This window comes from Anthropogastromicrobium sp. (genome assembly GCF_037349415.1).
GTDB lineage: Bacteria > Bacillota > Clostridia > Lachnospirales > Lachnospiraceae > Anthropogastromicrobium > Anthropogastromicrobium aceti.
The window spans coordinates 115,344-160,540 of record NZ_JAXWCK010000025.1; the positions used below are offsets into that span (position 1 = coordinate 115,344).

The window sequence follows — 45,197 nt, forward strand, 5'->3', positions numbered from 1 at the left end:
GCCGGATGAAGCTTTTCGTCAGCATTTTTTTGCAAAACAATTTCACCCGTATCTGCATTCATCACGCAGTAACCTAAGGCTGATACACCAATCTCCGGCTGATCCTGTGACTGATCGCTGTCTTTTTCCTGTACCATAGAAGCCTGTACATTTTCAAGAAATGAGCTGTTTTTTGCACTGCTTCCAACTATACAGGAAAGTAACAAAACGATCATGCCAAGAAGGAGACTCTTCTTATTCAATCGCATTACCTTACCCTTTCATATAGCTTTCTGATTATAGTTTATTAGTTACTAATTCAATCTAGTCTATCATACCTGTGTAAAGATTGCAAGTGTGGGATATGTTCATGTTACGAAAGCCATTCACCTTCGGGCTTTGCTTTAAATAGTAGGTGTCTCGTGAGCTATAACACGTTTTACATAATATCCCGTGTAGGACTGCGGGCACTCTGCCACTTCTTCCGGCGTTCCCTGCGCTACTACTGTTCCTCCGCCGTCTCCGCCTTCTGGTCCCATATCAATGATATAATCAGCTGTCTTTATTACGTCTAAGTTGTGCTCAATTACAATTACCGTATTACCGTTTTCTACAAGCTTCTGCAGCATTTCTGTAAGCTTGTGAACATCTGCAAAATGAAGTCCTGTCGTTGGCTCATCTAAAATATAGATTGTCTTTCCTGTACTCTTTCGGCTTAACTCAGTCGCCAGCTTAATACGTTGTGCCTCGCCGCCTGAAAGCGTTGTGGATGGCTGACCTAATCGTATATATGAAAGACCTACCTGATACAATGTCTCAATTTTGCGGTAAATAGACGGAACATTTTCAAAAAATGTAAGCGCCTCTTCTACAGTCATATTAAGCACATCATAAATGCTCTTTCCCTTATATTTTACTTCCAGCGTTTCTCTGTTATAGCGTTTTCCCTTGCAGACCTCACATGGCACATACACATCTGGCAAAAAATGCATCTCAATCTTTACAATACCATCGCCTGAACATGCCTCACAGCGTCCACCCTTTACATTAAAGCTAAAACGACCCTTATTATAGCCTCTCGTCTTTGCATCAACTGTTGAAGCAAAAAGATCACGGATCATATCAAACACGCCAGTATAAGTTGCAGGATTAGAGCGCGGTGTGCGGCCAATCGGGCTTTGATCTATATTTATTACCTTATCAAACTGCTCTATGCCCTTAATCTCTTTATATGCACCAGGAATTGTTCTCGCGCGGTTTAGCTGCTTTGCAAGCGCCTGATACAAAATCGAATTGACAAGGCTGCTCTTGCCTGAACCAGAAACACCAGTTACGCATGTAAAGACTCCCTTAGGAAAATTCACTGTGATATTCTTTAAATTATTTTCTTTTGCTCCCACTACGGTCAGCCAGCCCTGCGGTTCTCTTCTTGTACTTGGAACTGGAATCTTAAGCTCACCACTCAAATATTTTCCGGTTATGGATGCCGGATTTTTCATAAGTTCTTCTGCCGTGCCTGCTGCAACAACCTGACCGCCATGCTCACCTGCACCAGGTCCAATATCTACTACATAATCAGCAGCACGCATTGTATCCTCATCATGTTCAACGACAATAACAGAATTGCCAAGATCACGAAGATGCTTTAATGTGCCAAGCAGCTTGTCATTATCTCTTTGATGCAGACCAATACTTGGCTCATCTAAAATATAAGCCACACCAACAAGACCAGATCCAATCTGTGTTGCCAGACGAATACGCTGTGCCTCACCGCCTGAAAGCGTACCAGTTGCACGTGACAGGCAAAGATAATCAAGGCCTACATCAATCAAAAACTGTACACGCGCACGGATTTCCTTTAAAATCTGCTCGCCTATAAGCTGCTGCGTCTTTGTAAGCTCCAAATCAGATAAAAATGATGCCAGATCACGAATAGAAAGATTTGTCACCTCATAAATATTTTTATCTGCCACTGTCACGGCAAGTGACTCTCTTTTCAGACGCATTCCCTTACATGTAGAACATGGTGTGATGCGCATAAATGTTTCGTACTCTGCCTTGATTGTTTCCGAACCTGTCTCGCGGTAGCGGCGCTCTACATTTTTAATTAAGCCCTCAAATACAATATCATATACGCCTTCTCCGCGCTGTCCCTTGTAGCGCACCTTTACACTCTTATTAGTTCCATGTATCAAAATATCATGAATTTCCTTGCTGTATGACTCAAATGGCACATCCAGCGTGAAATGGAACTCCTCTGCAAGTGCATTTAAAATCGCTCTTGTAAAGCTGCCTTCATCGGTACATGACTGCCATCCAGGCACAATAATTGCCCCCTGATCAATGCTAAGCGACTGATCTGGAATCATAAGCTGCTCATCAAACTCCATCTTATAGCCAAGTCCAAAGCAAGTCGGACACGCACCGAAGGGATTATTAAATGAAAAGCTTCGCGGCTCAATCTCATCAATGCTTATGCCGCAGTCAGGGCAGGAAAAGTTTTGGCTAAACGTCATTGGTGTTCCATCCACAACATCCACAAAAGCAAGGCCATCTGCCAGCTTTAACACATTTTCCAGTGAATCGGCAAGACGCTTTTCAATGCCCTCTTTGATGACAAGACGGTCCACAATAATCTCAATATTATGCTTTATATTCTTATCAAGCTTAATCTCCTCTTCAAGATCATACTGACTGCCATCAATACGCACACGCACATAGCCGCTCTTTCTTGCCTGCTCCAAAACCTTCTCATGACGGCCTTTCTTTCCACGCACAACAGGTGCCATCAATAAAATCTTCGTGCGCTCTTTAAGTGCCATCAAACTGTCCACCATCTGATCAACAGTCTGACGGCTTATCTTTCGGCCACAGACAGGACAATGTGGAATACCAATACGCGCATATAAAAGACGAAAGTAATCGTAGATTTCCGTTACTGTACCTACAGTAGAACGCGGATTTCTATTAGTAGACTTCTGATCAATGGAGATTGCCGGCGGCAGACCTTCAATACTTTCAACATTTGGCTTTTCCATCTGGCCTAAAAATTGTCTTGCATAAGATGAAAGCGACTCCATATATCGCCTCTGACCCTCTGCATATATTGTGTCAAATGCAAGTGAGGATTTTCCTGAACCTGACAATCCAGTCAGCACAACAAGTTCATCTCTTGGAATATCCAAATCAATGTGCTTTAGATTATTCTCCGCTGCACCGCGGATTCGGATAAATTTCTTATTTTCCATATTTATTATTATATGCCTTTCTTTTAATCATCTAAATATTTCTTCAGATTTCTCATCTGATCGCGAAGTTCTGCTGCAGCTTCGAAGTTTAGCTCCGCAGCTGCCTTGTTCATCTGTTTTGCCACTTTTGCAATAAGTTTTTCGAGTTCCTGCCTGCTCATTGATTCTGGATCCTTTGCAAGCTTCTCATCAGCCTTCTCTGCTGCCTTTGAGATTGAAATCAGATCACGGACAGCCTTCTTTATAGTAGTCGGTGTAATGTTGTGCTCTATGTTATACTCATTTTGAATCTCGCGTCTTCTTTTTGTCTCCTCAATTGCATTTCGCATAGAGTCTGTTATCGTATCGGCATACATCACAACATGACCTTCACTGTTTCGCGCTGCTCGTCCTATTGTCTGAATAAGTGACGTCTCTGAACGCAGAAATCCTTCCTTATCAGCATCTAATATAGCCACAAGCGCAATCTCAGGAATATCAAGACCCTCTCTAAGCAAATTGATGCCCACCAACACGTCAAACACATCAAGACGCATATCGCGAATAATCTGTGCACGCTCAAGCGTATCAATATCAGAATGCAGATAGCGCACGCGAATGCCTGCATCGCGCAGATATTCCGTCAGATCCTCTGCCATTCTTTTTGTCAAAGTCGTGACAAGCACTTTATTTTTTGACCGCAGCGTTTTTCTAATCTCGGCAATCAGATCATCAATCTGACCATCAACTGGACGCACCTCAATCGGCGGATCTAAAAGTCCTGTCGGACGTATAACCTGCTCTGCGCGCATCATCTCATGCTCACCTTCATAATCGCCCGGTGTTGCCGAAACAAAAAGCATCTGGTCAATCTTGCCTTCAAATTCGCTAAAATTCAAGGGGCGATTGTCAAGTGCTGATGGCAGACGAAAACCGTAATCTACCAGTGTAGTTTTTCGTGAGCGGTCTCCTGCAAACATACCGCGCACCTGCGGAAGTGTAATATGAGACTCATCCACAATAATTAAGAAATCATCTGGAAAATAATCAATCAGCGTAAACGGCGGTGAACCGGCCGGCAGTCCTGCCAGATGACGCGAATAATTTTCTATTCCAGAGCAAAAGCCAGTTTCTCTCATCATCTCAATATCATAATGAGTGCGCTCTGAAATTCGCTGTGCCTCCAGCAAACGGTCATTTCGCTTAAAGAAATCTACACGTTCCTTTAGCTCTTCTTCAATATCAGTTGTTGCGCGAAGCATCTCCTTTGGGTCAACAACGTAGTGAGAGGCCGGGAAAATTGCGATATGCTTTAGACGGCTTCTTACCTGTGCTGTCAACGGATCAAACTCACTTATCTGATCAATTTCATCACCGAAAAACTCTACGCGCACTGCAGTCTCACCCTCATTTGCCGGAAAAATCTCTACGACATCACCATGCACACGAAATGTACTTCGGTGAAAATCCATATCGTTTCGCTCGTACTGCATCTCAACAAGCTTTTTGATTACTTCATCGCGATCCTTTATCATTCCTGGACGAAGTGATAAAATCATATCCTTATAATCAACAGGACTTCCCAGACCATATATACATGAAACAGATGCCACTACAATTACATCACGCCTCTCAGAAAGCGCTGCCGTCGCAGAAAGCCTTAATTTATCAATCTCCTCATTGATCGCAGAGTCCTTCTCAATATACGTATCAGATGAAGGCACATAAGCCTCAGGCTGGTAATAGTCATAATATGAGACAAAATATTCAACTGCATTCTCTGGGAAAAATTCCTTCATCTCACCATATAGCTGACCGGCAAGCGTTTTATTGTGGGAAATAATCAATGTTGGCTTATTTAATGCCTGAATGACATTTGCCATAGTAAATGTCTTTCCCGAACCGGTTACGCCGAGAAGTGTCTCGAACTGATTTCCCTCTTTAAATCCTTTTACAAGCTCCTCAATCGCCCTTGGCTGATCGCCAGTCGGCACATACTCAGACACCAGTTTAAAATGATCCATATTCCCGCCTCCATCGTACATTATTTTTTACAGTTCTGTATTCATACGCTGCTGTGCTGTTTGCGGTACCTCAAGCACACCAAAGCGCCACAGCATAGGGTAAATATAAGAAACACCGCGAATATCGCCAAGCGCTTTAGGGCGATCCGCACTCTTTATTTTCATTGCATTTGAAAATGCCAGTCTAATACTGCTCCACGCCAATGATTTACTGTTTTCCCGTCTGTCAATCCATAACTCCTTTGTCAGTTCTCCATTTCGTCCACGTTTAATAGTATAGGAAAATGGAAGACCTGACACAGTCTTAAACGGACAGTTCTGGCAATCAATTACAAGCTGCCACAAAAGCTCACTTGCCTGATTTTCATCACCTGCCTTAACAGCTTCAATTAATTTTTGTTTAAGCTTCTCGTCCATATGACACCCTTCTTATATTATAAATACCTCATCATGATCGGCACAAGAATGTTCATATCAATTGGCTTGGAGACATGATCATTCATACCTACATCAAGCGCCATCTGTCTATCCTCTGTAAAGGCATTTGCTGTCATTGCAATGATAGGAATTTGTGCCTTATTTTGATTTTTCATTCTGCGAATTTTCCTAGTAGCATCATAGCCGTTCATGACAGGCATCTGAATATCCATAAGAATCATCGCATAATATGAATTATCTGCCTTTTCAAGCATATCAATGCACTCCACACCATTGCATGCCCTCTCTATAATGCAACCTTCCTCTTCTAGAAGCTCCGTTGCAATTTCTGCATTAATATCATTGTCCTCTACCACCAAAATTCTCGCACCAACTAAGCTGGCTTTATCATGAGTTCCTTTATCCCGCTTTGCAACTGATTCCTCTTTTGATGCAATTTTGCATGGGATAATTACAGTAAATGTAGAGCCGTCGCCAATTTTACTTTGCACATCAACACTGCCATCCATCAGCTCAACAAGCCTTTTCACGATACCCATTCCAATGCCGCTTCCTTCTACACGGCTTATCGTTGAATTGCGCTCTCGCTCAAATGGTTCATAAATATGATTTAAAAACTGATCTGACATACCAATTCCATTATCTTTTACAGTAATAATAACATCGCACCAGCCATTCTTTTTGCCAGGCGCCTGCGAAATATCACAGTTTATCACACCTCCATTATTAGTGTACTTAATTGCATTGCTTATGATATTAATAAAAATCTCCGATACATGAGAAACATCCATGTAAACATACGGATAAAGCAAATGCTTTGTCTTAGTAATTGTCTGTTTCTTTTCTTCCGCCTGATTCAAAAACATCATAACCCATGTTTCAAAATCTGCGCCGATATCTGAAATTACATATTCCATTTCTGTTTTATTATTTTCAATTCTGGCAAGATCCAGCACATCATTAAGAAGAGACAGCAAATTCTGGCCGCATGACTGAATATTTTTCATATATTTTTTAAGTCTTTCTGTATCATCTATATGCCTAGATGCCAGATCTGCATATCCTATAATTGCATTCATTGGCGTTCTGATATCATGCGACATATTAAAAAGGAACGTCGATTTTGCATTATTTGCACTTTCAGCCTTTTCTACTGCCACCTGCAGCTTTTCATTAAGCTCCTGTGTGTGTATTGCTGCCCTCATTGCAATAGCCTCGGCCTTTCTTGCCTTTCTTAAAAGCACAAGAATCACAGTCATAACACTTAAAACAGTAACGACACTTACAATAGATACTTTTAACAGATTGTGTTTTATATAATCTCCCAATGTTATTTTTCTTGAATTGTTCTCATACATGGCAAGTGAGCTCGTAAGCATATTGTTTGGCATAGCATTAAGCGTTTTATTTAGTATTGTCAATAAATTCTTATTTCCGTTATTAACTGCAAAGGCTGCTTTCTCCGAGTATAAAAGTGGCACACTGTAAAAACTTGGATCCCTGCTGTATTTTGATGCAAGGGTGACACCAGTTATAAAGAAATCGGCCTCTCCAGAATTCACAGCTTCTGCCATCTCTTTGTCTGTATCATATTCTAAAATTTTCCAATGCGGATAATAATATTCAATATGTTCTCTGAAAGACATATTATCTTTTGAAATTGCAACACAGTTTTCATCATTTTCATTAAAATGAGGCTTATTCGTGACTGCTATCAAATTATATGTCCACGTTGTATTTGTACATGCGAAATGATATTTCTCCATCGCATTTGGATGCTGATTGAAATGAAAAATCATATCAATCTCATTTTTCTTTAGCGCTTCTATCTCTTCTTCATAGCTGTCATATCCCATAAGCGTAAATGTCAGATCTTGTTTTCCAAGACATTCTACTGCATGCTGAATATAATCAGTGATTGCACCAGTAACTGTCCCACTTGACGGATCTATAACGCTCGCTCCGACATCATTGGCTAAAAATCCCATTCGAATTGCACCATGTTCTTTCAGCCATAATTTTTCCTCAGATGAAAGAACAGGTGTATAATCCGATGAAAAATATTGCTTGTACAAATCTGACAGATAAAATGGACGATCCTCCTCTAACTGACGCATTGCAAGCTCAAGATCTTTTTTTATCTCTGGATGATCCTTATTAATTGCAAAATAAATATTTGATTTGCCAATTCGTGTAATAATCGAGACATCTTTATCAGCCCAAAATGATCCATCCAACGAAACAAAACAGTCAATTTCTCCATTTTCCAGTTTTGCCAGTGCATCTTCTTTACTTTCTATATTTACATGTATTGTTTTAAGTTCATTTTTTAACTCCCATTCTTTCAGCATCACTTCTGGCTTTGCGCCTATAAGGACACCAATACGCTTTCCATTCAATGTCTTAAAATCAGCATAAGAAATATCGTCACTTGAAAAATCTGCATACAGATAATATTTCTCTACCCCCATAGGTTCGTCTGAAAACAGCATCCTATCTGTGCGTTCCTCTGTATAGGCAATATCTCCCAAAATGTCTATTTCACCATTTTGGAGTTTTTCAAAGCAATCTGTCCAATTACAGGCTACATACTCAAATTTCCACCCAGTATAGCCTGCCAGCGTCTCTAGCAGTTCATAACTATACCCCTTTCGCATCCCCTTTTCAGTTACATAATTAAATGTATCCCCAAGTGCGCCCACGCGAATTATTTTTTCTGGTGCCTCTTTTTCAGCTGCATTTACCGTTGTAAAAAAAGATAGCAGCAAGGCTGCACATACAATCATATATTTGACTTCTTGGCATACAGTAACTACATATTTTTTCATAGTCATCTTTTTCATCAGTCTTTCCTCATGATCTAATACTTTTTTCGTTCTAAGTATACTCGGTCACATGGTGTTTTGTCAATTTCCTTCACATTAAAAAAGGGCACGACCCTAATCGAGTCATGCCCTGCTTTAAATACTATTTAGAACTTATTCGCAAAGTTTTGAAAATGCATCAGCAACAAACTGAACTTTTGTTCCGACAATTATCTGTACGGAAGTCTTTCCAGGTTTGATTACTCCTGCAACACCTGCAGCCTTGATTGCCTTATCATTTACTGCAGTCATATCTCTTACTTCAAGTCTAAGTCTTGTTACACAGTTATCGATGCTTACGATATTTCCCTTACCGCCGCAGCCTGCAAGAATCTTCTTTGCGATTTCTGTGTAATCATCACTTGCTAACTGAACCTTCTTCTCTTCCTCAAGATCATCATCATCTTCTCTTCCTGGAGTCTTTAAATCAAACTTCTTGATTGCGAAGAGGAATACAAAATAGAATACAACGAATGCTGCGATTCCAAGCGGAATGATCAGCACTGTCTTCTGCGCTGCCGGAAGTGTAGATGAGAACAGAAGGTCGGTAGCACCTGCTGAGAAACTGAATCCTGCACGGAAGCCAAGCGCAACAGTAATAATTGTGAAGATACCATAAAGTAATGCATAAATTACATACAGACCAGGTGCAAGGAACATAAATCCAAATTCGAACGGCTCAGTAACGCCGCAGACAAATGAACAAACTGCTGCAGAAGCAACAAGTCCGATTGCGATCTTCTTCTTTGCCGGCTTTGCACACTGAATCATTGCAAGTGCTGCACCAGGAATACCGAACATCATACATGGGAAGAAACCTGACATATACATTCCAAGGCTCCATGTTACATCTGCAGATGTCTCACCTGCCCAGAAGTGCTGCAAATCACCAAGACCAATAGTATCAAACCAGAATACGTTGTTTAATGCGTGATGTAATCCAGTTGGAATTAACAGACGGTTTAAGAATGCGTAGATACCAGCACCTACAACGCCCATACCTGCAACTGCATCGCCAAGTGCAACAAGTGCACCGAACAGCAATGGCCATACAAATAATAAAACAGCAGATACAACGATAGAAACTAAACCAGCAATAATAGCAACACAGCGCTTGCCGCTGAAGAATGCCAGCCAGTTCGGAAGCTTAGTGTTCTTGAACTTATTGTAGCAAGAAGATCCGATAACACCAGAAAGGATTCCGATAAATGGGTTTGCAATCTTATTGAATGCAAGTGTCTTAGTTGCATTGTCTGCAATTGACGGAATCAATGTGGTAACAACACCAGTAGAAAGAAGTGTTGTGATCATAAGCCAAGATGCCAGAGCGGCGATTCCGCCGGTTCCGTCGTTCTTTTCTGACATACCGACACCAACACCGATTGCGAAAAGAATTGCCATGTTTTCAATAAGAGCTGATCCTGCCTTTACCAAGAAGAATCCGATCAAGTTTTTTATACCCTCGACTTCTCCTCCCTGCATCGTCGCCGGACATAAATAATAACCGATGCCCATGAGAATACCACAGATTGGCAGCACTGCTACTGGAAGCATTAATGCTTTACCTAGTTTTTGAAGAAATTTCATATATTTCTCCTCCTTTAAATTATACTTAATTGAATCACTCCAATCAGTTTCATGAGATTTTTAAAACTGCCTCATCTAGTAAGACATCGCCTTCCTTTTGAAGACTGATCTTTTCATAATCATCTGTATTGCAGATTAAAACTGGCGTAATTGTATTTAATCCAGCTTCCTTAATCTTATCCAGATCTACGTCCATCAAAAGATCACCCTTCTTCACCTTGTCACCAGCTGCAACATGCGCGGTAAACGGTGTGCCCTTAAGTGTAACAGTATCCAATCCGATATGAATTAAGATTTCAGCTCCCTGGCTGCTAGTCAGCGTAATTGCATGAAGTGTATCAAATACCATGGTCACTTCAGCATCTGCCGGTGCATACACTTTTCCCTCGGTTGGGATCACTGCAAAGCCGTCTCCCAATAACTTTTCAGAAAAAGTTGGATCTGGAACCTCTGTCAAAGGAACTACTTTTCCTTTGCAAGGTGCATAAAGCACATTTCCCTTTTCTTTTCCCTTAAAAAATTTGAACATAACGTCTCCTTTTCTTTTCGCCAAAAAATGTTTACGTTTGTATTCCGCAGTTACCGTTTAAATGGTATTTTGCATAATTTTCGCACGTTCTTTCCTTAGCATTTATATATATTTTAGCCACTAGTTTCTGCTTTGTCAGCAGTTTTATCGTTATTTTCCCCATTTTTATTTATTTTATGTACTATTTTGACTTATTTTTGTCTTTCATCTCCTTTAGCCCATCTATATGAAGTGCCTCTAACTTCTCATAGGCTGCAGTCTTGTCAATAATCGTCTGAATCAGCTGCTCAAGCTGCTGACCTTTTCTATAATCTGCCGGGGCAAAATAACGTATTCTGTTATCGCGCATCATGCGATAGACTTTTTCTTTATTGCCCGTGACAGGATTGTACACGCCAATCGCATGACCGCCATATGTGTTTACAAGCTTCATGCTCGGAATATCTGTATCGCTGTCACCAATATAGACAATATTCCTAAATGGCACACGCATCTTGTCTGCCGGAAAATAGTCATTTACTGCAGTATCATTTACATCAAGTATTCCTTTTTCTATGCGAAATAAAAACTGTGTCTTGCTCGTATAATTTACTGCCTGTGCCGGCCAAATTGCCACGCCATTTTCATCATAATAAAAGGCACTCGCATAAATTTCCTCAAAGGAGCCACGCTTTGCAATCTTAGTTCCCTCTATCATCTCCTTTAAACCTGATGAAATAATATAATGCTCTATAATCACTCCATTTTTATCACCATACTGGCGCACGCGCTCAAACCACTCATCTACACCCGGAAACAATTCCACCTTCGAACCATACTCCTCAAGTGCCTTGCGGCTCAAATCAAAATGACCTTTCGCCTCGCGAACCATCTTATACATATAAGCAAGATTTGAATCCATGCCGTTTGCTCTTGCCATTTCGTTTGACTCTGCCCAGAAACGGTCCACATGATAATTTACAGACTGAATATAGCCCTGTGCCTGCATATCATCCGGCGATAATGTCTTATCAAAATCATAGCAAATTGCTAGTACAGGCCGCTCCTCCTTCGACTTTCTCTTAAAGCCATAGGGATTATCTCTTTCTTCTGTTTTATAAGATTCATTTATTTCGTATTCTTCAAATTCCTTTTTCTGTCTGCTCACAAAACTCTCCTTTCCAAACACTATTATTGAAAAATGGCGGCACGAAATCCACTTTTTCGTGCCGCCATTTTTCTTATGTATTCTTATTTATTTTTTTATCACTTCTTGTTTACTCAACCGTAACACTCTTTGCTAAGTTTCTCGGCTTATCTACATCAAGTCCCTTTGCTACACTGACATAGTAGCCCATAAGCTGCAGTGGAATAACTGCAAGACTCGTTGCAAAGTGTTCGTCCGTCTTTGGAATATATACAGTAAAGGATACAGTATCTTCAATGTTATAATTTCCATATGTTGTCAGTCCCATCAAATAGGCACCGCGGCTCTTGCACTCTACCATATTGGAAACTGTTTTCTCATAAAGCTCCGACTGAGTTAAAACACCAATTACAAGAGTTCCATCCTCAATAAGACTTATAGTTCCATGCTTTAATTCACCTGCCGCATAGGCCTCAGAGTGGATGTAGCTTATCTCCTTCATCTTAAGACTGCCCTCAAGGCTGATTGCATAATCAATTCCTCTGCCGATAAAGAAAATATCACTTGCATTTGCCTGTTTTGCCGCAAACCACTGAATGCGTTCCTTATCCTCTAAGATCTTTGCGATCTTATCTGGAAGCTGCTGCATCTCATCAATTAAGTGCGCATACTGTGTATCATCAATGCTTCCTCTGACCTTTGCAAACTGAACAGCCAGACAATATCCTGCAATAAGCTGTGTGCTGTATGCCTTTGTCGTTGCTACTGCAATCTCTGGTCCTGCAAGCGTATAGAAAACATTGTCTGCCTCTCTAGCAATAGAGCTTCCCACCACGTTGACAATACCAAGCGTCTTCACGCCCTTTTTCTTTGCCAGACGAAGCGCAGCAAGACTATCTGCCGTCTCTCCTGACTGACTGACAATTATTACAAGGCCATTTGGATCAAGCACCATTTTGCGGTAACGAAACTCAGATGCAAGCTCCACACGAACTGGAATCTCTGCCAGATCTTCAAAGACATACTGACATGCTACTCCAACATGATAAGCAGAGCCACATGCAACAATATAAATCTGGCTGATATTTTTAATCTGCTCCTCTGTCAGTCCAACATCAGACAAATCAATAGCGCCATCCTTTACAACTGAATTGATGGTGTCATGAACTGCCTTTGGCTGCTCATGAATCTCCTTAATCATAAAGTGTTCAAAGCCAGCTTTCTCAGCTGCCTCTGCATCCCACTCGATCTGTGTAGGCTGCTTCTCAATCTCATCACCATCCAAATTGTAAAAGGTGATCGCACCATCTGCCATACGTGCCATTTCCAGATTGCCAATATAATAGACAGTACGTGTGTATTTAAGAATTGCCGGAACATCAGATGCCACAAAGCAGTCGCCATCTGTCACACCAAGAATCATCGGGCTGTCTTTTCTTGCCACATAAATCTCGCCCGGATAATCTTCAAACATCATAGCAAGTGCATATGAACCGCGAATACGCACAAGTGCGTGATTGATCGCGTCTACCGGTGTGTGCTCGTACTTCTTATAATAATAATCAATAAGCTTAACTGCAACCTCAGTATCAGTAGATGAATAAAAGCTGTAACCCTTGCGAACAAGCTTTTCCTTTAACTCCTGATAATTTTCAATAATACCATTGTGAACACCAATCACATTGCCATCATCTGACATATGCGGATGTGCATTAGTCTCACTCGGTTCACCGTGCGTTGCCCATCTGGTATGACCAATGCCGCATGTACCAACAAGCGCATTACCGTTATCCGTCTTTTCTGCAAGGGATTTTAATCGTCCCTTCGCCTTAACAATCTCAGTTTTCTTTTCTCCGTTGCGAACAGCAAGTCCTGCTGAATCGTAGCCTCGATACTCCAGTTTTGACAGACCGTCCAAAAGAATAGGAGCGGCCTGAAGATGTCCAGTATAACCAACAATTCCACACATGATGTCTCTCTCCTCTAACGCTTACGTTTCACATGCAACTTTTTTTACAATTTCCACACCAACCTCAACTAACTGCTGTCGTCCAAACATTTCCAGATTCAGCCATGCCTTTCGTTTGTGGCGATCAATCCTTTGGATAGTGGACTCCATACCCTTAAGCGGACCAGACAAAATGACAACCTTATCACCGATAATCATTCCCTGTGACATCTTTACAAGTTCCTCATCACCCGCAAAACGAAGTAAAAAATCAATTTCATTTTGCGTCAGCGCAATGATATCATCTCCAGCCCCCAAAAGCTTTGTCATAGCTTCTACTCTTTTTAACTGCTCATGCAGCTCATCCAAATTTTCTGATATAAGAAACAGATATCCCGGAAACAGCTTTTTCTTCTGAATATGCCACTGTCCCTTATACTTTATCTTCTCCTCATACAACGGAAGAACACAATGTGAAAGCACATCCTTACTTATGCGCTGCTCACACTCCTGCTTTATCTTTTCTTCCCTTCCAGTGCTCGTCTGAATGACATACCACATAAAACCTCCCATTAAAAACGGCAGCAGATACGTCTGAATGGTTCCTTGCGTGCACGCTTATCTCTCAACAAAATCGTGATCCGGTATCACCGCAATATTTTCTACATCCATAGCATCAATGCGAATCCAGCGGTGCCCATCTAAAAATTGGATCAGCGTATCAATTTCAGCTTCTTTTCCCTGCACCTCCATCTCTACGCTTCCATCATCTAAATTTTTTACCCAGCCGGCAAGGCCAAGAAGCCTTGCCTTATAAACTGAGAAATAACGAAAACCTACATCCTGCACTCTGCCGTAAAAAATGATATGCTTGCGAACTACAGTATCTCCCATATGCTTTCTCCTTTACATCACTTAACCGTGCAGACTGCTCTGAAATTTTTACAGATGCAGGTGACGCGGCACGCCATCTACATAGAATGGATGCAGCTCTGCCTGTATTAACGGTCTTGCATAACGTGCAAACTCTGGTGTTACATGCATGCCGTCCTCGCCAATCCACTCATCCGGCACACATTTTTCCTTGTTTGCCACACGACTTACATCAGTCAGGCCCGTCTCTGTACGGTACGGAATATCTGATACACGATAAATCGTGCACATCTTTCCAGTTTCACCGCGAAAAGCAGCTTCCACAGCAGCACCGCCTACCTGATATGCCTCTGTCACATCAGTACGGCTTGCAAGCGGAGAAGCACAGCGCTGCAAAACTGACAGCTCAACTGCTCTTGTCTTACATCCAAGATGAGCCTTAATCAAATCTGCAAGGTAACGAGCCGTACCTGAAAGCGCAGCCTTGTGACCAAATGCATCCACTGCACCAGGTCCTGATACAAGATCGCACAAGAACTCACCATCTTTGTTTTTCACACCCTCGCTCACTGCAATCACAAGCGTATGACGCTCTTTTTCAAGCTGCGAAACCTTTGCAAGAAATGTTTCCTCATCAAACGCGCGCTCTGGCAGAAGAATCATATCTGGTCCATTGCAGTCTGCACCTGCTGCCAGACTCGCTGCACCTGCCAGCCATCCTGTATGACGGCCCATAATCTCAACTACTGTTACACTATTCAGGTTATAGACACTTGAATCGCAGATAATTCCTTTGATCGTTGCCGCAATATACTTTGCTGCACTTCCATAGCCCGGTGTGTGATCAGTAAACATTAAATCATTATCGATTGTCTTTGGAACACCGATAAAGCGAATGCTGCTTTTTACCTTAGCACCATACGCTGCCAGTCTCGCAATCGTATCCATCGAGTCATTGCCGCCGATATAGAATACAGCGCCAATCTCGTATTTTTCAAATAAGTGAAACAGCTGTTTATATGGTTCCTCATCCACATCCGGATTTGGCAAACGAAAACGACAGCTGCCCAAATAGCTTGCCGGTGTACGCTTTAACAGCTCAATATCCATCTTATCGCTAAGACACTCATTTAAATCAACGATCTGCTCCTGGAGCAGTCCCTGTATTCCATAGCGCATACCATATACATGCTCTGCGCCCATCGCCCTTGCTGTCTCATAAACACCTGCAAGGCTTGCATTAATTACTGCCGTCGGTCCACCTGACTGTCCAACTAATACATTCTTGATTGTCTCCATAAAACATACCTCCTCAACGAAAACAGTATACATTGTTTTTAGGATTTCAGCAAGACTTTTTTGTTTGGTCGGTATACACGACGCCTTTTTTTAAGATAATATTGGCATATTGAGCTGTTTCACCTGTTGCAACAACACAGTATGCGTTCTTCGCTCTCTCATAGTACGAAAAGCGTTCCATAAATTCAACTGGCGTGCCTGGTTCCTGCTCATTTAAAATTTTTTTATATTCATCCCAAATTGCCGGAACTACTGGATCTCCCGGAACCACTTCCATCAAAATGAAACGATCTTTTTCATACGTATCAAGCGGAAAAAGCGGCAAAATTGCTTTAAGCAAATCTGCTGCTCCTATTCCGTCTGCGCGAATGACACGGTTTCCTGTTGTCTCAGATGGAAAATTTGCATCTGCAAGAACAATCTCATCTCCATGCCCCATCTCGCACAAAACCTTTAACAACTCTGGACTAATTAACGGTGAAATTCCTTTTAACATAATCTTCTCCTCCTACAAAACAGTCTGCATGCATACTGCATGCAGACCTTTCATTTACTAAATATTTATACAAACTGACACTGCCATACAGACACACCGCTGTCCTGGAACACATCATGTAAACGCTCCTGCAGCTGTTTGGCCGTAATACCCTTTTTCAACACAACCTGAAGGAAACCACCGCCTCCTGCGCCACAGATCATCTTTGCATCAATAAGATCTTCTACTGCCTTAAAAATCATATCAATGCAAACATTTGTACATCCACTGTCAAGGCGCTTGCTTAATTCCCAGTGTTCATTTAAAAGTCTTGCAAACGCATCCACGTCTCCCTTTTCAAGCTCAAAGCGCATTAAAACGGCACTTCGCTGGATCTCATACAGCACAGAGGCTGCTTCTGCATTGCCTCCAACATATCTGCCAACTACATCACGCAGCAGATTTCTGGCAAGACGGCGCTGTCCTGAATATATAAGGCAGAAACGCTCATCAAGTTCTTTCATCGTTTTCTCATTAATCACGCATGGTGTACAGGTAATCTTTTGTCTGACTGCAGCATGAGAAGTCACCATCTTGATTCCTGGTGCAAGACCGCCTACCTGATCCTGCCAGCCTCCTCCTGTTGACATGATCTGCTCCATACAAAGCACACGGTTATATAGCTCATCCTCTTCTAACTTGCGTCCTGTAATTTCATATAATGCCTTCACACATGCACCGGCAAGGATAGAAGACGTTCCAAGACCAGAGCCACGAGGAATATTGATTACGCGTGTAGACAGATATAATCCACTGCCCAACTGATTTGTAATCTCTTCAATTGAACGATTTTCACTATACGGAATCAAACCACATGCAATTAATGCTGCCTTATGAAGTGCAAATGGATCATATGGATTACTTGAATCCTGCAGCTGCTTAATATCAGTAAATTCCTGCTCTGCTCCACTGTCTGCACTAGCCAAAACTATCTTGTTTCCTTCAATGCGACGTGCAATTGCCTCAATCGGATAATTTCCATCTAATAATACTGCTGCATTCAAAACAGTTCCGCCATGCTCCATGCAATATGGCGGAGTATCACTCCAACCACCACCCCAGTTTACACGAACTGGCAGACGAACAATTGACTCTTCCTTAGAAAGCTTCGTTTCCCTGCTGCATTCAAGTCCTGCAACAGCTGTATCCAAAACTGCTTTTCCAATAGTGTCAAAACAATTGTCCATATATTTTTCATCTACAAATGACAACATATAGTAAATGCGAATCTTCCGGCTAAACTGTTCTAGCTCGCAGCAATCAAGCCGCTCTGCTTCTTCTAACAGTAAACGTTCCACACGAGGAGAAATATCTCCTCCGCACATCTTTAACGCCTCTTTTAAATCTGTCTTGCTGTCAATTGCCTCGAGTAAAGATTCTACTCTGACCTTATCATCTAATTTATCCTGCCATGGAAGAATTGCAGTCACGTCAGCCTTATTAAAGCTGTCCTTCAAAGAGCTGTTTGTATCTTTCACCGGAAATCCCTGTGCGTATGCCTGCAGCGTAGCATCTACAGCCTCACGCATGGTGTGACAAATTGGATAAATTTTTGCTGTCCAAAGCGGCTCTGAAAGCTTCTTTCCAAACAAGCTGCATTCCTTCGGATTATCATTTACCCCATACATACGAGCAACAAACTGCTCCTCACCAAGCTTTAAACCATGAATCACGCTTCCATCTGGAATATTCTGACCATCAAGCGTAACACCTGAAATCACACAATTTTCTCCAATCACTGTTCCATGGTGAACATAACTGTCCTCTACATAAGTGCCCTTTCCAATCTTTGCATGTTTGCTGATATAACTGTTTCCAGATGCATAGCCACTGCGGATGCTTGTACTATTAGTATTCACAAAACTGCTCCAACCAAGATATACAAACTGCTCCATTCCCTCTGTCATTAAATGACGCAGCTCTTTTGTTGTTCCGAAATGGATAAATGCAGCCGGTGACATGCGAATCAGCTTCATATGAAATGGATGAAGCACCTCCCAAAGTTTCGTGCGGCACTCATGAAGCTCTGGTGTAAAATCACCTTCCGGTGTTTCCTTATAATACTGCTCCAGCGAGGACTGGGATGCCAGCGGATATAAAAAGTCTGCATAAAAAGACAACCTTGTATTTTCATTTACATAAGCATCAAACTGCTCTGGCGTATCTACCAACTTATATAATGCCTTTAACAGATCTGTATCCATGATAACAGCACCTGTATCAATATCAACATTTCCATTTTCATCTGCGGCTTTCAGCTCATGAAGCTGATCTACTGTTTTCTTATGTAAAAATCCACCTACATTTCCCTGCTCATCAACACGGTATACACCATGATTTTTTCCAACCTCAGCAGGCTCCTTAATTGACAATGCCGCTGCTCCGCTTCCGTAAAAATCAATCTGAAGTGGATTAAACAACAAAAGAACATCACCTGAACATACAAGCATACCAGCACGAATACGCGCTGCAACTCCGCACATGGAAATCATAAACTCATCAAAAAGTGTAGATCTTCTGCCATTTGGAAGCAGGCGCGGAACAGGCGAGAACAGCTTGCCACATGCAGAATACTGAGGCACACGCTTACTGTCTCCGCCAGAATGAATCACGAGAATACGCTTATCATCAAAACTTCCTGCATCCTGATGTATGTAACGCAGCACATTTAATGTAGCGCCGCCGCTTCCCACTCTTTTCCCATCTGGATCTGGAAGAACTGCATAATGAATAGACTTGGGCAGCATTCCATGATCAAGACGGTACTGAATCTGCATACGATACGACTGCGCCTGTGATTCATTTGACGCAGTCAAAATCACGTAATCCCAAAGTGGAATACGCTGTGTATCAAGTAACTTCATATATTGTCTGGTACAATCTTTGTAAGACTGCTGAAGAAATAATGTTTTATGTGACATTCTATCTTTTCCTTTCACCTCTTTTTCCCTTATTATAAATCATTTTTTAGAAAACGTCTATCAAAACACGTATGATTCATATTTGATCTTATCTGAAACATTGATATCGCTTCCCATTTGAACTTCTATAACTTTAAGCTCTGTCTCCGCAATAATAGTATGACGGCATCCTGCCTTCATCTCAATAACATCACCTGGCTTTACATTACGTTCTTTCTCATTCAAAATTACGCAGCCTGTTCCAGAAATAATAGTCCATACTTCATCGCGAAACTCATGACTGTGATAATTCATTTTATGACCAGGATTTAAAGTCACCTTGATCGTAAGGCTCTCTTTCTCAACGTCCAAAACGCGAAAGCTTCCCCATGATTTCTCGGCAAACATAACTCGATGATCCAGCGTATTGACGAATGGCTTAATATAACTCGACTGCTTTTTATCTGATACAAGAATGCCATCTGGACTAGCTGATACAACAACATCCTTTAATCCCATACAAAGCACTGGAAGATTAAGTTCATTTACGACATGCACATTCTGACATGTCTCACTAAAAAGTGCCTGGCCAACATTATGGCTGTCCATCGCCTCTGTAAGAGTATTCCATGTTCCCAAATCCTTCCACATTCCTGAAAAACGCATTACTTCGATTTTTTCCTCATGCTCAACAACCGCATAATCGAAGCTGATTTTCTCTAATGTCTCATATTTATCAAACAAATCCTGATAATCAGTAAAATCAATCAGTTGGTGTGCTCTTTCCAATACATAGCCAAGACGAAGTGCAAACACACCGCCATTCCAAAGAGCTCCCTGTGTAATATAAGTTTTAGCAACCTCTTCTGTCGGCTTTTCTTTAAACATAGAAACAGGACTTATATTTTCTCTTGACTTTGGAATAATATAACCATACTTTGCACTCGGATACGTAGGCTCAATTCCCATAAGGACAAGATTTGCAGAACTTTCCTGCGCTCTTTTTTCCAATGCTTCTAACGCTTCAAAATAATCATTATCTACATAAGGATCCACTGGACAAATCACAATAGCTTCATCTAACGGCAAATGCTTTTTATCATTCAAATAAGCTGCTGCCAGTGCAATAGCTGGAAACGTGTCTCTTCTGCAAGGTTCCACACTGATCCCTACTTCATCTCCCAGCTGATTATGAATCGCCGATACTTGAGACTTTGAAGTTGCAATTGTCACATTAGCATCAGGATCAATACTTCTAATCTGACGATACACTCTCTGCACCATAGATTCAAGTGTTCCATCTTCTCCGTGGAAAATCTTAATGAACTGCTTCGATCTGATTTCATTTGAAAGCGGCCACAAACGCTGTCCTGAACCACCAGATAACAATACAATATTCATCATCGTTCAGCCCTCATTGGATTGTGTAAAAAGTCCTCATATGATAAACGAATTCCCTCCTCAAGCTCCGTCTTATATGTCCAGCCAAGGTTTTTAGCCTTCGATACATCAAGCAGTTTTCTAGGAGTGCCATTTGGCTTTGTTGTATCCCAATTAATCTTTCCAGTATAGCCGATTACCTTTGCCACCAGCTCTGTCAGCTCTTTAATTGTCAGCTCTTTTCCTGTTCCAGCATTGACAGTCTCATCTCCGCTATAGTTATTCATTAAGAATACACATAAGTTTGCCAGATCATCTACATACAAAAATTCACGAAGCGGTGAACCATCTCCCCAACAGGTAACTTCCTCAAGGCCATTTACCTTTGCCTCATGGAAACGGCGAATAAGTGCCGGCAGCACATGGCTGTGAGTAGGATGATAATTATCATTAGGACCATACAGATTTGTCGGCATAACGCTGATATAATCAGTGTTATACTGACGATTTAAAAATTCACAATACTTTAAGCCAGAAATTTTAGCAAGCGCATATGCCTCATTTGTCTTTTCAAGTTCAGATGTAAGCAGGCAGCTTTCCTTCATAGGCTGCGGCGCCATACGCGGATAAATACAAGAAGAACCTAAAAATTCAAGCTTCTTGCAGCCATTCTTCCATGCAGAGTGAATCACATTCATCTCAAGAATCATGTTATCATACATAAAATCAGCCAATGCATTCTGATTTGCCACAATACCGCCAACCTTTGCTGCTGCTAAAAATACGTATTCTGGCTTTTCTTCTGCAAAAAATGCCTCAACTGCATCCTGACGGCATAAATCTAACTCAGCATGTGTACGAGTCACAATATTCGTATATCCCTGACGCTGTAATTCTCTTACAATCGCAGAACCTACCATTCCACGATGACCTGCTACATATATTTTTGCATTCTTCTCCATCATAATCGTCACCTTTTTCTTGCTCTTTCTAAATTACAGAGCAGCCTCCTTCATTGCTTTCTCTTGCTTTGCAAGCTGTCTGTCATGCTTTGCCATGATCTCAACTAACTGTGCATATGTTGTCTTCTGCGGATTCCAGCCAAGAACAGTCTTTGCCTTTGTCGGATCACCCCACAGATTGTCAACATCAGTCGGACGGAACCATGCCGGATTTACACATACAAGCATCTTTCCAGTCTGTGCATCATAGCCCTTTTCATCAAGACCAGTTCCCTCCCAACGGATAGTGATGCCATTTGCTGCAAATGCCTTTTCTGTAAAATCACGTACTGTATGCTGCTCACCTGTTGCAATAACAAAATCTTCTGGTGTCTCATGCTGCATAATCATCCACATGCACTCTACATAATCCTTTGCATAACCCCAGTCACGTAAAGAATCCATATTTCCAAGCTCTAAATGATCCTGCAGTCCCTCTGCGATACGGCCTGCTGCCAACGTAATCTTTCTTGTAACAAAGTTTTCACCACGTCTCTCAGACTCATGGTTAAACAAAATGCCATTTACAGCAAACATGCCATATGCTTCACGGTATTCCTTTACAATCCAAAAGCCATACTGCTTTGCAACTGCATATGGAGAATATGGATGAAATGGTGTTGTCTCCTTCTGTGGAACTTCCTCAACCTTTCCATAAAGCTCAGATGTGGATGCCTGATATACCTTTGTCTTCTTTGTCAGACCAAGTATACGGCATGCCTCTAAAATACGCAGAACGCCAAGTGCGTCTACATCGCCAGAGTACTCAGGTACATCAAAGGATACCTGTACATGTGACTGTGCTGCCAAATTGTAAATTTCATCTGGATTAACCAGACTTATAATACGAATTAATGATGAAGAATCAGACAGATCTCCGTCATGAAGTGTAATCTTTCCCATCAAATGATCAATACGTGCTGTATTTGAAATAGACGCACGGCGTGTAATTCCATGAACCTCATATCCCTTCTCCAGCAAAAACTCTGCCAGATAAGAACCATCCTGTCCTGTAATTCCTGTAATCAATGCAACCTTAGCCATAGATTCATCCTCAACTTTCTACTATCTTTAATCTGTTCTTTTTACTTATATTGCTTTCTATTATTTCTGCTTTCTTCTTTATTTTACCCATTTATATAAAAATGAACAGGACATATCTTGCACTATTTTTGCATTATATTGGTTTTTTAGGCATCAATTAACTCTTTGTCAGCGCTGCTGCCACTGCTTGCGATATTCTTTTGGACTTATCCCTTCTGCCTTTTTAAACATCCGGCTAAAGTACCCTGCACCGTCCATTCCCACTGCACACCCAACTTCGTCTATCGTCATTTGTGTAAAACGAAGCAGCTGTTTTGCCCTTGTAATACGTTTTGAAATAAGATAACTGCTGATCGTCATTCCATATGTTTCCTTAAATATCTTAAGCAAATAATATTTATTTATGAAAAATTGTGCTTCCAGATCATCAAGTGTAAGCTTCTGCATATAATGTTCATCCATATAAGCCTTTACTGCAGCCAGCTCCATACGTTTTTTAGAAACAGCAACATGATCAGGATTCCACGACTCCTGCATAAGAAGAGTTAAAAGTGCACTTAGGCTTTCATTAATACGCATATCACGTATATAATCAGACGATGCCGCTAACTTATAAAGCTGTACAAAAATTTTCTGAAAAGCATCTGGCTTCTCAGGATGAAAAACAGGAAGACCTCCACGTTCCTTATATTTTTCATAAACAGCTGGAAGAAATGATGCGTAAAAATGGCACCAGGCAAGCGACCATAAATGATTAGATGTACTATGGCTATATGATTTGCGGCAATCAATAAACACACAATCCCCCTGCTTTAATTTATACTGACGTCCTTCGTATGTTACATTCCCCTCTCCCTCCAACACAAGAAAGCACAAATAAGACACCAGATCTGTTCTCATTGATGTGTGTGGATGTACTGCCTTCAGTGATCCAACTTCCTGCAGATGAAGTAATGATCCCCTTGCAAAAGCAGATGGTGTATATAAAATACGTTCTGATTGAACTGATGATGCATTATTAAAAAATAGATCCTGCATATATATTGTTCTCCCCGTAAAATGACATATGAGCAGAAAAGGGGCGTTGGAACACCCCTCTTCTGCTCATATTCTACTTGTTTTAGTTTGAGTTTTCAACTGGTACTGATTCTTGTATTGTTGGTTCTTCTGTTGTTGGTTCTTCTGCTGTTGATTCTTGTATTGTTACTTCTGTCTCTGCTTCTGGCATTTCAGGCTGAAGTATTTCTGCAGTTTCTAAAGCACTGTTTTCTGACTCATCTTCCAATTCCTGAATGACTTCAGTTTCTGACTCTGTTACAGCTTCTTCACTTTCATCTTCAACTTCGGTTATCGTTTCAGTTGTTGCTTCAGTTTCTAATTCAGTTGTTACTTCAACTTTTGCCTCTGAATCAAGTATTTCTGCAAAATTAGCTGCTACATTTTCTTCTGATATCTGTGCTTGTGTTTCTTCATTAACTTCCCATTTTGCATAAAAAGTTACATCTCCAGTAACTATATAAGCAGGAATATTCTCTGCCTTTTGCGTACACTCTTTATCAAAATACCATCCTGCAAATACAGCACCTTTTTTTGCTGCTCCACCCAATATCATTTTATATGCGTCACTAACTGGCTCATTTAGTGTTGCTGGATAAGAAAGTGTTGCTGGACCATCTTCCCATACAAGATAACCACCATTCGCGTCAAATGTAATAACTGGCGGCGGTGCCCATTTTGCATAAATTGTAACATTCTGAGTCGGTGCATAAGAAGTAATATCTTCAATCTTTTCTGTGCACTCTGGATTCAAATACCAACCCCACAACTGTAAATCTGTATCTTGTGGTTTATACGGAATTGGAACTTTTTTGATTGCAATTCCTTTTGCAACTTTTTTTGCCAGATTCTGATTATCTATACTTGTATATCCACTTACCCAGTCAGCAAAGCTTCCACCATTTGCATTTATCGTTAAAGTAACACTCTCATCCCATTTTGCATATATGCGCATATCCGATGTAGGAACAAATACATCATCCACTGGCTTTGTGCATTCCTTATCAAAATACCAACCTGCGAATGCCTGATTTTCTGATAATGCATCTGGAGTCTGGCCACTCGCTGAGATTGATTGATTTTTTGAAAACAAACTGGTTATTTCAGTCGTTCGTTCATTATTGTAAAAGCATCCGCCATTTGCGTCAAATGTTACTTTTATCAATTTATACCACTTCGCATAAAAGACCATATCTTTTGTTGGTATATACTGCGCAACATTTTCAACAGGCGTTGTACCGGCCGCGTCTAATGTCCATCCATCAAACACATATTCTCTATTGATTTGATCACAATCAAATGGTTCTTCAACATTTCCAATTTCATTTCCAGAAATTACTTTTACAAATTTTTTTCGTGCAATTGGCTCTCTAAGTGAAAATGCTCCACCATTTGCATCAAATGTAATATTATAGCAATCCAACCACTTCGCATACAATGTGACATCACTATTTACCAAATATTCAGATGCCTTTACTGTACATTCTTTATCCAGATACCAACCATCAAAAGTTTTGTGTGAATCTTCAATCTGCGGTGTCTGTGTACAATATGGCATTTTATTTGGTTCAATCGACATTTGCATTGTCAAAATAGGTTTTTCATTAGGGTCGTAGAAATAACCACCATTTGCATCAAATGTTACAACAAATACATCATTCCATTTTGCATACACAGTAGTATCTTTTGTAAATTCATAGCTCATATCCCATCTTTGTGTATACTCTTTATCCAGATACCACTCGTCAAAAACTTTATGCTTATCAGCATTCATTGGTCTATAACTAAGCAGCTGCCATGGTCCAGATCCTTGTTCAATTCCAATTTCTCGTTTTTCTTTTATCTCATTTCCATCACAAATGAAATAACCGCCGCAAGCATCTGCTGTCAATTTCAAGTATACAACTTTCCATTTTGCATAAACAGTAACATCTTTGTCAAACTTAACAGTATTCATATTTTCAACTGCTTTTTTGCATTCCTTATCCCAATACCATCCTTCAAATTCCTTAACAACATCATTATTTCTAGGAAATGGAATATCTGAAAGGGTGGCACCTGCTTCTGTCTTTGATACATATAAATCGGTTTCCTTATCGAGATTCGCATTGTAATAATATCCACCATTCATATCAAAAGAAACAGCCACGCACTCTTTCCATCCTGCATATATTGTCATATCACTTTGTGGAACAAAATTTCCGTAATAATCTAATTCAAACGGTTGTGTTTTTTCTTTATCTAAATACCAACCCGCAAATATTTTATGAGGATCATCGTTCCATGCCGATATTAATGTAAAAAAAGATTCCCCCTTTTTGCTCTTATATTGCCTAACAGTTTCTGCTGAATGCCCTAAATTTCCACCATTTGCATCAAACGTTATTGTATAACAATCAGCCCATTTTGCGTAAATCGTCACATCCTTATTCGGATACTTATAGGCTAAAACTCCAACTGGCTCTGTCAATGCTTTATCATAATACCAACCATCAAACATCAAATGTTTATCACTATTTTCAGCCATATTATCTACAAGAACATCCTTAAGAAGAGTTTGCAGACTATAGTCAATTTTACCGCTACATACTGCCATTTTCCTTGATGTATCTCCACTCAGATATCCACCATTCGCATCAACTGTAATAATATAATCGCCCTCCACCGGAGCAATCAATGTCTTGGCATTTCGACCTTCAGCTTTTCCGTACTTGATATAATGCTTATAGTACGCTGCATTATTTGATTTAAATGCTGCTTCCAGATCACTATAATTACTCTTATATATGTATAAAATAAATTCGTCATTTCCCTGACGGCCTTCATTCATACCATACTGAACAAAATGCTTCAAATACTTTGCGCTGTCTTCACCAAAAATCTTCTGAAGGTCTACATTGTTTTTTCTATAATACTCATAATTATAGACTGCTGCATAGTCCGTTCCTTCATAAACGGTTGATGCCTTCTGCTGCTCTTTTGTCTTTGCATTTCGGCCTTCTGCTTTTCCGTAATTGATATAATGCTTGTAGTACGCTGCATTATTATCCTTATACGCTGCACACAGGTCTGCGCTATTGTACTTATACACCTCAAGGTTAAACTCTTCGCTTCCCTGACGGCCTTCCTTCATACCATACTGAACAAAATGCTTCAGATACTTCGCACTGTCTTCTCCAAAAATCTTCTGAAGATCTGCATTGTTTTTTCTATAATATTCATAATTATAGACTGCTGCATAGTCCGTTCCTTCATAAATTGTTGATGCCTTCTGCTGCTCTTTTGTCTTTGCATTTCGACCTTCTGCTTTTCCGTACTTGATATAATGCTTGTAGTACGCTGCATTATTATCCTTATATGCTGCACACAGGTCCGCGCCATTATACTTATACATCTCAAGGTTAAACTCTTCGCTTCCCTGACGGCCTTCCTTCATACCATACTGAACAAAATGCTTCAGATACTTTGCGCTGTCTTCTCCAAAAATCTTCTGAAGGTCTGCATTGTTTTTTCTATAATACTCATAATTATAGACTGCTGCATAATCCGTTCCTTCATAAACGGTTGATGCCTTCTGCTGCTCTTTTGTCTTTGCATTTCGACCTTCTGCTTTACCGTACTTGATGTAATGCTTATAATACGCCACATTATCATCCTTGTATGCTGCTCTCAGGTCTGCCCAATTGTACTTATACACCTCAAGGTTAAACTCTTCGTTTCCTTGACGGCCTTCCTTCATACCACATCTCACAAAATGATCCACATAGCTTTGACGCTCGTTTCCAAATGCTTTTTGCAGATCTGCATTATGACTTTTATAATAGTCATAATCATAAACTGCTGCATAAGCTTTTTCTGTTTCCGATGCCTCTGCTCGTACTGTGTCTGGCATAAAAGCAGTCAGTACAACAGCCATCATTATCCACACAGCTAGTACCACTCGAAATACATACTTGTTATTTCGCTTCACCTTTGCCTTCATATTGTTCCCTCCTTATTTTTGGCGCTGATATACAACGTCATCTATAAAGAGAGCCTAGCATTTTCAATATTTTTTGTCAATTATTACAGCAAAATTGGTAAGCAATCGTCAAAATTGGTAGCAAATTAGCAATGCCCTCACGGGCTGTTATAGTAAACCACAGGGACAATAAAAATGCAAACGTGACCAATTGCTGGTGACAGGCACCGGATGATTGGCACCCCCGATGGTTCAAAGACAATAAATATGCCGACGTGACGATCCCTGTGGTTTGTCTCCTCAAATTATTTTGTCTTGAACAGGCACACTTTCAAGCACTGATAGCACCGTACACACTTATTTTCATCTATCTGCGGATATTCAAAGCCTTCCTCATCCGCTACCATAGAGATGGCTTCTTTTGGACAAATGGCATAACAGGCTGTACATCCACAGCATTCTTCTTTTCTTTTAAATAATATAGGAAACTCTTTCAATTTTTCTCTCCTAACATTCGATTATAAAATCTTAAGATTTATCTATAATTTTTAATGTACTTTTCTTTTATAGATAATAGCTTTAAGTACACGTTTTACTATACATTTCGCTTTTCGTTTTACTTTCCCTACTAAAGAGTTTCTTTTCAAAACTATATATTTTTTTTGAAGTCCTTCAAAATCACATACTTTCATGTCCTCAAAAAATGTATCCCTTTGAGTTGGTCGTGTACATGATTTATATTCTGACGGATTGCATTGCACTCCCTCTTCATAAGTAACTTCTTTCAATTTTAGCTTTTTTCTTACTTCTTTAAAAATTTCTTCTCCTTTTCGAGTTCGAATTATTATAAGAGAAGTTCCCCTTTTATCATTCAACTCCGGAGCAATGTTATCAATTCCCCAAAAATCTGCAATCGTGATGTCTGACATTTTTACTTTTTTTGCTGAACATTCGTAACAAGAAGGCCGAAGACAATAGTCTTGTAAAAACATCTGCATATATGGATCTTCATCTTTTTTTATATATTTTTCTTTCTTCTCATACTGAAAACTGCACTCGAAGATTTCTTTTATTCCATAATCCATCCAACCATCATCCTTACAGCGGAAATTAATTTCTTTCATTTTTCCACCATTGTTTTGTTCTTGATATTGAACATACTTTTTCCAAAGAGCTGGAGATGGTACTCCATGACAAATTACATCTACGCAAATAAGATTCTCATACCCATCTTTCAAAAATTTTCTTAACCCATTTATTTGGCAGCCAGTTCCACTAAAAAGTACAAATTTTCCAGATGCCAAGTCTTTTTTCACTTGATTATATGTATTTCCAACCTTAGCTTGCAAATACTTCGAACCACGTAAGCAAATAAGTTCCTCACAATTTGTAACTCTTTTAAATTCTGCAAAATAACAATCTTCCGACATCTTAACTCCATATACAATTCCCTGTAGTGAAAGTACATATTCTGCTAAAAGCGAAAAAAGAGCTCCAGAAGAACTACTCATACGTATATCCTGATCAATATTATAACCTGCATATACTTTTATTTGATTCACATTTACTCTCCTTTTTATCCTACCTCTTATATTGGCATTCCAAATTTACATAAAACACGCTTTATTTTTCCCTTCGTTATCTTATTTACCAACAAGAGCGAATCTTTAAATTCAGACTTGCCATTATATGCAATGAAGAAAATCAGATTAGGAAATATCACGCATATCACGCCTCTAATCAAAAGTGTTTCTATTAATCCAAAGTTAATTCTAGAACATAAAAAATAAGTTCCAAAGCAACTAACAAACACAATAATACAATAATATAAAAGTTTTTTTACATAAGACATTAAATGTTTTCTTTCAAAAATCACAGAAAATAAATTACACAATAACCAAGGCATTCCAACGCAAATAATAGCAATAACTGTAGAAAATAAGATTCCATAGATTCCTATAAATTGTACCAAAATTAAATTCAATACAAGATTTGTCAATGCCGCGGCTAATGGTCGAAATCTGTCTTCATGCCACATTCCTGATGCATCCTTATACATATTAAAAAGAGAATTTAATTGTCTGATGAAAAAATAAACTACGAAACAAATTACCGCAGAAAAAGAAAGCATCAAATCCTCTCCTACCCACAATTCCATAAATGGCTGATATAAACACAGCAAGCAAACCGAACAGAAACCTGCACCCCAGCATATAATAAATGTAAATGTATTTAAATCCTTATAATTTTTTTCTTTTGTTTCAACTACAATGCTATTTCCAATTCCCGCAGTACATGCTGAAAAGACAACTACAATCAAGCTATTGATTGCATTAAGAATATAAAAATAATTTTGGTATACAGCCAATACTGTAAGTCCCAAAAAAGACGAAATAACTATTGTATCAGCTGAATCATATATGATACCCCCAATTTTGGAAGTAAATAAATCCCCTATTCGACCATTGATCGCTTTTCTTTCTTTCTCTTCAACTAATCCCTTCGGGCGAAACTGCGGATAAAGCTTATCTGCTGCAATTGCTGTAGCCACATTAGTTATTGCCTGAGTTGCGAGCATAACTATGACATATAAATAATAATTTTTAAATGCCCATAATACAAATAACTGAAGCAGATATTGTATCGTACTAGTCGCTAACGTTACTTTACTAACGACATCTGTTCTTTGATGTGCCTGTAATATACTATTCTTATAAGCATAAAGCCAATAAGAAAGAACTGTTGCGCCAAGGTTTATAATATAAAGAACGTATATATTAACATCAGAAGGAATATCTCCTGAAATTAACCTTGGAACAAATGGTGTCAGTATACAACCAATTATAGCAATAATCCATCCAATTACAGTATAATAAGTTTTATACAATTTCATCAATGCACAAATCATTGCATTATCATCCTCTGCAATTGGTTTATACATACTATATATCATTGCAGAGCCAACACCCAACTCTGCTAAATTTAGGACTTGAAGAATTGATGTAAAAAGTGAATTTAATCCAAGATATTGAATTCCCATGAGATAAATCATGGCTGTACGCATCAAAAAAGGTACAATAATCTGATAGGCCTTTAAAATCACACCAAAGATAATATTTCTTGTTGCATTTTTTGTGCGCTCAATCTTCATATATTTACTCCCATCGCATTCATAAGAATTTCAAATGACCTATCTCTTTTCTGTCGTAGTATTGCATCAACACTTTTATAATCCCACTCCGGATTTTTCTCAATACATTCCGCAAGCGAAGAAACTCGTTGCTCTTTTAAGCAAAATGTATTCAGCAATGTATCTAAGCGAGAAGACATTTTTCCATATCCTTCTTCATATGGTCTCTCAAATACTATAAACGGTTTATGAAATAGAATTGAAAATACACTTCCATGAAAAGAATCTGTAAAGACGTTCTCTGAATAATAAAGCAAATTCAAAAACTCTATTGGACCGATCTTATCACAACAAGTTATATCTACAACTTCTGCTCCTATTGAGTTTGCATATTGATCAATATATTGTTCAATATCTTCATTTCTAATTCCCAGAAAATACTTTACAATATATTTTTTCGTTACTATCGCCTTGTTTCTTATTAACCTTTTCCATTCTTTACGAGATAATAACATCGTTGGATCAAGAACAACATAAGGTCTTTCACACCCTAATTGTTGTTCTATAATATCTGCAGCTGCATCCTCTCGTACAGAAACCATCTTAAATGTCGAAATATTATTACGATACTTTTCCTCATATTCACACGGTAATTGTTCCAGTCCTATACTTGCCGCATATGCAATCTTTTTCTTATCATCTGCAAAAGTCAAAAACTCTCGTTCTGAATTAAAAGGAAATGTAGGATTCCATATCTGATCACTTCCAGCAATAAAATAATCATATGCATTGCGAATTTCGGCATTTTCAGCCGTATAATCACTCCATTTAATTTTTTGATCAAAGGCATTCCACTTAATATCTTCTGCATATTTATTTATAAATTTTGCAAGAACTTTTTTTACAACAAACTTTATTTGTCGCTCAAAGTTACTTTTATGTGTTAGTGGAATTGTTTCTACTTCTACACCCCCTTTTTTTAAGGTCTCCTGTAAGGCGTAATTTTGTAGACGATTTCCATAATTTTGACTTATTATTGTTACAATAGCTACTTTTTTCATCTGCAATGTTACCTTCTTTTTATATACTTAAATATAAATACTTTGACTTTATGTTTAAAAGAAAGCTTTGCTTTCATACTTTCTATTAACTTTATCGTCTGAACAATTGACTTTCGATCTTGAAAGTTTTCCTTTCCCAGCAAGCCAGCAAGATCATTCGCGTAATAATTCTTAATGTACTCTCGAAATGGACCTTCTATCGACTTACTCGTCTTCCACATCTCATTGAGTGCCACAAGCTGCGTATTTTCTTTCCAAATATTATTATTCATCGCACTGCTTGATCTTTGAACGTAATAGTAAATAGGTTTCCCTACATAACATACTGTTTCAATTTTCATTAAATATTTAAGGCAAAACAACATATCTTCCCAAATTTTGATACGCGAATCAAACCATATATTTTCGTTTATAATAATATCTCGCAAAAAAATTTTATTCCACAAATATCCTTGAAACGCATCTTGTTTTTGCAACATATTGATTGCCTCGTTAGCACTCATGATTTTTTTATCTGTACTAGAAAGCTCTGATTTATGACATTCTTCTCGATTTTCATTAACTAAAAAATACTCTGCACACACTAATTGTGCCGTATCTACTTCTCTAACTAATGTATCTATATAGTCGTTTGTCACATAGTCATCGCTGTCTACAAAGATTATAAATTTTCCTTTTGCATGGTGAATTCCAACATTTCTAGTATCAGATACTCCTGTATTTTTCTTGCTAATTAATAGAAATCGCGAATCTGCCTGTTCATATTTTTTACATATTTCATTTGTTCTATCCTTAGAACCATCGTCAATCACTATTACCTCTATTTCACGGTAAGACTGATTTAAAAGACTCTGTAAACATTTATCTATATATTTTTCAGTATTATATGCAGGCACAACTACTGTAACCAATGGTTTTTTCATCATTTTATTTTTTTCCTATGCATCGATATATTATATTAGCGGAGTAAAATCCCACTCTTGCCATACAAAAATAAACATATTGTGAATTAGTTGCATATTTTTTGACTGCTTTTCTTGTATCTTTTCTTTTCAAAAATTTTTTTACTAATTCCATTTTATCTCTGTATTTTTCTTTTTCATTACTAGAAAAATGATTCTGCACAATTGCAAGTGACATAACAACTGCCTGTTGTGCCTGAACCCGCGCTCTCTCTTCTTCAGTCAACATATCCGATAAATCTTCTGCTCTTTCTTCCAATGCATCAAACCATTCTATTCGATTGTTCAACTTTACTATATTAGTAATTGAATCATTTCTTTCAAAATAATAGTAATAATGCTCTGGAAGTATACAAACCTTATCAATTTGGATAAAGAGTTTATGTGCAGTCCGAATATCCTCATACAGCTTTCCTTCTGGAAATCTCACTTGATCAAATACAGATTTCGGAAATATATTTTTAGGAATATGACTTGTAAACAAAGAATCTTCTGCAAGCATCTTTACTGCTGTCACTCCTGATATAATACGTTTCTTTGAAAACCATTCAATATCTGTTTCTTGTTTTCCATCTGTATGAATCATTCCACAGCAAACAATATCAGCACAATCTAATGATTCTACTAATCTTTCAACCATATGTTCATGAATCCAATCATCCGAATCCACAAACATTAAATGACTTCCCATTGCATTTTCAATACCGGTATTTCTTGCTGCAGATAATCCTCCATTTTCTCTGTGAATCGCTTTGATACGTCTATCGAGCCTACTCCATTCTTCAATTTTTTTACCACTAGAATCCTTCGATCCATCATCAATAAGAAGAATTTCAATATTTTTATATGATTGATTGACAATAGACTTTACGCATCGATCTAAATATTTTTCCACATTATAAACTGGAACAATTATAGACACTCTAATGTTTTGATTCATCGTATACGTACCTTCTTCCTTCGAGTGTTGTTGCTCTTAACAGAACAGCAAGCCCATAACACTGCAATAAAGAAGAAAAATTGCTTGTTATAGGTAATCTCACCTATTCCCATAAAAATATATACATACAACATTGAAAAAATAATCCAGCTAGACTTTTTTATTTCTTTCTTATTATATTTAAAATATCTAAATACACTCATCATCATGTATACAGTTAAAACTGTAGCAGTAATAAATCCATAGCAAATAATAAAGTCCCACAAAGCATTTTGAGCATTTGCGTACCATTTTGAAGTTGACAGAACTATATTAGTCTCATATCCGTATCCCAACCATTTTTTTTGAAAAACAATACGATAGATATAAGAATATACTTGCATTCGTCCTGTTAATGTTGCATCTCTATGCAAAACATCTACAATTAAATGTTTAACCGGCCCCCATGTCAAGATACTACTAAAAGACAATAATAAAAAGCCGCTCAAGAAAAATATCACTATAAAAACAATCGGTTTTGAAGCAACCATTTTTAAGTGTTCAGGTAAAAAATATAATATTACAAATACCCAACACGCAAGTAATGTAGTATTGCAATCTACAAATGCACACAAAATAGACATTAATATCGCATATATAATAACTTTTTTGTTTCGCTTTTTTTCATTTTTTTCTTCAAAAATGAGGATAAACATTAATATTAAATGAGCATACGAAACATTAAACTTATTACCTAATAAAGTTGTTCCTATATCTCGTCCCGAAATATTATAGAATGTTTCAGGCATTGCTACCATTAAAAGATCATTAAGTCCCAAAACAACTAGCAAATATAATTTACCACCAAAAAGTGCTTTATCTAGCTTTCCCATATTTCCTGCTTCCACTAGAAATATACACATAGCAAAAATCAACGCAGCGTAGTAAATACAAGATCTTAAAGCAGCCGGATTAATATGATTAACATACGATGATATAACAATGCTGCATGCCAACACAAATGTTGCTGCTAAAAATATATAATCTTGTACTCTTACATATTTAATTTTTAATAGCACATATCCAACAACTATTGCCAAACTAATGTACTGTATCAGCGTATACATTGAAGATTGCAAATACTGCATAGTAACTAAGTCTGCAAATAGAAAAACTGCTATAAATGATGTAAGTGATATTTTTTGTTTTGATTTTAGTGACTTCAAATTCATTTACCAATTAATTCCCTTTCAAAATTCTGCACTTGTTTCTCTATGTTATACTCAGATATCATCATTTTATTGATTGACTGCGTTTCTTGTAACATTTTTTCAACCACACAAGCCCAATATTCTGGAGTTTCCTTTAATGATACAAACATAACATTGTCATTTACCTTTACAATATCTGGAACACCATCTGACAAAACACATGGTAAAAGAGCTGCTTGTGCCTCTAGCGCCACAATACCTAATCCTTCAAATTGAGAAGGTAAAAGGAATAAATCCATTGCCTGATAAACTTTATCAACATCATTTCTTGCACCAAGAAAAGTTACTCTTGAATCCAATTTTTCTTTATGTACAATCCCTTTAATTTCTTGCTCTAATTCTCCCTGACCTATCATTAATAAATGGTATCTAGGATCCCTCTCAGCAAGACACTTAAAAATTTTTATTAATAAATGATGGTTTTTTTGAAAATGAAATCTTCCTACATGTCCAATTACAATTTTATCTTCGACTCCAAATTTCTTTCTGTATTCTTTTCTAGTATTTTCATCTCTGCTATATTTTTTTACATCAATTGCATTTGTAATCACTTTATAAGTTGGTTCATGCAATATTTTCTCATCAAAAAACCAAGATGACGCAGATTCAGAACAACTCCAAAAATGTGTTGCATATTTTGCTAATCTTTTTTTATTATATTGATGAACACAGTACTTTAATTTTCCTCCATCGTTTGCAGAATTATGGCAATGAATAATTCTTTTTGGAATACCATATTTCTTTGCAGCAACTAAATAGTCAATATTGGATAACATACAAATATTTACCCATATTGCCTCATATTCCTTAGCATGTTCACACATAAATGAATTTAATTCTAATTTAAATTTTAAAAAGTTTTTCTTTCTTGGGGTTATAAAATAAACTTTCCCTCCTAAAGATTTTATCTCGTCTTCATATGCAATAAAAGAACTATTGCTCAAGAAGTCAAATTGAACTTTATCTCTATTAATCTTGCGATAATAATTCATTATAACACTTTCAATTCCACCTGGATTTTCTGTCATTCCAAATACTAATACTTTTTTCATTTTTACCTCTACTATTTCTTCAATCTAATAAATGTATTACTACGTAATCTATTAAACAGCTTTGGACTTATTTTAGCAAGAAAAAGCGCAACAAAATGTTTCTTAGACATATAACGAGCACCTTTTATCAATGTATACTGCTTTATATCATTTCTAAGCTTTTCGTAGTTTTTCGTATCCTTATATTTTTTCGATGCCAATTCACAATAAGTTCTACACGCTGTACTAATATACATAGCCTCCGCATATGCTCTTAAGTCAGGAATCTGCTTTTTAGTTTTATCTAGAATTTTTTGCGCAACCTTTACCCCATCCATGCTTAATCCGACATTGTCATTATGCATTACAGAATTCGTATTTTGATAATAATGATAAAAGACATCAGGAATCAGGTACACTGTTTCTGCCATCAGCAACGTTTCAAATAAAAACAATCTATCTTCTGCAATTTTAAAATTAGTATCAAACCTGATTTTTTCAACTATTTTTTTTAAAAAAATCTTATTCGAGCAATGAACATCTATGTTTCCAATCAGAAAATCGTAAACTGCATCGCTCTTTGTTTTTCTAATTTCTTGGTTTGTTACACAATTCTTTAAAATATCCTCATTATCAGTACTAACAAAAAAACCTGCTGCTACAATATCAGTGGATGATTCTCGTGCCTTTTTATACATCTTTTCATAACATTCGCAATCAACCCAATCATCTGCGTCTACAAACGTAACATATTCTCCGAGTGCATTTTTTATTCCTACATTACGTGCATTAGATACTCCACCGTTTGGAATATCTATTATCGTCATATTATCATATTGTTTTTCATATTCTCTTAAAATACATAACGTATTGTCAGTAGAGCCATCATTAACCACAATAATTTGCATTTTTTTAAACATTGTCTGATTTATAACAGAGTTTAAACATTTATTCAAATATTTTTCTCCATTATATACAGTAATGATCACTGATATTGCATACTCATTCATTCAAATAGTCTCCTTATCTTACTTCTAATTTTGATATTTTTAGTAAAGGATTCACTTCATAAATTTTTCACTATCTGTTCAAGACCTTCACAAAACTTCGCATTATTACTAACCATTCCATGCCCCATCCCGGCAACAATCTGATCATAATCAGTTATAATTTTTCCAAGCGTCTCAATATCTTCCACTGAAATAATTGTTCCCATTCTCTTAGAGACATTTCGGGCAAACTCTACCTGATGATCATTTACATGCTCATTAAACTGATGTTGTCTCGGAACTACAATAGGAGTTTTTCCAATCTGTAAAGGCATAATAAAACTAGCTGGTCCACCATGAGTAATCACAATACGGGCATCTGCTACATTCTTAACCATCTGCTGATATGGAATTAATTTGCTCCACTGACAATATTGGGGCTCATATGTACTAAATCCAGTCTGAATAATCACATCATCCTGAATCACTCCATCTCTTTTTAATTCATCTATTTTCTGAACCAATCTGTTAAATGGCTGTTCATGTGTTCCTACTGTCACGAAAATCATTGCTTTCTCCTCTTAAAATATACTTCCAAGATTAATCGCTTTTGGATATACTTTTTTTTGTTCTTCCCATTGAACAATAAACTTGTCTGCAATTGGATATACCATCCTACCAGTCATAGTTGGTTTGTCAATGCGATCAAAAACTTCAATGTAGATTAACTTTGCCCCCATCAATTTTCCCAAATAAAAAAATGGAACCGCAACTGCCGCTCCTGAAGAAATAATAAGATCTGGATGTTCCTTGTGCAATACTCTCCATGCTATTCTAATATTTTTTATAAGCGCCTTTATACTTCTATTTGTTGGATAATAACACGGATACATTTTTTCACCTTCTAGAATGCTCCGTGCATCTTCCTTATCAAAAGTAACCCAAAAATGCTCTTTATCCTTCCAAAATGGTTTTAACATATACAAATGTGTCAGATGACCACCTGACGAGCCTACCAAGCATACTTTCATCTTTATTTGTCCCCACAGTCTTTTTTATCTGTCCGTAATTTACCTAGTGCTTCGCCATCCCGTCTTCATTCAGGCGGGCTAGTGAAACTTGCATTGTCATTGGCCAAGGAAAACGCGGCAACGCGACGATTTTCCTCTCTGCCAATTCTTTATCTTTACTCATTTAAAGAAAACCTTCGTTTTTACTCAGATCTTCTCCCTCTCTCTTTTTACATTGATCCTTCCTTGACTAAGACTGTTTTCACGGTCTTACACAAAATTTTGATATCAAGTGCTGGACTCCATTCCTTTATATACTTTGTATCAAGCCTCACCACTTCCTCAAAATCAGTGATGTCGCTTCGTCCGCTGACCTGCCACATACCAGTAATGCCTGGCTTAATCGCAAGTCTTGCGCGATGATGAATCTCGTACTCAGAAACTTCCCCCGGAAGCGGCGGACGTGTTCCAACAAGACTCATATCTCCTTTCAATACATTGAAAAACTGTGGAAACTCATCAAGACTTGTAACACGAATGAAATTACCGATTCCCGTCTTCTTTGTTCCATCTGGCAGGATCTTATTTCCAATCACTCGTGGGTCAAAATCGAGCTTGAACATTTTACCATCTGCTACACGGTTTTGCTTCATAAGCTCGGCTTTTCGTGCTTCCGCATCCATATACATACTGCGGAATTTGTAAATTTTAAATTTCTTACCATTCTTACCGATACGCTCCTGTGAGAAGAAAATCGGTCCTGGTGAACTGATATAAATAATCGGTGCCACAAAAATAAATATAATGCAAGTTAACAGACAGCCAACCAATCCACCAACAATATCCATAAAGCGTTTAAAGAACAACTGCTTTGTTGATGCATAATTTAAACTGGTAGTTAATACTGTATATGAACCAATATTCTCTACAAATTGTGGTCTGTCATCCACTGCTGCGATCTTTGACAGCTTCAAATGAAGAGTTACGCCAGTCTCCTTCAGCTTTGATATCAGTTCGTCCGGATATGGCTGCGCATCTGGTACGACAATTAACACCTCGTCAATCCATTGCTGACACACATACATCGGAGCATCCTCACTATTTGCCACTACCTTTACACCGGCAATGCTCTGCCCCACCATATCTTTATCAACAAGTACCAATCCACTAATAACGAACTTTCCATAATTGTTCGCCTGAATCCTCTCAACAACACGCTTTGCTTCTGAAGCTGTCGTGACAATCATCAATGATCGACAATTACTATCCCATTTACCACTTGCAAGCACTCTCTTCCAGATCAATCTCATGGCGTATGACAACACCAGATATAATACAAGTGTGATTCCAAATGTTAATCTTGAATATGCCGCTCCCTCCTGAATGATAAACAAATATGCTATTCCCAGAAGTCCTACAACCGCAACATTTCCAAGTGTTGCAATCATTTCACGGTAATATCCTCTTTGTGTAACATGGTGCAGCGTATCTAACATAAACATCGTTGCCAGATCTGCCAATTCCAATACAATCGCCATGTTTCGATAAACTAGGTTTGCATATGGATTGATACCTAAACGTTTCAATACATATGCCAGACAAAATGCAACCTGCAGGCAAATCATATCGATTATTATGAAATCAATATGCTTAAACCAGCCTTCTGATTCTTTTCTGTACATTTTTTGTGTTGCCCTCCCTGATACAGCCACAGCACCCCCCCCGAACTGGAAGTTGATGCTGCGGCTGTTTTTGCTGAAAGTTTTTGTTTTAGTTCTTACAATATTATCTTACTTTTGGGATACGCTGTCAAGAATCAGTTTTGCTAAAATACAACATTTTTTGACGAATCATGTCAGTCATTGTCAACTAATGTAAAAATATCGACTTAGTGATCTTCACTTCCCTGACCATAGTAAGCATTTGCACCATGCTTACGGAAATAATGCTTGTCGAGCAGATACTGATGAACGCGCTGTGTTCTTGGATTCAATGTCATGGTATTGTATGCCATCTCCGCAACCTTATCAAGAACAACTGCATTATAAACAGCTCCTGCTGGTGTACGTCCCCATGCAAACGGTCCATGATTCTTTACAACTACACCTGGAACTGCCATCGGATCCTTGCCTTCAAAGGTTTCTACGATTACATTACCTGTATTTAACTCATACGCTTCATCAATCTCTTCTGCTGTCAGATCTCTGGTACACGGAATATCTCCATAAAAATAATCAGCATGTGTAGTACCAAATGCTGGAATATCTAGACCTGCCTGCGCAAAAGTTACACCATAAGTAGAATGCGTATGTACAACACCACCTGTCTGTGGAAAAGCTTTATAAATAACGAGGTGAGTCGGTGTATCCGAAGATGGTTTATACTTACCTTCAACAACATTGCCATCCATATCAACTACAACCATATCCTCCCATGTCATAGTTGCATAATCAACACCGCTTGGTTTGATTACAACAAGTCCTTTTTCTCTGTCAATACCACTGACATTACCCCAGGTATAGATAACCATACCTTTTGCTACCAAATCCATGTTTGCTTCATAAACTTCCTTTTTCAGCTGTTCTAACATTTGACTCCTCCTGTTTTACATTTTTTGCATTCCTGCATTTTGCTCTCATTATCCTACTTCTGCCAATATATGTCAACTGCTGTTTTATTCTTATTTCCAACTAAAACACATACCCTTAAATCCATCTGCCTGCTGCTTGCTGGCAAATACGACTTTGATTTCATTCTCTACACTGCACTCATCACTAACTATCAATATGTGGCGCTGTGAAAAATCATAGTCAAATGTCACTGTTGGAGATCTAAATAATTTTTCATCTACATAAATATCTGCGTTATTATTTCCAGACTCATATGTATAATCAATACCCATAATTCCTGATGCTGACGTATTTAGCACAAATGTTACGTCATCCACACGTGCAAAATCACTATCTGCCCCATACCAAGCAAAATTATCAAATTTATAAACACTCCTATTAAGCGCAGAAACTTCTTTCATTTTTCCACTAGAAGCTTCCACATTGTCATCAATAACTTTTTTAACAGTTTCAAAATAAATTTTCTGTCCTTCATCATTAGGATGTACTCCATCATTTGATAAATCTTCATATACCTTACCAGAATTATTAAATGCTGCTATCGTATCTGCCACTGGAATACCATAATGATTGCAAATATGTTGAATGTCAATCATCTTCCCAGTATATTCACGCTGAGATGATTCTAAGATAGAAATGATAGAACTATTTGGATACTTCCTTCTTATGCCTCTGACAACAGACTCATAATAGGTTGAAAAATCTTCTATATCATCATTTTGACCATAGCAGATTACTGCAAGATCATACTGTACATTATCATTCAAAGACATTGTCCTAACATAGCCTGCATATGAAGCATTACCACCCATTGAAACATTAGTAACATTGATATTACTTATACTATAGGTATCTTGAAGGTATGTTTGCAGTAATGATACCCAGAAACTGCTATTCGAAGACGCACCTGCTCCTTCTCCTATTGAATCACCAACAATCAAAATATTTACATCAATTCCCTCTTCCAGTTTCTGATAAAAGCTATCATCAATCTCCGTCTGCTTTGACATACTATGTTCCGCCTTGATTTCCTCAAAAAGAACTAACACTAACGCCATCAATGCAACGCCAATTACTTTCATTATCAATTTGCTTCTTTCATTTCTGCAATACATTTAACTAGCCTTCCTTCCTATTTTCTGCAACTGAAAGTATACAAGACAATTTCAATATATGCAAGATAATCTTGCATCAAAGGAAAGCACATTTGCAAATTAATAAATTTGATGCTAATATAGCTGATATACACCTAACTTGATTGGGTTGATAAAAAAGGAGTCCAATTTTGAAACAAAAACATTCTAATCGTCTTTGTTCTGTTATTGTTAGCATCATAGTTATTCTTCTTGTACTGATTGCTGTTTCGTTATTTTGGGTGAATAGCCGTCTATGTTTTGTCGATTACACACCATACAGCTATTCTGAATCTGGTGATGCTATTAAAAATCCATATATTGGTTTGTACTCGATTAGCGGCTATCTGTTGGCAGAGGATGCCACATTTTCACTGCCTGAGACAAACGCTGCTTTTGATTCAGACAGTTCTTCTTTTGAACTATCCTTGCTTGAAATCAATCTGAAAAATTATGGAAATTGTGATCTTTCTGATAATGCACTTAGCCAAATTGACTCTATTTTATCTGCGTGGACTAAGACAGGCAGTCAGCTAATTTTGCGCTTCTTATATGATTGGGATGGGCAAAATTTAGAAAGTGAACCAAATGAGTTGTCACAGATTTTAACGCATATGGAACAGGTTGGACCAATCGTAAATAAATATGCCTCATCTGTCTACATTATGCAGGGAATTTTTGTCGGAAACTGGGGCGAGATGAATAATACCACACATATGGGAAATGGTGAGATGGAAACGCTAATTCAAAAGTTGGACGATGTTATTGATCCTTCTATTTTTCTTTCGGTCCGCACTCCTGCGCAGTGGAGAACCATTGTAGGCGAGTATCATGGCACCAAAGTACCGCGTTGTCCACAGCCAAATCTTTTGTCTTCCTTGGCTTCACGTCTAGGTTTGTATAATGATGGAATGCTTGGCTCTGCAAATGATACAGGCACTTACGGTGATAAGTCGGCTGCGGATTTGAATACAAATTATTACGATGCGTGGACACGCGAAGATGAGCTTGCCTTTCAGAATAACCTCTGCCGTTATGTACCAAATGGCGGCGAGGTGATTATTGATAATGTATATAATGACTTTGATAACGCTGTAAAAGATCTTTCGCAAATGCATGTGTCTTATCTAAACAGTGAATATGATAGCACTGTACTGAATAAGTGGAAAGAAACTATAGTAAATAAAACTTACGATGTTTGGAATGGAATGAGTGGATATGACTATATTGAACGCCATCTAGGCTATCGATATGTCCTTGACAGTTCATCGTTAAAATTTCATCCGCTGTTTGATGATACCGGAATGCTGACAGTAACAATTCGAAATGTAGGCTTCTCGAATTGTTACCGTCCTCTTGAGGCAAACGTATATGTGGTTTCAGATCTAACTGGAGATTGTGTCGCTAAAGTACCTATTGATACTGATCCACGCCTATGGAACAGTGGGGAGTCTTCCACTTTTACAGTTCCAATTGATGTGCGTAGTCTGCGTAACAAGGAAAATAATACTTATACGCTTTACTTAAAATGCAGTGATACCGCCCTTAACCGCACAATACTATTTGCAAATACGCAGACACCTACAGAATATGGATACGAGTTAGGGAGCATCGAGGTATCGAAGGGATTTATTTCTCGTATTTTTCAATCAAGCACTGATGTTCTTTGCTGTTTTTATCATAATTGATTCCAACAAGCAATATATCCCCAGTGTAGTTCAAAATTGAAGAAGGATACTTCTTGTCCTTAATCTGCATCATTGCTGTTTGTGCATTTTTGTTCCATTTCAGTTCTACAATCAATGCCGGATAATCATTTTTGTACTCTGGCTTGGGCACAAACACAAAGTCAGCAAATCCACGTCCTGTCGGCAGTTCACGAATTGGCTTAAAATAATACTGCATTGCACTCAGATATGCAATTGCCAACACACTGCTCAGCGAATTTTCATTGTGATACCGTATGACCGATACATATTCATTGTGAATTCTCTCAATTTGCGCAGCAACCGCTGCGCCATCCATATCCAATGTAGCATCAAGCAAACTTTCTGATTCCTGTTGGAAAGTCAACATTTCATTCCAATGCTTGCTTTCAACTGCTGTCGTCAGCTCCTGACGAATTTCCTCGTTTGGCACAAAAGCTGTCTTTTTGACTTCATTATAGCCCAGATAGCCAAGATGAATCATATAGGTAAGCACATCATCCTTGCTCTTGATACTCACTGTATCATTCTTAAAAGTTGCTGTGCTTACCTTTACTTCTGCGCCAGAAAGCATCTCAATAATAGCAGTCTTCAGACCGTCATAATTCATATTGATTAGCGGAACAATTGCATCATATGAGGCAGTCTCAGACCAATAGCTCTTAAACTCGCCTCTCAGCATTACACTAACAACCGCTCTTGGATTATAAACCTGATAGTCCTTTAAAAGATAACCATCATACCATCGCTTCACTTCATCAAAATCCTGATGATATGCTTTAGCAAGCTTTTTAACCTCGTCCTCTGTAAATCCAATGAACGGTGCCAGTCTACTTGCACTCAGCATTGTAAACTCATCAAAATTATTCAATGCTGACTGAGTTTTTTCCTTTTTGATAGGAAGAATGCCAGTAAGGTATGCAAGCTGTATATACTTTGTAGGCTCTATTCCCTTAAACATTCCTCGCAGGAAAGTAATATAATCATCTTGAATTTTATTATTTGCGGCAGCATCTCTTATAAGTACATCCCACTCATCAATGATAACAATGAACTTCTGCCCAGTCTTATCTTTGATTCTTGAGAGCGCATCTGGTAAGCGAAACACCTCAGGCGGCAATGCTTCTGGATAAATCTCGCGTAACTCACTTAAAACTAAGTTCGTGATAAAATCAACCACATTGCCTTCTTCAGCACAGTTTGTCAGAAACCATTGTATGTCAATATGAATCACATCATATTTATTGAGATGTTTTTTGAAATTCACACCTTTACTGATTTGCAAGTCAGAGAACATTTTCTCTGAGTCTGCTCCTTTGCTGTAATAAGCTGCAAGCATATTAGCTGCATAAGACTTTCCGAACCTCCGTGGTCGACTATTGCAAATATACGCATTTGTCGTATCAAGAACGCTGTTTGTGTATTCAATCAAGCCTGTTTTATCAACATAGATTTCAGAGTTTAGAGCAACCTGAAATGCACTATTATCAGGGTTTACAAATCTTCCCATGCCTCTCAGACTCCTTTCTTGAGCTGTTTGATACAGTTTATTATACTTTGATTTTAACATCTGTTGCGATAATT

General features: G+C 38.3%; 35 protein-coding genes (1 of these 35 only partly in view). 1 reads left to right on the plus strand and 34 read right to left on the minus strand.

Features of this window, described 5'->3' with window-relative positions; all coding sequences use genetic code 11:
* The 33 genes from WJP93_RS04325 to WJP93_RS04485 form a co-directional block, all read right to left on the minus strand.
* Positions 1-248, minus strand: the start of a protein-coding gene (locus WJP93_RS04325; RefSeq protein WP_337547096.1) for a serine hydrolase. 1,324 nt of this gene lie to the left of the window's left edge; the window shows 248 of its 1,572 coding nt (coding positions 1-248); its start codon is at positions 246-248; its stop codon lies off the left edge, out of view.
* Positions 249-383: 135 nt separating this feature from the next.
* Positions 384-3,227, minus strand: coding sequence for an excinuclease ABC subunit UvrA (gene uvrA / locus WJP93_RS04330; RefSeq protein WP_337547098.1), 2,844 nt, complete (start codon positions 3,225-3,227; stop codon positions 384-386).
* Between the two features lie 23 nt (positions 3,228-3,250).
* Entirely contained in the window at positions 3,251-5,230 is a 1,980-nt protein-coding gene (uvrB, locus tag WJP93_RS04335; protein WP_337547099.1) for an excinuclease ABC subunit UvrB, read from the minus strand.
* A 27-nt stretch (positions 5,231-5,257) separates the two neighbouring features.
* Complete coding sequence (locus tag WJP93_RS04340; RefSeq protein ID WP_227100309.1) at positions 5,258-5,647, minus strand: hypothetical protein; 390 nt, start codon at positions 5,645-5,647, stop codon at positions 5,258-5,260.
* 17 nt (positions 5,648-5,664) lie between these two features.
* Positions 5,665-8,511 (minus strand): transporter substrate-binding domain-containing protein, encoded by a 2,847-nt coding sequence (locus tag WJP93_RS04345; RefSeq protein WP_337547101.1) that lies wholly within the window; start codon positions 8,509-8,511, stop codon positions 5,665-5,667.
* Between the two features lie 135 nt (positions 8,512-8,646).
* Positions 8,647-10,119, minus strand: coding sequence for a PTS transporter subunit EIIC (locus WJP93_RS04350; protein WP_337547102.1), 1,473 nt, complete (start codon positions 10,117-10,119; stop codon positions 8,647-8,649).
* Between the two features lie 49 nt (positions 10,120-10,168).
* Positions 10,169-10,648 (minus strand): PTS glucose transporter subunit IIA, encoded by a 480-nt coding sequence (locus WJP93_RS04355; protein ID WP_337547103.1) that lies wholly within the window; start codon positions 10,646-10,648, stop codon positions 10,169-10,171.
* Positions 10,649-10,829: 181 nt separating this feature from the next.
* Complete coding sequence (locus WJP93_RS04360) at positions 10,830-11,795, minus strand: HAD family hydrolase (protein WP_337547104.1); 966 nt, start codon at positions 11,793-11,795, stop codon at positions 10,830-10,832.
* A gap of 109 nt (positions 11,796-11,904) precedes the next feature.
* Complete coding sequence (gene glmS / locus WJP93_RS04365; RefSeq protein WP_337547105.1) at positions 11,905-13,743, minus strand: glutamine--fructose-6-phosphate transaminase (isomerizing); 1,839 nt, start codon at positions 13,741-13,743, stop codon at positions 11,905-11,907.
* Between the two features lie 21 nt (positions 13,744-13,764).
* Positions 13,765-14,283, minus strand: a complete 519-nt coding sequence (loaP, locus tag WJP93_RS04370; RefSeq protein WP_066557058.1) for an antiterminator LoaP — start codon at positions 14,281-14,283, stop codon at positions 13,765-13,767.
* 57 nt (positions 14,284-14,340) lie between these two features.
* Complete coding sequence (locus WJP93_RS04375) at positions 14,341-14,616, minus strand: acylphosphatase (RefSeq protein ID WP_262536688.1); 276 nt, start codon at positions 14,614-14,616, stop codon at positions 14,341-14,343.
* Between the two features lie 48 nt (positions 14,617-14,664).
* The gene (locus tag WJP93_RS04380) at positions 14,665-15,894 is read right to left on the minus strand and encodes a 6-phosphofructokinase (RefSeq protein ID WP_337547106.1); all 1,230 of its coding nucleotides are present in this window, start codon (positions 15,892-15,894) and stop codon (positions 14,665-14,667) included.
* Positions 15,895-15,940: 46 nt separating this feature from the next.
* The gene (fucU, locus tag WJP93_RS04385) at positions 15,941-16,390 is read right to left on the minus strand and encodes an L-fucose mutarotase (protein ID WP_337547107.1); all 450 of its coding nucleotides are present in this window, start codon (positions 16,388-16,390) and stop codon (positions 15,941-15,943) included.
* A gap of 65 nt (positions 16,391-16,455) precedes the next feature.
* Positions 16,456-19,350, minus strand: a complete 2,895-nt coding sequence (locus WJP93_RS04390; protein ID WP_337547108.1) for an L-fucokinase — start codon at positions 19,348-19,350, stop codon at positions 16,456-16,458.
* Positions 19,351-19,410: 60 nt separating this feature from the next.
* Entirely contained in the window at positions 19,411-20,733 is a 1,323-nt protein-coding gene (locus WJP93_RS04395) for a sugar phosphate nucleotidyltransferase (RefSeq protein WP_337547109.1), read from the minus strand.
* The gene (locus WJP93_RS04400) at positions 20,730-21,671 is read right to left on the minus strand and encodes a GDP-L-fucose synthase (protein ID WP_337547132.1); all 942 of its coding nucleotides are present in this window, start codon (positions 21,669-21,671) and stop codon (positions 20,730-20,732) included. The genes WJP93_RS04395 and WJP93_RS04400 overlap by 4 nt, the downstream gene beginning before the upstream one ends.
* A gap of 33 nt (positions 21,672-21,704) precedes the next feature.
* Positions 21,705-22,754, minus strand: coding sequence for a GDP-mannose 4,6-dehydratase (gmd, locus tag WJP93_RS04405; RefSeq protein WP_066556906.1), 1,050 nt, complete (start codon positions 22,752-22,754; stop codon positions 21,705-21,707).
* A 168-nt stretch (positions 22,755-22,922) separates the two neighbouring features.
* On the minus strand, positions 22,923-23,792 hold the full coding sequence (locus tag WJP93_RS04410) for an AraC family transcriptional regulator (RefSeq protein WP_337547110.1): 870 nt from the start codon (positions 23,790-23,792) through the stop codon (positions 22,923-22,925).
* An 82-nt stretch (positions 23,793-23,874) separates the two neighbouring features.
* On the minus strand, positions 23,875-27,792 hold the full coding sequence (locus WJP93_RS04415; protein WP_337547111.1) for an InlB B-repeat-containing protein: 3,918 nt from the start codon (positions 27,790-27,792) through the stop codon (positions 23,875-23,877).
* 284 nt (positions 27,793-28,076) lie between these two features.
* A complete protein-coding gene (locus tag WJP93_RS04420; protein ID WP_337547112.1) occupies positions 28,077-28,268 on the minus strand; it encodes a 4Fe-4S dicluster domain-containing protein in 192 nt (63 codons plus the stop codon).
* Positions 28,269-28,319: 51 nt separating this feature from the next.
* Positions 28,320-29,333, minus strand: coding sequence for a Coenzyme F420 hydrogenase/dehydrogenase, beta subunit C-terminal domain (locus WJP93_RS04425; RefSeq protein ID WP_337547113.1), 1,014 nt, complete (start codon positions 29,331-29,333; stop codon positions 28,320-28,322).
* 26 nt (positions 29,334-29,359) lie between these two features.
* A complete protein-coding gene (locus tag WJP93_RS04430) occupies positions 29,360-30,922 on the minus strand; it encodes a polysaccharide biosynthesis protein (RefSeq protein WP_337547114.1) in 1,563 nt (520 codons plus the stop codon).
* Positions 30,919-31,962 (minus strand): polysaccharide pyruvyl transferase family protein, encoded by a 1,044-nt coding sequence (locus WJP93_RS04435; protein WP_337547115.1) that lies wholly within the window; start codon positions 31,960-31,962, stop codon positions 30,919-30,921. Before WJP93_RS04435 ends, WJP93_RS04430 begins: the two co-directional genes overlap by 4 nt.
* Before the next feature lie 8 nt (positions 31,963-31,970).
* Positions 31,971-32,888: a glycosyltransferase gene (locus WJP93_RS04440; protein WP_337547116.1), complete on the minus strand. Its 918-nt coding sequence runs from the start codon at positions 32,886-32,888 to the stop codon at positions 31,971-31,973.
* A 1-nt stretch (position 32,889) separates the two neighbouring features.
* Positions 32,890-33,864: a glycosyltransferase family 2 protein gene (locus tag WJP93_RS04445; RefSeq protein WP_337547117.1), complete on the minus strand. Its 975-nt coding sequence runs from the start codon at positions 33,862-33,864 to the stop codon at positions 32,890-32,892.
* Positions 33,861-35,075, minus strand: coding sequence for a hypothetical protein (locus tag WJP93_RS04450; protein ID WP_337547118.1), 1,215 nt, complete (start codon positions 35,073-35,075; stop codon positions 33,861-33,863). Before WJP93_RS04450 ends, WJP93_RS04445 begins: the two co-directional genes overlap by 4 nt.
* On the minus strand, positions 35,072-36,166 hold the full coding sequence (locus WJP93_RS04455; RefSeq protein WP_337547119.1) for a glycosyltransferase family 1 protein: 1,095 nt from the start codon (positions 36,164-36,166) through the stop codon (positions 35,072-35,074). The genes WJP93_RS04450 and WJP93_RS04455 overlap by 4 nt, the downstream gene beginning before the upstream one ends.
* Positions 36,167-36,177: 11 nt before the next feature.
* Positions 36,178-37,155, minus strand: a complete 978-nt coding sequence (locus tag WJP93_RS04460; protein ID WP_337547120.1) for a glycosyltransferase family 2 protein — start codon at positions 37,153-37,155, stop codon at positions 36,178-36,180.
* Positions 37,156-37,211: 56 nt separating this feature from the next.
* The gene (locus WJP93_RS04465) at positions 37,212-37,703 is read right to left on the minus strand and encodes a glycosyltransferase (RefSeq protein WP_337547121.1); all 492 of its coding nucleotides are present in this window, start codon (positions 37,701-37,703) and stop codon (positions 37,212-37,214) included.
* Positions 37,704-37,715: 12 nt separating this feature from the next.
* A complete protein-coding gene (pssD, locus tag WJP93_RS04470) occupies positions 37,716-38,165 on the minus strand; it encodes a PssD/Cps14F family polysaccharide biosynthesis glycosyltransferase (RefSeq protein WP_337547122.1) in 450 nt (149 codons plus the stop codon).
* Positions 38,166-38,374: 209 nt separating this feature from the next.
* Positions 38,375-39,826 carry a sugar transferase gene (locus WJP93_RS04475; RefSeq protein WP_337547123.1) on the minus strand — a complete coding sequence of 484 codons (1,452 nt, stop codon included), beginning with the start codon at positions 39,824-39,826 and terminating at the stop codon, positions 38,375-38,377.
* Between the two features lie 206 nt (positions 39,827-40,032).
* The gene (locus WJP93_RS04480) at positions 40,033-40,734 is read right to left on the minus strand and encodes an L-ribulose-5-phosphate 4-epimerase (protein ID WP_337547124.1); all 702 of its coding nucleotides are present in this window, start codon (positions 40,732-40,734) and stop codon (positions 40,033-40,035) included.
* A gap of 90 nt (positions 40,735-40,824) precedes the next feature.
* The gene (locus WJP93_RS04485) at positions 40,825-41,889 is read right to left on the minus strand and encodes an SGNH/GDSL hydrolase family protein (protein ID WP_337547125.1); all 1,065 of its coding nucleotides are present in this window, start codon (positions 41,887-41,889) and stop codon (positions 40,825-40,827) included.
* A gap of 170 nt (positions 41,890-42,059) precedes the next feature.
* On the opposite strand from WJP93_RS04485, the gene WJP93_RS04490 reads away from it, so the two are divergent.
* Complete coding sequence (locus tag WJP93_RS04490) at positions 42,060-43,595, plus strand: DUF4832 domain-containing protein (protein ID WP_337547126.1); 1,536 nt, start codon at positions 42,060-42,062, stop codon at positions 43,593-43,595.
* On the opposite strand, the gene WJP93_RS04495 is transcribed toward WJP93_RS04490, so the two are convergent.
* Positions 43,537-45,123 (minus strand): AAA family ATPase, encoded by a 1,587-nt coding sequence (locus WJP93_RS04495; protein ID WP_337547127.1) that lies wholly within the window; start codon positions 45,121-45,123, stop codon positions 43,537-43,539. The two genes, WJP93_RS04490 and WJP93_RS04495, sit on opposite strands and share 59 nt — an antisense overlap.
* Positions 45,124-45,197: the final 74 nt, after the last annotated feature.

What these genes read in the sequence shown, in the direction of transcription:
- uvrA (WP_337547098.1), bottom strand. Translation starts at nt 3,227, where the DNA reads ATGGAAAATAAGAAATTTATCCGAATCCGCGGTGCAGCGGAGAATAAT.
- uvrB (WP_337547099.1), bottom strand. Translation starts at nt 5,230, where the DNA reads ATGGATCATTTTAAACTGGTGTCTGAGTATGTGCCGACTGGCGATCAG.
- WJP93_RS04340 (WP_227100309.1), bottom strand. Translation starts at nt 5,647, where the DNA reads ATGGACGAGAAGCTTAAACAAAAATTAATTGAAGCTGTTAAGGCAGGT.
- WJP93_RS04345 (WP_337547101.1), bottom strand. Translation starts at nt 8,511, where the DNA reads ATGAAAAAGATGACTATGAAAAAATATGTAGTTACTGTATGCCAAGAA.
- WJP93_RS04350 (WP_337547102.1), bottom strand. Translation starts at nt 10,119, where the DNA reads ATGAAATTTCTTCAAAAACTAGGTAAAGCATTAATGCTTCCAGTAGCA.
- WJP93_RS04355 (WP_337547103.1), bottom strand. Translation starts at nt 10,648, where the DNA reads ATGTTCAAATTTTTTAAGGGAAAAGAAAAGGGAAATGTGCTTTATGCA.
- glmS (WP_337547105.1), bottom strand. Translation starts at nt 13,743, where the DNA reads ATGTGTGGAATTGTTGGTTATACTGGACATCTTCAGGCCGCTCCTATT.
- loaP (WP_066557058.1), bottom strand. Translation starts at nt 14,283, where the DNA reads ATGTGGTATGTCATTCAGACGAGCACTGGAAGGGAAGAAAAGATAAAG.
- WJP93_RS04375 (WP_262536688.1), bottom strand. Translation starts at nt 14,616, where the DNA reads ATGGGAGATACTGTAGTTCGCAAGCATATCATTTTTTACGGCAGAGTG.
- WJP93_RS04380 (WP_337547106.1), bottom strand. Translation starts at nt 15,894, where the DNA reads ATGGAGACAATCAAGAATGTATTAGTTGGACAGTCAGGTGGACCGACG.
- fucU (WP_337547107.1), bottom strand. Translation starts at nt 16,390, where the DNA reads ATGTTAAAAGGAATTTCACCGTTAATTAGTCCAGAGTTGTTAAAGGTT.
- WJP93_RS04390 (WP_337547108.1), bottom strand. Translation starts at nt 19,350, where the DNA reads ATGTCACATAAAACATTATTTCTTCAGCAGTCTTACAAAGATTGTACC.
- WJP93_RS04395 (WP_337547109.1), bottom strand. Translation starts at nt 20,733, where the DNA reads ATGATGAATATTGTATTGTTATCTGGTGGTTCAGGACAGCGTTTGTGG.
- WJP93_RS04400 (WP_337547132.1), bottom strand. Translation starts at nt 21,671, where the DNA reads ATGGAGAAGAATGCAAAAATATATGTAGCAGGTCATCGTGGAATGGTA.
- gmd (WP_066556906.1), bottom strand. Translation starts at nt 22,754, where the DNA reads ATGGCTAAGGTTGCATTGATTACAGGAATTACAGGACAGGATGGTTCT.
- WJP93_RS04410 (WP_337547110.1), bottom strand. Translation starts at nt 23,792, where the DNA reads ATGCAGGATCTATTTTTTAATAATGCATCATCAGTTCAATCAGAACGT.
- WJP93_RS04415 (WP_337547111.1), bottom strand. Translation starts at nt 27,792, where the DNA reads ATGAAGGCAAAGGTGAAGCGAAATAACAAGTATGTATTTCGAGTGGTA.
- WJP93_RS04430 (WP_337547114.1), bottom strand. Translation starts at nt 30,922, where the DNA reads ATGAAGATTGAGCGCACAAAAAATGCAACAAGAAATATTATCTTTGGT.
- WJP93_RS04435 (WP_337547115.1), bottom strand. Translation starts at nt 31,962, where the DNA reads ATGAAAAAAGTAGCTATTGTAACAATAATAAGTCAAAATTATGGAAAT.
- WJP93_RS04440 (WP_337547116.1), bottom strand. Translation starts at nt 32,888, where the DNA reads ATGATGAAAAAACCATTGGTTACAGTAGTTGTGCCTGCATATAATACT.
- WJP93_RS04445 (WP_337547117.1), bottom strand. Translation starts at nt 33,864, where the DNA reads ATGAATCAAAACATTAGAGTGTCTATAATTGTTCCAGTTTATAATGTG.
- WJP93_RS04450 (WP_337547118.1), bottom strand. Translation starts at nt 35,075, where the DNA reads ATGAATTTGAAGTCACTAAAATCAAAACAAAAAATATCACTTACATCA.
- WJP93_RS04455 (WP_337547119.1), bottom strand. Translation starts at nt 36,166, where the DNA reads ATGAAAAAAGTATTAGTATTTGGAATGACAGAAAATCCAGGTGGAATT.
- WJP93_RS04460 (WP_337547120.1), bottom strand. Translation starts at nt 37,155, where the DNA reads ATGAATGAGTATGCAATATCAGTGATCATTACTGTATATAATGGAGAA.
- WJP93_RS04465 (WP_337547121.1), bottom strand. Translation starts at nt 37,703, where the DNA reads ATGATTTTCGTGACAGTAGGAACACATGAACAGCCATTTAACAGATTG.
- pssD (WP_337547122.1), bottom strand. Translation starts at nt 38,165, where the DNA reads ATGAAAGTATGCTTGGTAGGCTCGTCAGGTGGTCATCTGACACATTTG.
- WJP93_RS04475 (WP_337547123.1), bottom strand. Translation starts at nt 39,826, where the DNA reads ATGTACAGAAAAGAATCAGAAGGCTGGTTTAAGCATATTGATTTCATA.
- WJP93_RS04480 (WP_337547124.1), bottom strand. Translation starts at nt 40,734, where the DNA reads ATGTTAGAACAGCTGAAAAAGGAAGTTTATGAAGCAAACATGGATTTG.
- WJP93_RS04485 (WP_337547125.1), bottom strand. Translation starts at nt 41,889, where the DNA reads ATGTATTGCAGAAATGAAAGAAGCAAATTGATAATGAAAGTAATTGGC.
- WJP93_RS04495 (WP_337547127.1), bottom strand. Translation starts at nt 45,123, where the DNA reads ATGGGAAGATTTGTAAACCCTGATAATAGTGCATTTCAGGTTGCTCTA.